We start from the raw sequence: 57,671 nt of genomic DNA, 5'->3' as shown, positions 1-57,671 counted from the left end.
AAAGGAATTTTAAGCTATGGTACAGGTCATGAAGTTAAAGTTGATTATTCATGGTACGACATAAAAAATAAATTGTGTAAAGATTTTATGCTGTTCTTTATAACACGCTAGTATTAGGCATAAACCTTTTTATTCAAAATATAATAGGAATGATGTCTAGACTTTAAATCGGAAAATTGTAAAATAAAACTAAAAAAAATATGCGTGCATATAAAAATAACTATCTTTGTACCTCATAAGTGTTTTTTTTGGTTATTAAGAGGTTGTAAGTTTCGTACTGCAACCTCTTTTTCTGTTTATTGTAAAATTGATTTTCAAAGTAATAAAGAGTCGTTAAACATCTGTATTAAACTTGCAATTCTAGCTTAAAATCCATATACATTATAATAATTATGAGCAAGTACAACCAGTGAACTCTTTCCTGAGGAAGAAATCAAAGATGACTTACTGGAGTTGGAAGTTGAAATTATTAAAATGTCTCACACCAACATACAAACAGATAAGTATGGAAATGTTCTAAAAAATTATAGAATAATAGATGGGCGCATCTTAAAAAAGAAAATAGTCTTGCTACAGATTAATACAGAAAACACCTCACTTGTACTTACAATTTAATAACTCACATACAAACAGGTAGTGGCGAAAAGGTTTTTAATAATTTTTGCAATTACAATTTAACATTAAAATTATCAGGCAAACTATCAATGGTTCGTTCAAGAATCATGCCTCTACTATAGATCATAGCTTTATTAAAAATTACAATTACATCAACATCAATACTAATCTGCAAACTATTTATTACATTGACAGCGCTTAATGTGCGAATATATATACCCATATAGACATCCCGCAATTCCTGATCAGTTGGAAGTATTAACAAATCATCTATTAATACTCCATTAAGGTCCATTCCCTTTAAATGTTGATTATTATGCACAATTTGCAAAGCTTGTTCTAATGTCATTGTTAAAATGTTATTATTTAATTAAAGTTAGAAAATATTTCATCAGTGATACATAGTGTATTTTCATAATCTATAGATAACGGATCCATCGAAATAATTATCGATCGAATTGATATTAAATATGTTAAGGACAATGTAGTTGAGTGCACGCAAAAGGAGATATAACGTTTCTTCACTTTGCTTTTGAATTACCTAACTACGCTTTAATAAATTTCTCTCGAAATACTCAGCACATTCTGAATTAGCAATGTAGTTTCTGGATTTTAACTATAAATAAAAATAATACTTCTTGTTTTCTTCGCTCACTTTATAAGCGGTTTGTATATCATTGATACCCTTTAAATGATGTAAAGTTATTGGTGTTAAACCGTACCATTGATCTTTTAGATTTTCTGAAAAATCCTCAGAAATTAAAATTTCGGCATCGTGTTCTTTACAGTTTTTCTGCAGGCGTGATCCTAAATTTAGTACGTTTCCGTAATAGGCAATTTCTCTTTTATAATCGCCAACCAAAACTACAGATACTTTTCCGCTGTGAACAGCACAGCGAAAGTTTGGTTTTGTCTGGTATTTCTGCATGTAAAAATCACTTTTACTTTCTAACAGTCCTTTGTAGCAAAAATAAAGCGCAATACATTTTTCATAATCGAAATTTTTAGAAACTTTCCAGGTTATTACAGCTTCATCGCCTACAAACTGATAAATTTCAGCACCATATTTCAGTGTGATATCCGATAAATCCCAAAAACAATCTTGGATAAATCTGCTAAAATTCAAATGTCCAATTTTTTTGGCGATAACCGTTGAATCTTCCAAATCTAAAAACATAAAAACGCGGTTTTCTTCTTTTGGGTGTCTGTACGTATTTTTAATGGTATTTATGAAATATTTTCTTCCCAGATTACGTCGTAAAAGCATCAATAATCCCACTAAAGTTTCGGTTACAAAAGCATACACTAAAATGTTTATCGTTCCGGAATCGTTAAAACCCAAAAGAATAAGTTTGGTGTTCATAGAATAACCGTAGGTTGTTAACAGTGTAAAATAAACTATGTGAGAAAGTATGCAGAAAACGGCAATTCGTATAAAAATATTAAACCAAAATTTTTGCGTGCGTTCTATATACGGATACACAAAAATGTGTAAAAAACCTAAAACCACGCCAAAACCCAAGCCTATGAACAGTGCGGTTTGATACATCCAGTTTTTGGTGATGCCTTGCTTTATCTTGTAGATTTCGTTTAAATAATTTTCGGGAATATCGTTGAATTTTATGTAAATAAAAAACAAGGTAACAAAAACCCAAATGCTAACAATGTAGCAAACCTGCCGTAAGTTGTAGGTTAAATTATTTTTGATTTTATTTTTAAACCAAACTGCGTAATCTTTAAACATGGGTGTGTTTTTATGTTAATGTAATTCTTCGCACAAAAAACCGTTGGTATCCATTAAAGCAAGTAATTCGTTTGAATCAAAATCGGCACCGTCAATTCTTAAGATATTATCACAATCTTCCAAATCAAAATTAATTTTAAAATGCGGATATTTCTGCTGCAGAACATTTTCCAACAAGTGGTTTCCGTCTGTGGCATGTGTAACGTTTGTTTTAAAAATCTTTATCATGATCAATCGTCTTAAATTTAAAGCAGTGATTATTTTAACTGATGAAGGTTCATCCAAAATAGCTTAATAGAAAATTTCACAAACATTCTGTAAAATGGTTATTATCTGTAAAAACATCTACTTTTTAAGAGGCGTATTGGTAGTTTCTCAACCAAAACAAACCAAAAATCGTATATATTTGTTTGCGACCTAAAGCATACAGACAAAATGGAATATTCAACTAAAGGTTAAAAGACTCTATTTTCAGCCTCTCTAAATCACAAAAGAACATACCGGTTGTTATGACTTCATACTTCAGGATATTTGGCTAAATCCTCATCAATTCTTTCTTAAAATTTCTGAGTACCAGCTGTACTGAATGAACCATTTTTATAACTATCAGTTGCAAAGAAATTAAATACCAGCACGCAAAATTGATTTTTTAGATTAACCTCCGTTTTTTTTATACCAAACATAAATGTAAGTGGTTTTATATAGTAAATTGGGAAGTTTGTATAATATAAGAAGTTGGTAATAGTTCAAACCTTAAGTTTACACTTAATTTTGTTCGTATAAATGATTCCAGAATGCCAGAATGCCAGAATACCAACGATAATAAAGTACTGGCTTTTTTTATACAAAAATGTTACCGTATTAAACGTCAGGTGCTGTTCCAACGGTTTTTTATTGATGCTTTATGGGGGAAGTTTTGTAGAATCGTTCGGAACTCCTTACGGATATTACGCTGCAGCAACCGTTTACATAATTTTTGTACTTATGTTTTATGTAAATATGCATGTGCTGGTGCCTTGTTTTTGTTTAGATCTAAATATTTAGGATAAGCGGTTTTTTTAATTTTGATGGCTGTTTCAGGTGTTCAGATTTTAATTTTTTATCATGAAAACTATTTCAATCTGCATTTACATCAAGATTACGCCGAGGCACACCCATTAATGCATAAGGAAATTAATATAAGATCTGATTTTTACGGAGTGATAGTTGTTTGTGCATCTTTAATTTCGCTTTCAACACCCATAAAATTATTGCAGCGCTGGCTTAAAGATAATGAGCGTATTACCGAACTAAACAACATAACGTTTGAGATGGAATTTAAACGAGTTAATTTAGGTATGTCAGCATTTTCTGTTTAATATGTTGAATAATGTTAAAGCATTGATTCGAACAAATCCAGAAATGGCAAATTCCGTGATCATTCGTCTGTCAGAATTTTTAAGATATCAGTTGTACGAAAACAGTGGCGAGAAAAATACTTTAGCATCAGAAATTTAATTTATTTCGAACTTTTTAAATCTAGAAAAAATCCGAAAAGATAGTTTTAAGATTGAAATTGAAAATTATATCGCTAAAAACACTTTGAATTATACTTTTATTTCGCCCGGTTTGTTTACCGTTTTTAAACAAAATACCGTAAGGCATAGTATAGCCCCTAATGGTGATCAAACATTTTTGAAGATAAGTATCGATATTAAAGACACGTAGCTGCATTTTGTGTGTATCAATTCAAAAACCGAAAAAAACCAACATCATTCAAAAAACAAAAGCAATGGTTTGGGTTTAGCGAACATAAAAAGACGCAGTTAAAAATCACCAGTAACTCGCAAGAGTATATTGTTGATTTAACTATTCCCTTATAGACTCTGTCACAGTAGGAAATTAATCTCTGTAAAAGAAAATCTTTAGTCAATATAAAACTAGAAATGTATAGGCAAAAAAATATCAATTGTTACAATATAATTTGATATTGCTAACCAGACATCTATACTGTGTGAGAACAACGCTCATATATTGTTTCAAGTATTTTGCATAGCAAAATAAGATGGTGGAATTATCTTATAAAAAGAAACTCATTAAAAACAGTATTTTCATACATTTATGAAAAATTAACACAACAAATGGAGAACTCCACTAATCCAAAAAGAAACAAAGATTATGATAACTTATACTAATTTATCTGCATTAAAAAGTTTACGTCTAGTAGCAATAACCGTTTTTATTAAATTTTTTACAGTATAAATGCAACTCACAATGCGTATTTGAAGATTTTCTCGTGGAGACTGTTTCCAGATACTACGATTCAACAAATTTCGCAACAGCTGAATTTACTTACGACAGCAATCACCAACAGCTTACTAAAAACATTACAGGTAAGATGCCGGAAGCAGGTGAGGTTATTGACCTTAGTCATTTAGACGAATTTATATATAAATGGTAAAGTATTCAAAATAGCAATCAACGATTTTAGCCATTTTATATTAACTCACTAACTTCTCTTTTTCTATGACGTTCAAGGAACTCTGATTAGAAAAGAAACGTGGAAGAACAACATAATGTTAGACCATATTAATTATCATAACGGCCGAGTAACAAGTGCCTACAAAGACAATATGTTACCGTTTGATTTTATTACGATTTACTATGACAGTTTAGGTATGTATCACAGCAAACAAAGATTTTTCCGGCAACAGATCTGATCGGAAAGCTAAATGAGCATGTTAGAAACAAAGTACAAATCAAATTACAACACCTTCCAATTGTCAAAACATTTAATTTTTAGTATTAACTACGCAATTTTAACGATACGAGGTTTCACTAGAATTATTGAACGAACATCTCATTCTGTTTTAGTTCGGTATAAAGAAAGCTTTTAGTATTACTCATCACTTTTTCGAAATTGCCAGAATCTTTAAACCAAAACTGTATTCTAATCTTAAAATCTTCTTCCGAAACAGTATCAAATAACACTGTCGGTTTTGGGAAAGACAGTACATCTTCAATTTGGACTAAACAATTGACAATAAATGCTTCGAGTTGAACAGCATTTTTAGAACTTTTTATAGAATATGAAAGTTCAACTCTACGTTTATTGTTTTTATAAGACCAGTTTATAATATCCTGAGAGAGAATTGTCCCATTTGGAATAATTACTTCGGCACCTTCATCGGTTTGCAGTGTACTTGTTCTTACACCCATCTCCTTCACCCTCCCCGATTTTCCGTTGATCTGCACATTATCCCCAATCTTTAAAGGTCGTTCAAAGAGTAAGATAAGTCCCGACACGAAATTATTAACGATGTTTTGGAATCCCATACCTACACCAACACTAAGCGCACCAAGAACCACTGTTATTTTGTCAACAGGCAGCCCGGAAGCAGCCACTGCTATAATATAGCCCAAACATATTATAAGCAGTCTTGTAATAACTAAACTTGACTGTTCAAACTTTTCGTCTTCCTCTTCAATACCCACATTCCCGAACACATACCCGATGTGTTTTCTGATAAAATGAGCTATAAATACGATGATAATAAAATAAATAATACTCCCTGCAGTGATGTGGATACTGCCGATATTAATAGGAAGATCCATTATGGCATCTATTAGAGATTCCAGCGCAACATACAGATTCAAATTACTTATAAAACTTATAGAGCAAAAAATGTACACAGATATATTTAGTGGTTTTGAAAGATTAGAGACCATATTGGATGTATTAACAGTATTATCAATTGCGAGCTTTAACCTCCTTTGCAACATTTGCAATTTCAAAAGATCCAATATAATATCTTTAACTTTAAATAAACAAATTAATTGCAATACACAGACAATAGAAGCATAAATTAAATTATAACTCACCAAGACACGATTAGTGAAAAGACAGAACAGAGAGAGTAAAGTTGTTAATATAATCAATAATGAAATTATTCCATATGTCTTCTGCACGTTATTTTTTATTATACCCTTGGACATCAGTATAACTGCAATTACTGCCGTGGAGATACTAACAATTGTAAGAACAACCTTATGAACAACAGTAAAATTTTGTGCGTTAAGAAATAATATCACAATGTACAACGCAAAAAAACCAAGATAAAACTTCCCATATTTTTTTCTTTCTTGTTTGTCAAGCATTTTTACAAACATAAATACTGACAATGACTGTATTAAGAATTGGTAAAAAGATGGAGTGTTAAGATCTAACAGAGGCACTAAATTTAGCACCATAAACGTAATATGAGTAAAGGGACGCATAAATATGCCTTCGCTGAAAACCGAAGACAAATAAGTGTCAGTAACCTTATCTTTCACGAACCTAACTTTACGGTTAGTCCAATAGTATACGATTGAAACCAATAATATTGGTAAAAACACGAAAAGAAATAAGTTATCCTGCATGTACATACCAACAATTTTGGCATTTATTTGTGACTGTGTAATCACTCCACCACTGCCACTTGAGTTATTAGGTTTTGCATTTGTTTTTTTAAATGTTGCAATATTGCTCTCAAACAAGAGATCCCTTGTTTGTTTTTGCAAGTCTTTAAGCTGTATATTTATGGTAGACAGCTGTATCCCCTGCTGATCAATAAGAGATATTCTCTCGGCTATAATACTGTCTAAAGAAGCCCACCTTCCACTTAAAGAATTAAGTTTTTCCCTATCTTGAATACTCATAACACTAGCAATTTCTGCAAGAACAGGATCGGCGGAAATATCGTACAATGATTTACGAGCGGATTTGAAGATGGTGTCAAGTTTAAAATTGTCAGTCTTAAGTCTGTTCTGTTCCCGTTCGGAATTGTTTAATAATTTAAGGTATAACTGAAGGTCTCTTGCATTAATTTGAGAGTGCAATTTTATGGAAGCATTGATGATGTTTATCAACTCCTCAGTCTTCAGTATATTAATAGCATTCTGCCGATTAACGGGTACTGAAATTTTTTCCTGTATTTCACTTATTTCAAGAAATGCCTTTTCTATATGTTCTACATAATCTTTGTTCTTGACATCGGTAGTATCGCGTTGGGAAAAAAGGCTTACGTTATGAGAAGGCTTCTTACCTTTTACTTGGGCAGATGCACACATACTTAACTGTAAATATGTTACTCCAAGTAAAAGTAGAAATTTAATGATGCTTCTTTTATTAAATTTCATATATAACTGAATTTAAAATTGATAATTATTTTATAATATTGATTAGGATTTTACAACATTTTAGTCTGGTCTTCAAAAAACTTCATTTGTTCGATTAAGCGTTAAAATATCCGTTTTATTTTTACCTAAAATATGCCCTAACTTCAGAAAGCTTTTTAATCCTCAAAACGACATTAAAAGCAACCAGCTAAATTAAAATATATAAGATAGCCGGAATTAAAAACTATACTAACGGTTCTTTTTACTATACCAACATTTCCCTGTAGTTTGATTGATACTTCTTCATCAATGGTATATAATTTAGCTGATTTTTCAGACAGCAAGCAAGCAGACAATAAGTAACTTTAATAATTCCAGCAATTTCTATTAAGACAAAAATTTTATCGGAAAACATCGTGTATTGGTATAGCACAACAACAGCTTCGTATAGATTTGTATTTAATTCATGTTTAAAGTATGTAACTTAGGTTTAATTCTAAACAAAATTTATATAATATGAGAGGTTTAAAAGATAAGAGAATTCTTATTGCCGGAGGGGCAACAGGTATTGGAGCTGCGACAGCCAAGAGATTAGCATCAGAAGGTGTAGCTGTTGTAATTGGAGATATAAACATAGAGGGTGCAGAATCTGTTGTCAGATCTATTGAGGATAATGGTGGTAAAGCTTATGCATTCAAGTTCGATCTTGCTGACGAAACCAGCATCCGTTCGTTGATTGATTTTACAATTGAAAAACTTGGAGGATTAGACGGCATCGCAAACATAGGTGCAGACGTATCGGATGCTACGGCAGGAAATGACATTGAAGTTCTGGAAATGCAGTTGCCGATATGGGAAAAAACACTTAATACAAACCTAATCGGATACGCGCTGGTAATAAAGTATGGTTTACCACATCTTAAAAATGCTGGTGGAGGATATATCGTAAATACAACAAGTGCAGCATTTCATATTGGAGAAAAAGTTCGTCCGGCATATGCTGCTTCAAAGGCAGGTGTTAATACCCTTACAAGACACATAGCATCAACATACGGTAAAGATGATGTGAGATGTAACTGCGTAAGCCCTGGTGCTGTGCTGACTGAAACCGGACTATCAAAACTATCTGAAGATTTTCAGGCACAGATTTTAGCAGGAACACCGCTTAACAGATTAGGCAAGCCAGAAGACCTTGCAAATACTATTGCATTTTTACTATCGGATGAAGCAGAATGGATAACCGGTCAGGTGTGGTCTATTAACGGAGGTGCAGGCTATCGGGAATAATACATCAATGGACTAAAGATGTTATAATTATAATTGTAATTTTACTGACAAACCAGAAATTCTCGAAAAGGGCTGTTTCTGGTTTTGTTTTAAAATTCTGTTATAAAAAAATCTTATGCTACCTAGATGATTCTCTAGAAAAAAATGAAATTAATCTGAGTAGTGCCGTAGTCACATTCCTACAGTACCGAAGTTTACCGGATTAATGAAAATAAATATTTATGAACAGAACATTCTCATCAAACGATTTAAAGGTAGAATTGATATCAGAATTAAGAAGGCATGTACATAGTAGAGGGTATACGGATGTTGAAGGATTTACGATGATGACAGGTGTAGAAGCCGTTGCTAATTAAAAGTACAAGGATAATTTTAACACAAGCTATTTCTATTTACTATGTATAGATAAAGGCGAGCTTCAGAAGTCAATAAATCAAGAAAAATATAACTGTTGAAAAAATGATATTTTATTGAGCAGCCCTGGATCGGTTCGTAAAATTGTGCACTTAGAAAAAGATACCGTAATTTCGGGAATAAGCTTCACTTTTGACTTTCTTTTGCAGTTACCGTACTCAGAAAATAATAGGCTAACTTCCTACTTTCATTCGGTTTCCACTCCCTTGTGGAGCTTAAACAAAGATGAAGCTTTTATCGTAAAACAAGCATTAACACCATTAAATATTCCGGGAATGTTTATATCGACCAGACTTTGTCAGTTAGCTACAGGTACATCCCAAACATAGCCAAACTGCTCAATTCCGGCATTATTTATCAGTAAGGTTACTTCGCCTAAACTACCGCATACTTTTTCAGCTAACACTACCAGGGCATCTGCGTCTCGTACATCAATCTTAAATGCTTTAGCACGTCCTCCTATACTGTTGATATCTGCCGCAACCCTCTCAGCATTTTATCTACTACTGCTACCACCATCCCTAGTGAAGACGGTTAGAGTGCCAGACCTTCACTAACGCCAGAACCAGAACCTGTGATAACGGCAACTCCGTTGCCAAAAGTTTTTTTTACTTTGCTCATTATTAATCGTTTTAAATTAGTAAAATCTCTAGTTAGAAATTAGTTCGTAAAGTAATGTGTACCGACTATTACTCAAAGCTACCCTCCACGGTTCATTATTACTTACCCAATATTCGGTATTACTGGTCAAAAAAACCTGAAATAAAAAAACATAGTAGTCTCTATGAGTACTACATTTTAAGAAAACAAAAAAGGCTGGAGCTAAAAAACTCCAACCTAACAATCAAACAATTTCACACTATTTATTACTCTTTTATTCTGTTTATCACAATATTCTAATTATGTTTTTATGTGATCATTATTTCTTATTTACATAGACAATGCATTCTTCTCCGCCTGTAGGACCAGTCCAATGATTGGTCTGATCACCCGTATAACCGTAAAACACATAACCAGCTTCCGTTTTTGCGCTTTTCCAAGAAAAATCAGAAACTTCTTTTGCTGCTTTTTTCAATAACGGCATCATAACCTTATGTACTGCAATTTTTTCAGATGAAAGAAATTCATAGTTTGGCGCACTTAAGCTAAAATCCACATCAAAAGTCTTTATTTTTGCATCTCTTTTGATCAATTTAGATAATTTGATAACCTGAGCATCATTTGGTGGGCAAGCAATTCCTTCATTTACATATGCTTCCACATTTCCCTTCACATTTACTATCGGATACTTGTTCATAATCATAAGTGCAAAATTATGTTCTGTGCCACCTACAAGTTCTAGTTTCAGATCCGGTTCATTCTTCACATACCCCAGACCATCAATTCCAGCTCTTAATGCCCCCTTCCCATTCAAGCTACCTGCCCATTTTCTTCCAAGCATGTCGGTTGGCGTCTTTGTGTAAGATATATACCACGAGTTACCTGTAGTGTTTTCACCCGCCAGATTTGGTCCTGTACTTGTACTTTCACCTTCATCCACTGTCCATTCATTTGCATTAACACCTAAAAACAATGGCTCTCCATCATGAAACTTTAGTGTTACGTTCTTACCTAGATCTGCAGAAGTAAACAGCCCTCCAAACTCTTTCATTAATAATTCGGAATTATCATCTACTTTAAGTTGTTCCCCGATAAACATTCCTATCATGGTAGAATTTCCCGAAACGCTCATACGCCCTAGTAATAGACTGCCGTTGAACACGCTATTATCTTTCATAAATACATATCCGGTTACAAAACCTTTTAATGTACCATTAACCTCGGTATGAGCCGTTACCAGTGTTGTTCCATCCTGAACTTCCAAAACAGCCTCTTTGCCAATTATTATTTTTCCGGTAGACAGTAAATTTTGTTTCAGAATTTTGTTTCCTGTAACGGTCAGGTCTACAGTAAGTATACCTCCTGTTTCGTAAAGCGCGTCAGTTGGACTGTTGTAAAACGGGAGATCCGTAAACACTACTTCATAATTATGTTTTCCGTAATATACGACTGCTTTAGAAATACCCGCTTTTCCATCATCCGTTTTTAAATTTCCTTCTATTTTAATTTTTTCTGTACCTGACAACCTTTTGTTTAGGTCTTCATTTGAAATCTTACCATTTTCGGTTTGTGACAGATATATTACACGATGTGTATTGATATTAGCATCATTCCAATTGTTAAATGTTCCATCGAAAATGGCAGTGTTACTGTTAAATTCTGATTTAACTAAAAGATAAGACTCTTCTTTTCTAAGTTCTGACTGGTACTTCTTCCACATAATATTCCATACCACTCCCGTATTTTTCAGTGCATACTTGCCCCCAAAGAAAGCAGCTGCAAATAAAACAGCTACAGAAATTATAATTTTCATAGATTTATTTATTTTCATATAATATTCACACAATAATCTCTTAAACAATGGTTATGTTAAACCCTTAATACTACCTTACATTTCACTATATATAAAGTACTGATACAATATTACTATATTTATAAAACAATGTTTTATTTACTATACCAACAACACCTTAAATTATACCAATACAACATATTACCATACCGGTTAGTTAAGGACTTACTATTTTTAGAACCATAAGAGATAAAAACTTACTTGCGCGAAGCATAAGATTATTATAATGTGTAGAAGGAAAAGTTTTAGTTCAATAAAAACATTTGATTCCAATCAAATAAAATCTTCAAAAAGATTTAAGGTAAAAGAACAATATACTAGAGCAATTAATGAAGAGGTAAAACAACTTAAACTTAATACGCTTTTGTCAATACTCTTATATAGAAAAAAAGCCAAAGGTAAAAACCTTCAGCCTTTCAATCAATCAATAACAAAACTATTTATTCTTTTTCTATTTTTTTCATTTGTAACAACTATATAAGCTAGAAAATGCATATTTAGATATAAAAAGCTGTATTATCTGATTTCAATATTAGTAAATAAAATCTAACGGTATTTCTTTATTAGACCAATATACCTTTATTTTAGACGAAACACCTTTCTTACAGTACCAACAAATTCTTGACCCAGATAAATAAGCTGTATCGTCCTAAGTATTAATTTAGTACTGCTATCAGTTATAAGCTTAAAAAAATATGGCGATCTTGTTATTTATTATATAAGAAAAACGTACTACATTTGTGCACTATTGTTAACGCTTTATTGACGATCCAAAGAGAATCGCTATACATTTCTTCCATTTTATCTAACAATACGATAAAGAACTTGTGAATTTTCACAAAAAAGTTTGCAGGTTGTTTTCCTCATAATGCTTTAATGTAACGTATATCGCGGTCTATTATTTCTCCGTATGGATTATTAAATACCACCTAATTTTTGAAAAAAAATATTCTTTAATCAAAAGAAGTTGTTATTTTTGTATTTTAAATCTTCCTATTAGATCGCTTTAAAGTACTACTTTTAAAGCGGTGTCTTCACAGTATAATTTTTTAATCGAACTATAAGAGAAAAAATGAATTCAAAATATTTATTGCTTTTTACATTTTGTGCAATTGCGAGTTCTTGCAAACTTAAAAAAATTGTACAGTCAGATTTCAACTACAAGCAAATTGAAAAAATATCGGACAGCATTGTGGTAGATAATATTACTGTACACAATCTTTTTAAATACCAGATTCTTGCCCATAAAAAATCTAAATTTGATTCCTTAATGATTCAAAGCAAGGTATATCTCCCCCATAAAAGCTTATGGGATAACTGCTACGGCTCAATATTTGGCGAAGAAAACAGTTATCTGTTCAATAATAAAAACGGAATGATAAAATGGAATAAAATTCTTTTTAAAGAGAATAAGCAACAATTCGTCGACCACACAAAAGAAATTACAAGCATTAATATAAACCATCTGCTGAGATCAAATTTAGAAAAGTTCAACAGACTTGTTCCGTATAAGCCTACAGCAAAGGTAAGTATGTTATTTACTCCGATTACCGGAATTGGGTTTGGAGGATGCAGTTCTATGGAATTTGCGTTTGAAATTAATAATGAATCTCTGGATCTGCGTTATACGTTAGAAAAAGGATTTGCACATGAACTTAATCATTTCGTATATGAACAGTTTCGAAATAATGATAGCGAACGTCATTCTGCACTAAGCCAAACAATTGACGAAGGATTTGCCTGCTATTTCACATACATATTTTTTGATAAAAAAATAACAGAATATGAGGCAGTTGAAAATATGACTAGAGAGGAATGGAGTTGGTTTATAGAGAATGAAAAAGAAATCTTTCTGAAAAGCAAAATTTACTTTTCAGATAATTCCGGCAACAATCCCCTCCTCAGAAATGAAAAATTCAAACTATTTCCAAAAGCTCCGAAAACTTTAAATTACTGGTTAGGATACAGAATTGTTAGCAAATATGTAGAGGAGTATGGTGAAGACTCATGGAAAGACATTTACGAACTGACCGCTAAAGAAGTTTTTGAAAAAAGTAAGTACGAACAATATATAAACAATCTTTAGAAAATCTCGTAATTTGAACAGCTCTTTATAAGTATAAAATATAAGAACACATCCAATGAAGATATTACTATACCTTCCGATACTTTTTACGCTAAATATTTATAGCCAAACTGTAAAACTTATTTCAAAAGACGAAGTAGATGAAGATGTTGATTATATTAAATACACCATCGAAGACGCAAGCGTAAGTCCTTACAGCCAAATTTCAAAAAAAAAATTTGTACGCCTCATCAACCGTGCTCATAGAAGAATTTTAAAGAAAGATATAATTAGTCCCTTTGATTTTTATCTTGCTTTTCAACCAATTATCGCTAAATTAAGGGATGGTCATACAGAACTTAACATAGCGGACCGCATTTCTGAAACAGACTACCTCATCTTTCCTTTTACAGTAGGGATTCAAAATAACTCACTGTTTATAAAGTCAATAAAAGACGGTTACCAGAATTTTGTTCCAGATAATGTTATTGGAAAAAAAATAGTGCGAATAGACGGAATAAATGTACATAAAATCATAAAACTTTTTGGAAGCTACACAAGTGCCGAAACAAATAAAAGTAGTATCGCCTTAAGCCAATATTACTTCAACGACTACTACAATCTTTTCATCGAAAAAAAAGACACCTTAAAGATAGTATTTGAAGACGAGACTAATGTAGATATTAATATATTAAAGCGATCACAATTAAAAAATACATCTCAAAAAAATAATAAAATTGAAAATTTTAGTTACTGCATAGTAAAAGATAAAAACTATGCGCTACTTACTATTAGAAGTTTTTCAGATTTAGAGTTTTTTAAAACATTTTTACTTGAAATGTTTGATAGGTTAAAACAAGAAAATATAACAAACCTTATAATAGATATACGGGAAAATGGAGGCGGAAACTCAGAACTTGGAGATGAACTACTAAGCTACTTGGTATCACAACCGTTTACGCAATATAATAAGACAGTAACAAAATACAGTGAAACACAGAAACAGTTTTTAAAAAACAGCAGCTACACAGACTTAGAATATACGCAAAAAATTTTGAGTAACACATCAGGAAAAATTGGAACAGAAATTAAATCGTCCAATTTGATAAATACAAAAGGAGAAGATCAAAAGTTTAAGGGAAGTGTAATAGTCCTTATAAGCGGGCAAACGTTTTCCTCTGCAGCCGATTTCGCTAATGCACTTAAGTATTACCGCACAGGGATTCTGGTAGGTGAAGAGTCGGGCGGTTTCGTAGTATCTGGAGGAGAAAGCATACAGATTAAACTGCCAAACTCAAAACTGATCCTCAACATATCTACTTCAATGGACTATGATGTAGGAACCAATGAAGGAGACCGCCATGGTGTAAGACCAGATATCCACGTTCCATCTGCAAAAGCACTAGATTATATTTTAAAAAACTTTTAAACAACTATAAATACGAATTATCACTATTCTATTTTTTACTCTCTCTTCCATTTCAGTATTTTCCCAGAAAAGTTGTAACTGCTCTGAAAAAATAAACTATGTGACAGAGCAAATTGAAAAAAACTCCGCTTCTTTTGCCCATCAGGTTTATGAAAGAGTACCAAAAACATAAGCATCAAGTAAAAAAAGCTGCAAAAAAACTCAGAACTTAAAAAGAATGTTTAGGAATTTTACAGTTTTATCTTTCTTTCTTAAGAGATGTACATCAACAAATTTATACAACAGACAGCTACTATTCCTTTAAAACCTTCAACCAAACACTGTCTGTTTCAAAATTTATAGCAGAAAATGTCGAGAAACTTACTGTAAAGCCCGTTAAAACAAACGAAATTGAAAGAACATGTAATTATGGTATCGGAGCTTTTGATGTTCATGTATAGAAAAACAAGAAAAAAGGAAGACAGTTTGTAGGGTTGCTTACAAATACACCTATAGAAAAACGGGCAGCTTTAGGTTCGATAGGAGATTTGAAAATCGCATTTTATAAAAATCCAGGAGGCGAACTTTACGCAAATTACTGGAGCTTCGCTCAGAAGTCCTCTACGTTTAAAGTTGTCTTAAAAAAAGATATTCTTAAGTTAGGCAGAGCAAACACATTCTACCGTGGTAAATCGAAAATCAAGAAAAGTGAAGCTTATAATCTGCGCGACTCAACCTACTTTGTAAAGCTAGACAGCAATACTAATAACTTCATAATTAACACTTTCGATTTTGAAACAAAAAGGATTATAGATTCATTGATCCTAAACCACAAAGATAACCTGACATCAGTAAAAAACCTAATCATAGATGTTCAAAACAACGGTGGTGGAAGTGACTTAAGCTAATATCCCCTACTTCCCTATATATATAATGGACAGTAAAACATATGAAAGTCCCATTGCGGCGTCACCGATATGGGTAAGTAAAGATAATTTCGAAGATTATAACAATGAAAGATATTTATACGATGTATCTAGCAAACAAGACAGTTCACAGAGTTCCTCTAGAATTGTATCCATTTGGTATAAAAAAATATCACATAGCTAGTTAAACATGTATTATTGCAACATACTATATGGACTATGTAGTGCATATATCTCTATAGATCTTTATTGCTTTGGTTAAAGAAGATCAATTAAGCCAAAGTTTATTTCATACTTTGGCTTTTTATTATAAACTCAATATAGCTCTGCATAAAATTAATAATGCACAATGTATTACACTCCACAAAATCCAATACAAAATTTAATTTGATGAAAGATTGGACATTCTTGTAGAGCAAATAGTTACTATTGTATAAAATACCTAATAGTTTGTATAGTTAAATCATATACTGTTATTGATTGTCGTAAAATTGTACGCTATACATTATACCATATGAAAAAAAGGAACATACTACTATTTCCATTTATGCCACTTGAGAACCATTCAATACTCGAAAATTCTACTTTACACGAAATACAGAAACAATGGATTGAAGACATAATCACCGTACTTACACCGTTTAAATATAAAATTTCTGCTAATAAGGGCGGTGAAATAAATCATTTTTACAATACGTCAACAGATATTGATGATGGTTTGTATATTACAAAATTAGATGGAATTTTAACTGGAATGCCATTTCATTTTAGGTGGTATTGCTCTAGTATAAATTACCGCATCATTATCCAAACGTCCAAAAACCGCCACAGGATAAGTTGGCAGTATAACTTTACTTCTAAAAATAATATTGCATCCCTATATTTTTTGATTTTCAAACGAAAAAAAATAAAATTTTTTTTAGACGAGAAAGTACTGTCTGTTCATAAAAAGTCTTAATTATGAGAAAGTATAATTTTAAATACAGTAAATTAATTAAAAAAGATTCTTTGGAAAAAATTAAAAGCCGAATACTATACAAGATATTTTATAAAATATTTTTTTATGCTTCTAAAATTCATAAGGAAATACCAGGTGACATCGCTTACTGGACGGGTTATAAAATTGCCGAGTCCTACTACGAAAATTCAAGTGATAAGAAGAGAACCTTAAAATAAATGATCGAATGGGATAATCAACAGTTTATTCTTCATAAAAGCAGGTATAATTTAGTTTACGTACGTAAAAATAATGATTAACCTATAAATAAATTACCTATTTTAAATTAAAAAAATCTAAATGGAAAGACTATTTTTTTTCATAACTACTTTTGCTATCAAATATTTTTTTTGCTCAACAAAAGAATCTTTTACTTACAGGTACAGTACATATTTCAGTTAAAGAGGGAACATTTGATTGCAATCTTACTTTAAGCAACATCCCTGATATTTAAAACTACATCATAAGACTTAATTCAGGAATGAACCACCTTCACTTCAGAAGCATGGAGCCAAACTACTTTTTAATTTATCCCAGTAAATCATTAAGTGATATAACTTCTACTGGTGAAACAAATGCCTATTTTTTTACCAATAATACAAGAACGGAAAAATTTTTACCTAACACAGTACAGATTGAGTATGTTGGAAAATATCCTGTTGTTAAGGATACTATTGAGAATTACAGTAGGAAAGATTGGAAAGGGAATATTGCTTTTAACCATAATTCATTGAGAACCGATGGTGTTCATCTGCCTGATATCCTGTTCTATATGATATAGAAGCAGACAAAACTTCTGAAAAGGTGATGTATGATATTGACCTTGTTTGTGACGATTGCAATACACTTTACATTAATGGTAATTTGCCTATAAATAAAAAGTCTTAGAATTTTAAGAGCAATATAACTCAAGAATTATCTCTTTTTCTAGATAATTATGCCTTGACAGAAAACAACGGTACTTACGTACTAAATCCCTATTTAAGTAAAGACTAAATCAAAGAATTCAGTCGTCTAGTTAACAATTTTAAAAAACTTTACGAGTCAAAACTAAACATTCCCTTTGAGCAGGCAACGGTATTTATCCGTACCACACCAACCTCAAAAGACGGTTGGCTTATATATCTTATCCCTCAATACAGTATTGGTTGGGGTGATAATGGTCTTAAAAGTTTGTTTAACCCAAAAAATACAAAATTAGTACCGTCCGTTTATAGCTCATGAACTAGGCCATTACTATTTTGAAAAGTACAAAGTCTTTAATTCGGAACTTCGGGATATGATTAGCGAAGGTTTTGCAGAATACTTATCGCTTAAGCTCACAAAAAATGACATAGGAGAAAAAGTGTACGACAACAGTATCAGTAAAAAGTTGTAAAATTTAAAGGATTTCTCCCACCCCATATTATTCCATTTGCAAAGATTACGTCACAATCTGACTATTTAGACCGAAAACTATATGTTTATTATTATGCACCTATAATTTTTACAGCAATTGAAAAAGAAATTGGAGAAGAAAAAATGTGGTTGTGGCTTAATAGTTAGTAACGACACAAATACCAATTACGATTTCTTATGTTCTACACTGAAGTCTGGACTCAATAACGTAGAATTAACTCAGTTGATCATAAATAAGTATTTTGAAAGTTCTACCACTTTTGAAAATGCAGATAAAATAATCCGTGATTTTTAGCTAATATTACAAAGCAAGTAAATCTCAAATTTAACTTTCTACATATATTCTGATTTCCATCAGGAAGAGATAGTATTTTACTGTTAAAGTCATAATTAATCAATATCTCATTGATTGCTGTATCGTTTTACGAAGTAAATATCTTTAAGCATTTTAGTAATTAATGACGAGGAAACTTTGAGAGAAATAATTGTGATTTTAATACTGAATTTCGCCAATAAATAAATTACTACGAGCCAATTAAGTACTAATTTTACCTATACTACTACTAAGACAACTCCAAATATCGAAGAAAAAACAAATTTAAATACTCCTTTAATTAATGTCGTATATAATCAAAAACTTCTTTCAGAAAAATTCTGAAAGAAGTAAAAAATCAAGATCAATTATTAATGAAAAAAAAATATTTAAAATAAATTAGCAGCTAATCCAACCTGAATTTGTCTACTGTTTGGTGAATCACCTATGTTACTAACATCACTGAAACCCCAAGTATACCTGCCGTAAATTCTCAAAGGTCTCAAATTAATCTCAACACCAGCGACAAGTCCCAAATCAGTTTTCTTAAAGAGTTTTTTACTATTCTGCAGGATTGATTGATTACTATTAGACAAAAAACTGAACTGCGGACCTCCAAGAAGCGTGATAAATCCTTGACTGTTAACACGTAATAATAGTGGAACAGATACATAATTTAACTTCTTCTTTTTGTCAAACGTATTTAACAAGACATCAACATACCTATCTTCAATTTTAGTATTTGTCTGGTTGAATTGAACCTCAAGCTGTAACCCTAATGCTTTAGTGAAATCGTAGTAAGTATAACCTCCCAACTGATATCCCAGAGCGAATTTATCGCTGAAACCCTCACCATCAATTTTTGTAAGATTTGCTCCAGCTTTTACTCCCAGATGTAATTGACCGTAACTTTTACTTAATCCGATAAAAAATACAGTTAACAATAGAATCTTTTTCATAATTATAAACGAGTTAAATTTTTATCAAAAATATCTCTCTTTACATTGTGAGAATTAGAATCTATACAAACACCTTATATTACTATACCAAAATAAGATCATTTCCGATTAATTATTTTTCTTCTGGAAAAATTTAAAAATTATAATTTCTAAAAAAATCCTCCCGGTAATTTTTACCTAGATTTATTTCCAAATCATCTATCCAAACACTAAAGTTGTTAAATGAGGTTACATATTTATTATTCACTATATAACTTCTATTTATCCGGGAAAACTTATTTGAAGGGAGCTTACTGTATATATTTTTTAAGTTCATCCAAGTGATATGGCGATCGTCTTTAATTATATTAATTATAACATAATCCTTTAGTGCTTCGATATAAATTATATCATCAAAATAAATCTTATGGAAACGTTTATCTGCACGGACAATTATATAATCCTCCATAGCATTTTCCACAATATACTTTTCTTTTTTCATTAAAGACAGATAAGATGACGCTTTGGAAATGCTAATATCAAAACGTTTTTGTGATATAGGCTTAACCAGATAATCCAAGGCGTCTAAATTATAACTGTCAATTGCATACTGTGAGTACGCTGTGGTGAAGATCACCAATACATTACCGGGAACACTTTCTGCAAATTCAATCCCATTTAAATCTGGCATTTCAATATCTAGAAAAACAATATCTACCTGATGATTTTTTAAAAACTCATCAACACCGATCGCACTTCTAAATGACTTTAAAAGAACCAAAGGAGGTGAGTTGGTAATCAAATCTTCCATCCCCATTCTTGCTACTGGCTCATCATCTATAACTATACAGTTCATACAGGTATTTTTAAAATTGCTATATATTCGTCTTTATTTCTACTAGCATTCAAAGTAAATGAATCTTTGTAAATCAGTTCAAGTCTTCTTTGTAGATTGGTAAGCCCAACTCCATGCTGACTGTCAGAAGCCATTCTCAACAAAGGAACCGAATTTGTGACACGAATCTTCAAATATTCAGCCTCCAATGTAAAAACAACATCTACATAAGATTCATCTGTAGTATCTGCACTATGCTTGATTGCATTCTCTATTAATATTAAAATTAAATGTGGCGGTATATTTAAATGCTTTATATTTTCTTCCCCTGAATCAATCACGTATTCGAAATCATCTCTTCTCATTTTTTCCAGACTAAGATAATTATGTATGAACTTAATTTCTGAAACAATAGTAACTTTCTCTTCACTATTTTCATATAAAAGATATCTTAAAAATTCTGAGAGTTTAACTATAATAAATGACGCTTTTTCAGGATCTTTTCTAGTAAGAATGTTTATGTTATTTAGCATATTGAACAGAAAATGAGGTTGAATTTGACTTCTCAAAGCAATCAGTTCGCTTTCAATGGATTTTTTCTTCAACTCATAAAACTTTTCTGTATCATACATCCAATGTTGAAATAATTTTAATCCGCTGGAAAATAAAAAAATTGGTATCAGAAAAAACGTCACCAAAAATATTTCCTGAATCGAATTTTTAAAATTCAGATTTTGAATTAGTCTGTGGTTTTCAAGAACATACGATTTAAAGAAAAGTAGAATGATTGATCCTGCTAAAATTATTAAAAATAAATTCAGCAAATAGATCAATGCTTTTGAATTATATAAAAATGTTGGTATTAAAATATACATATTTACATAAAAAACCAGCAACATAAATAACACGCTTGAGATCCAATCTAAATGATCATAAATGCCATAAAATTCTCCCCAGTTTTTTCCGGAAAGCATTAAAGACAGTAGGCATAAAAAGCTGATAAGATGCCTTAACAATCTAAATTTCTTGTCGATAAGAAGTCTCAATAATGAATCTTCCTTTATTTGTTCCTCTTTGAAAATGAGATTAAAATTCTCCCTCATTGCTATCTTAGCATTAAATTAATTTTACAAATTAACATCAAATATACCTTCAACAATAAAAAACTATACTAGACATACTTTTTTCTATACTAAAATTAAAACCTTCTTTTAAATATCTAGATAAGTATAGTAATTTATTAAAAACTTTAAGATTCAAAATTACCGCAGTTTATTCAATTATACTAATAGCTTGATAATAGGAAAAAAATACAAAAGCCATGTTTTGTATAGAAAAATGAGCTATTCATATAGAAACTATTTCCTCATCTGCAAAATACAATTTCTTTGCATTCTTTTACTAAACTTTTTTATTGTATCGTAAAGCATAACTTAAAACCATGAAAAAAAAAATAATTGCTCTCAGCTTTTGCAATTTTCGGAAATATTTACTCGCAAACTACTGATGATTTAGTTGATAAAGTTACTTCTAGTCAGGTATCAGCTTTTCAGGCAGATCGCTTTGGAATATCTCTACAATTTAACATAAATTTTACTCAGCAGTCGCCCTTCGCTTTCAGATCAAAAAACAAAGAAACGGGTGAAATCACAAAAAATAAAATTAATAGCTTTTCACAGATAAATTCCAATATTAATGTAAATTACATAAGAAGAGCATTACATCTTGCCAAAAAAGTAGACAATATACGATTGGAAAATGCCTGTAAACGCGCATTGGAATACGGAGCCCATAATTACAATATTATAGAACGCATTCTTAAAAACGGATGGGATACTTTAGATGAAGAGCTTGAAGAACAACCCGATATACCCCGCCACGGCAATATAAGAGGCAGTAATTATTATAAATAAATTAAAACTTAAATAAACAATGAATACACAGACATTAGAACACATGAAACAGCTAAGGTTATACGGAATGTATAGAGCTTTTGAGGGGAGTTTATCACCACAGAACACAAACCTCTACACCAATGATGAGCTAATTGCATACCTTCTTCAGAGTGAATGGGATGACCGGCAAAATCAAAAGATAGAACGATTAACGCAAGCGGCACATTTTAGGTACAGCGCCGTAATAGAAGCTATCGATTATGATGCCTCAAGGTCTTTAGGTAAAAATCAAATACAACGCTTCTCCAGTTGCAATTTTATAGCCCAAAAACAAAATATACTTATTACCGGGAGTACCGGTGCAGGGAAAAGTTATATGGCGTCTGCAATTGGTCATCAAGCTTGCTCATTGGGGTACAAAGTGATGTATTTTAACACCAATAAACTGTTTACAATGCTAAAAACATCAAAAGCAGATGGTTCCTATTTAAAACAAATCAATAAACTGGAAAAACAAGATCTGCTGATCTTAGATGACTTTGGGCTTAAAGCTTTGGACACGATCAACAGGAACTCTTTTATGGAAATTATAGAAGACAGGCATGGTAAACACAGTACTATCATAGCCTCGCAATTACCGGTTGAAGCATGGCATGATATTATTGGAGAACAAACTATAGCAGATGCTATTTTGGATCGCCTTGTACACACTGCACATAGGATAGATATTAAAGGGGAATCTATGCGCAAAAAATTAAAAAATAATTATTAAATTTATACTCAGATGAATCGATTTTGAGCACTTGCTTTACTATGCTCACTTTCATCCGCTGCGAGTGCTTCACTTTATCCGTTCTATCCAGCTTATCAAGCAAAGTACGAATATAATAAATATTGAACCCTTAAAGGTTGAAAGTTAAAACCGAAAGTACCTGTTGAATAACTGTTCAAAGTATAAATATCTATAAAAATATGCCAAAGGTATATTTACCAGTACCAAAAGGTTACTGGAAATTTATCTAAAACTACCTTCTTTATTGATAGCAGTATTTAAAAGACCACCTATTATTTTTTCACAAACTTAAAGGTTGATTGATCTATTTGTAAAAGATAAACTGCTGCAGGAATTTCGGATACGCTAATTTTATTATGATCTACGCTTATAGCTCCTTTTTTCACAACATTACCAGTTATACTATAAATCTTATATTCTTTTGCTTCAGCCAGATGATCAAAAAACAAGAAATCGGCAGTTGGGTTAGGATACACTTTAACGGTATCGAACAAATTATCACTAATACCTGCATTTGCTGCGGGAGCAAAACGAAAAACAGTGCCACTTACCGGATATCCTGTAAACCCATAATTATCAAGCGTCACCTGACTTGAATCTGTATACTCTCCCAACAAAGGATTTTGTGCATTGTTATACAACATACACACAAAAGCCCCTGAAGATGGCTCACCACCCAAACCAAAATTGGTATAAGGCTCATCATTTGGATAATTGTAGGTGATTAAATTATGATCACCGATACGGTATTCAATAACATTTGAGCTTTCATACAACCAAATTTGAACATTTAGATAATAGGTGTTTCCTGAATAAAAGTTTCTTTCAACAGAAGAACCTGCATTTTTAAACTGCATTTTAAAAATACGATTTCCTGTAGATCCATCAATTTTATAACCTATGGGCGAAACTGAAGTTGTGGCATTAGCAGCACTTTTATCGGCAATGTGAATACCTGTACCGTAAAGCTCCACTTCGCTTGCGCTCATACTAAGTAACGAAATATTAGCACCATCGAACGTTATGAATTTATAATTGATGCCGTTTATATTAAAGTTAAATGGCAAGGTATAATCCCAATACAGAGCATTGTTTACATTATGTTTTTGCCAAGGCTTGCTGTTATTAATGCTGATAGGGTTTACCAAATCAGCGTATGTACTGTTAAGCTTGTTGAACGTATAAAAAGGCTGAGCATTTGCAAACAAGCTAATAATTAAAGTAATAAATAATGTAATTTTTGTTTTCATTTTTTTTAATTTTTAAAGCTGCCAATGGCAGCTTTATTATATACCCGTATATTTTACAAAAATGTATGGCGGATATTGAGCAAATAACTGTAGTTTATCTTTTGAATTATTTAAAATGTAATTAACACTTCTTTTATCTGGTTTGCTTATACCATCTGGTTCTGTTAAAAAATATATTTTTGTATCATCATTATACCAATAATTGTAATGAATCGTATTTATTCGTATGATTATTGTAACTATGGAATATAGCTTTATAATTTTCAAATAAAATTTTTGAAGCGCAACCCTGTTCTAACTCTCTATCTATTTTTCTCCACCAACCTTTCAATTCTTCCGAATGATTTTGATTTTTGTAGTATTTTCTTAGATCTTTTCCCTCGGTATCACATGACATTAATGATAGAATGCTTAAAGCTAGAATAAAATATGTTACATTTTTCATAATTTTTAAAAATAATTCGTTATTGTTGCTTTTAAGAACGTTTCCGAGTCACTAAAGATATCTGACAGTGTTACAATTTTAGATAGAGGGTTATACTATTTAAAATCAATATAAAACAATGAAATTACTAGAAATCTAAAACACGTTTAAACTTTTCCTTTTGAAAACGCCACCCCTTGCTTTGAATTTTACTGTAAATATCTTTTATATGATTACGCCCAAAAACAACTAGAATTTTTTGCGCATCTGATTGTTCTATCTTGTTGAGAACGTGCTGGTCTCTAATACCGTTTAAAATATAATATTCTTTATTTTCATCAATCTTAGTACACTTGTATTTCTTACCTAAAGATGTTTTATAATCACAATTGTTAAGTACAATTTTTCCGTAACGCTTTTCGAACATTTCTATCATCTGTTCTAAATACAGATCTGCGTGATGGTCTGTGTCTAAGTTTACACCATAATCAACATCGCTCTGTGAAACATATTTCTTATTTTGCAATGATTTAAAAGCTTCATTTTCGCTATCCATATAATCCATAAGTGCAAAACCGGTTACATGTCGGAATTTTCGCATTAAAGTATCTAATTGTAGTGAATCTGTTACATCAGAATTGATTCCTTCGTAAAATACTACAAATCCATCATTGCGCAAACTGTCTATTTTTCGTTTGGTCATTTCGTAGAATGCCGGTTTGTTTACATGAATCATTGGAATGGTAGCAACTTCTCTACCTTGTTTCTCATAATAACTAATAGCAAATGATTTGTTTGCAGCGTAGATACCAAATTTGGTCAACATTCCTTGAGCGTTAACATAACATGATAAAAATAGAAATAATAAAATAATCGTTTGCTTCATCTTTTAAAGATTTAGAATAGACAGAAGTCTAATCACTTCTGCCTATAAATTTAATTTTTTTATCTTTTGAACAGCCCCTTGAAGGCATGACCGATAGTTGATATAAATTCTCCAGCAACACACCAGCCTCTACCTTCTCCTTTTTTCATTTCATAACATTCTTTTATTCTCTGTCCGTGCGTTGGAGGACAACATGGATCAGCGGGTTTATCTTTATCGTCTTCAGGATCTCCATAAGCTTTTAATAAACTTTCTGAATTTTCTATAAAAAAATCTGGATTAATTTTTCCAGCTTCGAGCAAATTTTCTGAAAATTCCATGCTTACAATCTTAAAGTCATTGTGAGGTATTTTAAACCTAATTTGTCCTTCGGTTTCTTTATTATCTGCACCTTTATAAATTACATTCTCTACGATTAAATCGAATTCAGAATCATAAGAACGCATTTTCACAGGTAATTTCATATTAACAAATTTATAACCTTTAGCAGCACTTGCTTTCTGCTCTACCGAAGAATTTGCTGCCGTAGTTTCATTGTCATTACTACAGGCATACAAACCTAGTGATAAAATAGTTGCTCCTAAAATTCCTAAAGTAAAATTTTTAATTCTCTCATTTTAAAATAATTTCTTTACAGTTTTTTTATAATTTATAAGACTGCTGTTAAAAATAGTTTTACAGGTATCCCGCTGCAATCGGCTTCTAATTTGTTTCGCAAAACCGACATTCGCGACTACCGGTCTCCGAAACAAATTTCTATATGGTTTTGGTTATTATTAAAGGTGTAACTGCTAATTTAGCTTCGCTCCCCACATACACTGCTTCATGAATCCGCAGACTTTAGACTTCATCCTCAGGTTTTTAATCTTTTAATTGATTTTAGTTTTTAATTCTATTGCCCCTGCATACAATACAGCCTGCTTAAAGCTGTATTGGTTACCGTAAGCAAAGGCAATTGTTCTTCTTTTATTTAATTTATCATCATTACCATTACCTTTATTATCGTTATGCACTTTAAACAATGTATACATTAAACGATTTTCTTTTTCATCTTTTAATTGAAAGTCAACTACATTATTTTTATGTACAATATGATATAAATACTCCTTAAACTCTGCAGAATAATGTAATTCATCAATAATATTTTCATGTTTTTCAAGTAACATTTTTAATTGTTCCAGGTTAATTGATTCATAGGTATTTGCCTGTGTGTCACTTTTTAAAGTTCGATTCACATGTTTTTCAAAACTTACTACATTATCTATATAACTTTGATCACTATTATAAACAAAATTCTCAACAACATTTCTGTAGGTTTCGTAATCGGTATTAGTTAAACCTTTGGTCTTTTGCGCGTTTAATGATTTATAATTTGTTTCGCTTAGTAAAGTATCGTCAGTAGTTTCACACGAACTACATAAAGCTGAAATTGCTACAGCCGCTAAAAAAAATTTTTTCATTGTTTCGGATTTTTTATAGTGCTGCCCGGGTAGCGTTTTTGTTTCGGTGCAAAGATGGCACGCCCGGAAAAAACCGAACGGAAAAATTATCACGATTTAAGACAAGAGATAATTTAGGAACAGAAAAATCATCAAGTAAAGGGAAAATAAGTAATTTAAAAACACATTATAAACTTTAATATCAGCACTTTAAATCTAATTATTAAATAATGTTTTTTTTGTATTTTTGTATTGAAAAGAATGCTTGTTATTGATGATTTCATTTAAAAAGATTTTACTTATTACTCTATTATTGACGATTTTTCCGTTACCCATAGGTTCTTTTGCCCAAACGACTACTGATTCATATGAAAAATTGTGGAGTATAATACGAAATGATAGCGTTTCTAAAGAAAACAAACTTCAATATTTAGAGGTTTATTACCGTAAAGCACAGATTGAAAAAAATGGATTGGAAGCATACCGCGCCTTGGAAAAAAAATCGTACCTGGTTCCGTTTAATGATGCTGTGGTATTACTGCAAAAAATGCAGCCTTTAGTTAGTGAGTTAAAGAACGACAGTTTAGCCGGCGATTTTTTAAATCTTAATACAGTATTTTATTATGAACATAGAGTTTTTGAAAAAGCTTTAGAATATGCTATTGAATCAGAAAGCTTTAATGAAAAAACAAATAACCTATATAATCTTAATGCTGTACGAATTGATATCGGCAATATTTATTACCATACCCGTAGTTACGAAAAGGCATTAAGCTATTTTACTCAAGCAAAAGAATACCATAAAACCTTTAAGGATGAAAACCATAGACGAAGTTACGTTATAGCTTTATATAGTTTAGGTAAAACATACTGGCAGCTGGAAGATGTTCAGCACTTGAAAGAAACTATTAGCGAAAGCGAAGATGCCATTAAACTTTTACAGCCTAAACACCAAATATTTGAAACTGCCTACTTAAATTATATTAAAGGCGGTTTAGCTTTTTTAGAAAGTGATTATGCAAGCGCTAAAGATTATTTTGAGTCTGCCTTAACTATAATACAAAAAAACGGTGATTTTACCAACGAACATGTTATTTACCTTTATTTAGGTAAAATTGTTTGGAACCAAAATAAAAAAGCTACAGCGGTAACTTATTTTAATAAAGTAGACCAGCTTTTTCAGGAAAAGAAGTTTTTAAATTATGAACTGCGTGAAACATACGAATACCTTATTTCCTATTACAAAGAAACTAAACAGCCCCAATTACAATTACAGGTTACTGAAAGCTTAATTGCCTTAAACCGTCAGTTTGAAAAAGAGCAGCATAATATAACCAAGACATTACACGCCGAACTGGATACAAAAAAACTGGTAAAAGAACGGGTGCGACTGCACAAACAATTAAAAAGCAGTAAAAAGACTTACGGCTTCTGGTTAAGCATTTTAGGTGCCGGTTTACTGGTACTTACCGCCTACTCTTATTGGCAAGACAAGGAGAAGAAAAAGTTTAAAACAAAATTTGAAGGTCTATTACAAAAAATTCAATCTGAAAGAAAACCTGAAACGGTTTTACAAGATGCTAATAAACAAAAAGTCAATTTAGAAGAAGAAATAAATTTAAAAGAAGGTACAGAGAACCAGCCTGAAATATTCGCTACAAAAGAGGCATCCATTCAAGACAATAAAAGTGTCGCTTTAAAGGCAACCGAGAAAAGACTTTTGCGAGAGTTGGAACGTTTTGAGAAAGAAAAAGTTTTTTTAACTACCGTAAAACTAGATGATCTGGCTAAAGATTTCGGTACCAATCGAAACACCTTATCAGCCCTTATAAACGAACATAAAGGTAATTTCAACAGCTACATAAACAAATTACGTATTAACGACCTGCTTAAAGATTTAACAGATCAGCCGGAAATTCGTAAGCTTACCATTACAGAGCTTGCCGAAATGTACGGTTTTTCAAACGCTAAGACATTAACCAACCAATTTAAAGCAGAAACAGAACTAACTCCTTCGTATTTTATTAAAGAATTAGAGTTAAGGGATTTACAAGAAAAAAGAAAGAAATGATGGCAAATTTATCGTGAAAGTAGGTAAAAGAACTGCCATCACAATAAAATGTAACTTTACACAAAATCTTGTGCATCGATAATGACAGAAATCAAAAAGCTATTACAATAAGTTGAAAAAAAGTAATGTGTCAATAGTTAAAAAACAATGATGTACATTATTAAAACTTCTTGAATAGTACATATTTTTGCTACTTATAACTGATACAGTCAAATCATATAGGATAATTACCACAAAAAATTATGAAAAAAAATCTACTATTTATAATCTCACTTTTCTTTAGCGTTTCGGTTTACTCACAAAGTATGAAGTCACTAAACAATATTAGTGCAAATGATACAGTTCCAGAAGGACAAGCCGTGATATATGGAAATTTTATACAAAGACTTGGTTTTAGCAGTGGTGGTTTTTCGCAGGATATCAGGATAATAAATCTTGAATCTAATGAGATTTCTACTTTTAGGGTAAAGCCAATTTTTAAAACCGCAAAGGAAAATAGTTTTTGCTATGTAATAGAACCAGGAGAATACGCTATTCTAAATTATTGGTGGACAGAAAGTAAATGGTACGGAGGACAAATGTTTACCGAACCCATTTATAAGAACATTGATGCAACTAAAGATTTCGAAGAAAAAATTAAATCGGGAGAGCTGACAGAAAAAGATCTTATAAAATATACTTTTACAATTACTGAAAACTCGCTAAATTATTTAGGCACATGGCATTTTAACAAAGGTTTAGTTTCGTTCACGGACGATAAAACAAAACTTGACAAAAAATTATCCAATACATTCAAAAAGCTTGATTTCATTAATGCTACAACTATAATACCTAATTAAAAAACTGTAAATACATAACACAAAAAAATAGACAAATTGAAAAAAACACTTATAATCTTTACAACAATTCTATTAGCACTAAGCCTATTTAGCTGTGAAGAAGAAAACTGCTTTACACCACCCCAACCTATCGTTTTTGAATTTGTAAATGCTGATGGAGATAATTTAATAGCAAGCGGGCTATTAACAAATGGTGAAATTGTTATTCAGCAAGACCTAGGTAATGGTAGCAGTTTAAGAATTAATGTACAGATAACGGAAGATAATAAAGCCCTACTTGAAAATGTAGGCTGGTTCGATGGAACCAGGAATTATACTGTTTACCTAATTCTAGATTCGGTAAAATCATTTAATTTCAGCATTAGATCATCAAAAATAAAAAATAACTGCAGCGGTTATATAATTGACGACGTAACTATTGAAAATACATTATCAACCAAACAAGATGGCTATTATAGAGTTATAATGAATTAGAAACTTAATATGAAAAATATAATTACAATTTTTATCATAGCAATTTCACTATCAGTATATCCACAAAGTAAAAAAGCTTATCTGAAACAAAATAGATTGGATGTTGAAAAATCTGACTTTAAATTTCCGCAAACAGACTTTAATATCATTGGGTTTGGAGCATATCACGGAAGTGCAAAAACTTATGATGCCGAACTGCAATTGATTAAGAGCCTAAAAAAGCAAAATGCATTGGATTACTACATTCCAGAAACAAGCTTCAGTCAGGCATTTTTTTTTCAAAAATACTTGGAAACAGCAGACGAAGAGCTTTTAAAAAAACTGGTTTTAGCTTTCCAGACAATTGTAAATCAAGAAGGAACAATTGAAACTTTTGAGCATTGGAAAAGCTTGAGATTACTTAATGAATCACATAAAGACAATCCGATAAAAGTAATAGGCTTTGATGTTGTTAACGAATACTATTTTCCGATAAAGCATATTTTGTACTTAACGGAAAATATTGAAAATTGGAAATTGAAAGAAGAATTAAGAGCAAAATTATCAGAAAAAAATTTTGATTTCAGCATCAGTAATAAGGAAACTACCCAGTTATTAAAAAACCTTATTACGGATTATAACATGAATAAAAATCTTTATGTTTATAAAATTAAAGATACTGTAAGCTTCAATCACATTCTTAAAAACATTAACTACAACTTTGAAGAAAGCAGGGATAGAGAAAAAATAATTGTAGATAACTATATTTATCTCAAAGACATTTATCACCTTGAAACAAGAAAACAATTCGCCAAGTACGGATTTTTTCACTTGGAAAAAGAACGTGAACAGAACTACCCTTCCTTTTTCACAAGGCTGATAGAACAAAATGTTTATAAACGAGACAAGGTAATTACTGTAATCGGATATTTAACTAAGAGCGAAGTTCTTTGGGATAAAATATATGACAAACAGAAAAACTACAAAACGTATACAGTTGAAAAAGGTTATGGAATTGGCGATTATTGGAGAGAGTATTTTAAAGGCATAAAAAATCTAAAGAAAACAAAACTCTCTGATATTACCTTATATAAATTGAATGAGGAAAATTCTCCGTATAATTCGGGAACAGACCTTAAGACAGTTAAACTATTTTTAAAAAGGAGCAACAGCAGCGTACTGAAAGGAAAAGCTACAACTGATTATATTGATTACGCTATCTTGATAAGAAACTCCAAAAATCAAATACCAATCGAAGAAATGAAGTAAGATTCTATTAAAAGAATGACCAAGGAGCGGAAAGGTTACGTATAAAATTTAACTTTATAGTAAATGATCTTACTTTAACTGAAAGTTTCACTTGAATTCCTGGCAACTTCTAAATTACAAAACACTAATATCCATAAAAATGAAAAATCTTATCCTGCCACTTGTTTTGCTATCAAGTACCTGTTGTTTAGCGCAAAATAGATTAGACAACTATATGGAACATCTTTTTCAAAATAGAAAAGTGATGGGAAGTGTAGCAGTTTCTCATAATGAACGCATTATTTATTCAAAGTCTTTGGGATACGCTGATGCTAATATAAAAAAAGAAATAGATGAAAATACAAAAATCCGAATTGCTTCGTTAACTAAAACCTACACTGCCGTCTTAGTGTTGAAAGCTGCTGAAGAAGGATTATTAAAATTAGGTGACAAGCTTAGTGATTTTTACCCTATGATAAAAAATTCTCAGATTTAACTAAACAAAAAGTAAAATATGCTAAAGAAGATTTGGCATACCTCAAATATCTTAAGAGTTTCATTAATTTCAATAATAGAAAATTGATTGTCCCAGATTATTTTATCTACAATAAACAGGGATATTTAATAAATGAGGGAATGAGCAAGGACGAATGTGGATCTCTGATAAGAACACTTGATGAAAAGCTATTCAAAATTAGTGAAGAGCAGACACTAGAAACTTTTATTGAACGTCTCGCTTTTATAGAAGAAAATAAAGATTTAAAAAGTCATGAATTTACTATATTTATAACCTGGGCTGGCTTTGCAGCAAAAAACAGCAACAAAGAATCTTTTGGAAATTACTCCTATATCAAACAAAACTATGGAAGTAACATTAAAGTTTTTCTTCTGAATCTGGACATTAATGAGTCTTGGAACTGGACGAAAGAACAAAAAGAGCTCTTAAAACTATGATAATAGAAAGGTTTCTAAATTTAGAAAAATCATGCTTTTACATTCAATCTAGGATCTTCTATCACGCTATAAAAAGTAAAACGGTTGCTAAAATACATTTTACAACCGTTTAACTAATATTTAAATTTCTAAGTTTTAAACATAAAAAATAATTTATGCTGGCTAATTACCAATAGCTGTGCCTATTATCAAACCATGTATAAAATCATTATTATTTTGATCGGGCTGTAGATGATGTACTACCTTCAATACTAACCACGATTCTGCAATTTGTTTATCAGCAGATTTATTATCAGTTATTTTAATGGTTTTAAGGTAATTGTATTTTTCGTCGAAGATAAGTTCACCTGTTACAACATTTCGATTATTATCTGTAAGGATTACTTCGTTGCCTTGGATGCGAAATTTAAATTTTTCACCATTCTCCAGTTTTAATCTCCGTTGATTATACTTTCCAATCTTATCTCCATTTCTATAAACAAAATAGTCATGTAATGATATATCATCTCCTGTAATTCTATATCTCTCAATTGGAACAGACATATTTTTACCATCAGTCAGCTTAACCTTAAATTCAGTATTATCTGAACTCAGTATTTCTATATTCTGTGCTTGAGCACTAAAACTAGATAAAAAAGAAATGAAAGTTAATAATATATAATTCATAGCTATTTATTTAACAATTAAATCAATAATTACTGCAGCAGCAGAAGCTCCTAAAACTACCCCGCAACTGGTTAAAAACTATAGCTTCAGATGCTCTTTGAATAGTCGTGGATATTTGTCGAATTCAAATCTGGAATACTTCATAAATTTGAGTACATACTCTCTAAGCCTTGATTATGCAATTCTCCAATTGATGGAGTTGCAGCTGTCTTATTCACCAAATTACCTTCTAGTGAATCATTTTTTTCCTTTGTGTCATCGTTATTGCAAGACGTACCCATAATACCAGCAATAAAAATTAGAAAAATTTTTTTCATAAATATACATAATTTAAAGTTATCAACACAATATGCTAATAATCAATCACATAACCTTAAATAATTAACTATTAATTAACAAAAAAATATAATATTTTGTTGTTACAGTATTTAATTTTCTAAAATAAAGATGATATTTAGCGCGAGTGATATTTTACTTTAAGAGAGAGATATATACTATTAAATTTAAATTAACAATATGATAAAGAACTAAAACTAACCGACTTCACCATATTTTTATAAATCGCCACTGCATCGGTCGTCACTGTTAAATCATTTTGTTGCGATTGAGAATACGATATTTGGAAAAGTAAGATGGTAATAAAAAAAAATACTTTATGATTTTAGGTTTTAAATTTAAAAATTTTAGCTGACAGATTGTTAATGTGTTAAAAGTCTATCTGACTTTTTTAGTCAAATTGAAACTTACTTCCTTTCCATCTGATTTAACTGTTACATCGATATTATCTTGCTTCAAAATATTGTCCTTTATCTTACAGTAATCATCGTGATTTAAAACATCTATTGATTTGCCATTAATCTTAATTATCTGGTCTCCATATTTGATTCCTGAATTAGATTTATCCCACAGAAAACAGACTGACAACTGATTCTTTTCATTGAGGCAGAAATTCATATCGAAATTTTTCAAAGAATTGAATACCACTGATTTTTTTTGTGAATCTAAGTATAACTTATTCTCCGAAAAATTAAAGATTGTAGTAAATCCATTAAAAAATTTTGAACCTATAATAGGTTTATTTTTTGATATTAAGGTAGGCAGGTTTTTAAACGATATTCCCTGTAAAGTGAATTCATCTACATAAAGCAACTCTGTTGTTCGCCTATCCTGTCCATTTATGGTTATACTTATACCTTCTCCCGTAATTTTTTTTTGCTTTTTGAACTTGCTGCTTTTTATAAAATCATTGTTAAGCTCGAAATACGAAGTACTGCCTGTATCTATTAGCACCCACTGCTTTTTATTATCCAAAGAAATTTCTATTAAAGGTAAAAGCTTATTATAGTATCCGATATCAGTTCCGGAACTACTAAAGGCCGGAATGAAAGGTTCTTTTGAAGAAGACACTTTACCTATAGAAGGTTCTACCTTCCAATTTGCCAACTTTAATAAATTACCGCCAATAATACCGTCTATTTTCCTACAAGATTGATTTTGAAAAGAAGATAGATCTGCTATTGTACAGACTATATTTTCAAAATTAAAATCATTAAAACGGATATTCTTTAAGATCAGGTTACTATCAGATGTTTTACCTGTAGGATCTTCTAATGAAATTTTATTTTCACTTTCCTCAGTACTTGCAATTTCCTTTGACAAAACAGTAATCATTGCTCCTGTATCATACAAAAACAGCCCCTCTTCGCCATCAATACTACCTTTGATAAAAATCCAACCATCTTCTGTAAAAACAGCAGGAATATCTGTACTTTTTTCTGTAGCGGACAGCTTGCCTGAATAAATCAACTCACTAGCGTTCTGAGCTTTTAAGTTTATATAGCAAAAGATCAATAATAAAACAAATAACTTCTTCATAGTAATAAAATTAGAAAAAGTGTTCCATAAAACATAATGAAACACTTTTTTATATAAAAATTAATTTAAATTAAAACGGTATTGTATAACTTACGCCAATGTAGTATTTATTGACGTGGACAGGTTCGCCTGGTGTCCAAGTTCCGCTACCTTCTGCAATAACCTTGGTTCTACGCTTTGATGCCAAAGGAGCGTTATAGGTTTCAGGAGTAGTCAACCTGATTTCTAACTTGTAATCAAACCCTATCGCAATTCCCAATCCTTGTTGGTCAACTATTTCTTGAGGCATTTCCTTAAAATAGGCTACTTGGTCTTCATTTAATTTAAAATTTTCAAGACCCCACTCTCTAAAATTGAATTGGATTTCTTTCAATTGATTTCTAAATTCAGCTTCAGGAAGCGCTTCTAATTCTCGTCTTTTTAGTTCAACACCTTCTTGTGTCAATGGTACTTTTTGCATATAAAAAATGTTTAAATGATTAATTATGAACAATATACGTTATTAAAAAACTTTATTTAATAAAAATAGGAGCATTTAACACAATTATAACAGTTTGCATTTCAATAAGATAAACTCTAAGTTAGAAATTTACACTTCCCTATCCTACGGTTTGGAACAAAACAAGAGTAATGAGAAAACGAATTTGGTTAAAAAGAGCAAAATTAAACTTCAGTCAGCGAACCATTCTAATTGCCAGTTTATCGCATACTAATATTTTTTATCTTAGCCAGTAATAAAGCCTAACAAAAGTGCTTTTGATTTTAACTGATAATGTAAATGCAACTAGGTGAAGATAGTTTTTATACAAAAGAAAACAAAAAGGAGCTAAATAGCTCCTTTTCAAATGCGGTGAGTCCCGGTATCGAACCGATTTCCCTATATATACTCTAAGATAGATTCATACTAACAGAATATTTCGGTTAACTCACCTTCGACACCGAAACTCACCGTTACAAATAGATTTCCTAAAAGAGTTATTGTAAAACCTAAAAGCTTTGTAAATCCTCAGCAAAAAGTAGCCATTTTGTAAGAAAAGCTAAAGGAGTGTTTTCATAAAAAAATGTAACTTTAATTATGGCAACACCAAAAAAGAAATTAGCAGAGAATTTTGTAAAAGACATTCGTAAAAACACATGACGTATTTTTACAGCCGAACAAAAGATCTTAATTGTAATGGAAGCTTTGCGTATAGAAACTTCTGTAGAAGAGTTGTGCAGAAAGCACAGTATAACCCAATAACAATTTTCTGCATGGGAAAAAGAATTTTTAGAATGCGGTTAAAAGCGGTTGTCTTGAGATATGACACTTGAGACTACCAGCTATGAGGTGAAGATGGAGCCAGATATAGCGGTAAAAAAATGAAATTAATTTATATTATCGGCAAACACACGGACAACATCAGCTTTTTGTAAACACTGCAAGGCAAACAAAACATTCTTAGTTTCAACTTCTCAGTTGATTTTAAAAAGTATCAAAGTACATCATGAAACCAATCCTATATATCCTCTTATTTTTTGCGACGACTGTTTACAGTCAAAATTTAGGATCTATTTCTAATCTTGAAGTGAAAGAGGACCTTAGCATATATTAAGCACACTATTGAAGATGCCAGCGTTAACCCCTACAGCGGTATTTCAGAAAAAAAGTTTCAAAAACTCTTAAAGCGTGCAGAACGACGAATTTCAAAAAAAAGTGCGGTCACCTCCATTGATTTTTATACAGCTTTCCAACCTGTCATTGCCAAGTTGCGAGACGGGCATACAGAATTAAACATATCGGACTATATTTATGATACGGACTACAAGGAATTCCCCTTTAAAGTGGAATTGCAAGAAAATTCTCTTTATATTAAATCAATTTCGAATGGTTACGGGAACGATGTTCGAAAATCTGTCATTGGAAAAAGTATAAGGAAAATAGACCACAAGAATTCCAGTAAAATAATTAAACTTTTTGGACGGTATACAAGTGCAGAAAATACACGAAGCAGCATCGCTTTAAGCTAGTATTACTTCAACGACTACTTCAACGTACTGCTAACTAAAAACGATGAGTTAAGTATTGACATAGAAGATCACACGAACTTACAATTAAAATTTTAAAGAAATCCCAGACAAAAAACGTAACTCAACAAGCAAGAAAATTTGAAAATTTCAGTTATATACTAAAAGAAGATAAAAATTGCGCCGTATTAACACTTAACAGTTTTTCAGGTTTGAAAAGTTTTAAAACATTTTTAAATGATTTTTTTTCAACAATTAAGAAGAACAACATAAAAAATCTTGTCATAGACCTGCGTGAAAATGGTGGTGGGAATTCACAGCTTGGAGACGAACTTTTGAGTTACCTGATTTCAGAGCCCTTTACACAATACGAAAAGACATTAACGAAGTATAGCGATACACAAAAACACTTTACAAAAAACCTAACTGATGCTGAAGATAAATACAGGCAAAATATTCTGGAGAAAAAATCAGGAACAGTTGAAACTACCGATAAATCGAACTCATTGACATTCCCCAAAAAATTAGAGCAAAGGTTTAATGGAAACGTATTAATATTAATAAGCGGCCAGACATTTTCTTCGGCTGCCGATTTTGCCAATGCCTGCAAGTATTATAAAGTAGGAACCACAATAGGTGAAGAAACCGGAGGTTCTGTAGTATCGGCCGGAGAAACAATCCAGATAGTGCTTCCTCATTCAAAATTACAGCTCAATGTATCTACTTCGAAAGATTACAATGTTGGAGCTAGGACAGAAAGCCGTCATGGTGTGAAACCACATGTAAAGGTATCAGCATCGAAAGCACTGGACTATGCTTTTAAAAGAATAAAAAAACTGGAAGTTTCTACTAATTGATAACACAAACTTAAAACTACATACGGCTTTAAAACTATTATTGATAATAAATTCTCACTTCAAATTAAATTATTACAATAATATGAAATTCCGTTTTTTTTCATTTGCACTGCTTTTAACCATTACAGTTCAAAGCTGTAAATTTTCACCATCAAAATCTTCGAATACCGTTCAGTCCTATGGTTGGATAGAACACCATATTGAGAACAGAAAGACAACTGACAATCACTTACTACGTGTAGCTTTTATTGGAGACCTAGAGCCCAAACCATGTGCTGAATTTCCACATACCAATACAGCCGTAGAACAAATCAACCAAATGAAAGAATCTGATGCTGTAGATTTTGTAATCGGGATCGGAGATGTTGCCCATAAAGGTACAGAACTACAGTATGTAGAAGCGACAAAAGTGCTGAAAAAGTTAACTGCGCCCTTCTACACTATTATGGGAAATGAAGAGCACGGAAGCAGTGTTGAACGCTACATGGAATTCGCAAAGCAATGGAACCCCAATCTTAAATCACCCAACAATATATTGAATCACGAAAAAGTTGCTTTTGTTTTGGCTTCTCCTGACTTTGGTCGTGATTTTAATAATAAAGGAGCATCGAGGATCGCTAAACAGATCGAAAGACTAGCACCCAAACCTGTGATCTTAATTGTTCACAGTGCACAAAAAGGCGTGTATGAAGAAAGCGCAGACAAAGGTATTGACAACGCCGTTTTTAAATCTAAAGTTCTTTCTCAGGCGAACTTAGTGGCTGTTGTTTCGGGCGATTTACATATGGATATGGACAGAACCAAACATTCAAAAAAAATTGACAATATACATTATCTTCATATCCCAGCCTTGGAACGAACTAAAGTTCCGGACGAAACGGTCCAAAACCCAATGATACGAATTATGACCATTGACAAAAACGGAAAAGTAGAAGTAGAATCATTTAAAACAGGTAATTTTAAATCAGAAGAAAAGCATAAATATAGTTTTGACTTATTCGTATAACTAACTTCAATTAGATTTAGTTTGAGATGCCTCCCCTGTAAAATAGGTTAATTTGAATAGTGTAAAGTAGCACTAAAAAAAAAATAAAAAAAACATATGCGTGCATATAAATTATTATCTTTGTACCTCATAAGTGTTTTTTTTGGTTAATAAGAGGTTGCAAGTTTCGTACTTCAACCTCTTATTTTTATGATATTTTTAAAGATTAAGTCTTGAGCAAGGTTCTAAGGACTCCTGAAGGGAAAATCATTGTGTACAGTAAAGAGACTACTTAAAAATAGACCCCTCACCCTCTTTTACCTGAAGATTGATAAACTTGTCTAAAAATTCAAGAAACAGTATGTCAAGTTCTTTTGTTCTTTCATACATATATCTTACAGAGCCTAAATAGAACAATCTTCCCTCGGTATCATCATTTTCTGTCACAACATTTTTCATTACATGCTCCGTACAGTACAGTTTGAGTTCATTTTTCTTGGCTATAACCTTATTCAAATCAGCACCATTAAAATTGTCCTGAAATTCAAGCAAGAAAATTTCAAACTCTGCTACCTTTCGACAAATAACCTTTTCCAGTTCTGAATAAACACTTTCCATAGACAATAAAATGAAGATTATATTTAAATTTACGCTATTTTAATGAAAATCAGCATCTAAAAATCACATATCGGATTCAAAAAGTTAATTATAAAATTTGCAAATGAAATTTTATATCTTTATTTAAATTTTACATTACCATTGATTTCAGATAAAAGCTATAGCCTGTCAACCATAATGAACCGCATCAAACAAGTGTTTGAAGAACGTATGAACGAGGTGTACTTTTGGATGAAGGCAGAACTTATGCATGTGAAGAGCGACCGTAATGGACACTACTATCTGGATTTGGTAGAAACAAAAGACGGAAGCATACTTGCTAAAAGCACTGCCCAGATATGGAACTATACCGCAACCTATCTGAAAGAAGAGCTGGCAACTGATTTTAACCAGATCATTAAGCCGGGAAGCGAAATCATGTGTTACTGCAAAGCTGTTTTCCATACCGTTTACGGGTTATCATTCGTTATTACCAAAGTAGACATAAACTACAACCTAGGTGCATTGGAACGCAAAAAGAAGGCTATACTGGAACAACTGCTGAAGGAAGGAATTTTAGAGAAAAACAAACAACACAAACTGCCTAAAGTAATTCAGCGAATAGCACTTGTAGGATCGCCCAACACATCGGGGTACGAAGATTTTTTGAACCAGCTTAAAAAAAATTCCTACGGTTATGCGTACCACGTTAAAACCTTTCCCGCAAAAGTACAGGGAGATACCGCTGCCATAGAAATAGCTGAACAGCTTGCAAAAATATCTTATAGTGATTTTGATGCGGTAGTACTGCTGCGCGGAGGCGGATCGAAATTTGACCTCGAGGCGTTTAACGATTACGACCTTGCAAAAGCAATAGGCTGCTGCCCCCTACCCGTTATTACCGGTATTGGTCATGAAACCGATACCAGCATTGCAGACCTTACGGCACATACCTCCCTAAAAACACCCAGTGCCGCAGGTGCCTTTATAGTGGAGCGTACAGTTGAATTTGAAAACAATATACATCTAGCCTATCTGAACATTAAACGCATTTACGACCAGAAACTGCAGCAGCTGAACAAAGACCTAAAGCACCATATTACGGAATTTGCAGCATTAAGCAAAGCGCAGACCCGTACAGAACGCGGAAACCTGCATACTCTTTCCAACCGTATTATTAATTTGGTAAACGAAGAGCAGGTAGAGGCACATTCGTTACTAAACAAGGTTGTGCAACAGTTGAACCTGTTACCAAACAAAAAGGCACAGCAAGCCTTACAGTTAAAAAACGAACAGGCAGAACAACTGCAGTTATACAGCAGCTATATAATAAGAGAAGCCAGAACACCATTAAAACAAAAAGCGGAACAACTGCCCTACCTTACAAAAATGAAGCTTAGAGCAACGAACAGCAAACTAACAGAGTGGGAACATTATCCGAGCCTTTACCATCCTGAAGTATTATTAAAAAAAGGATACGCCCTTGTAAGAAAAGAAAACGAAATTATAAAACCAACCACCACGCTTAAAAAAGGTGACTTTATAGAAATTGAACTTTACGACCGAACAATTAACGCTAAAATAGAAGATACACCAACATGGAAGACCTTACATACGAAAAAGCAGAACACGAATTAGAACAGATTCTAGATGATTTAAGAAACGACCGCATTGGTATAGATGCATTAGCCGATAAGGTAGAGCGCGCATCGAAACTGATTATATTCTGCAAGGAGAAACTTGCTTCTACGGAAAAGAAAGTGGAAGATATTGTTAAACAGCTGGGACTGTAAATGCCCCAAAGCAAAATTTACAAAATTATAAATGACTAAAAAAGTATTGATGCTGCTAACTGTAATGTTGCTGATGAGCACAAAGAGTTTCTGCCAGCAAATTACAAAGCAAGAAAAAGAAATAAACTTTGAAAAAGACATTGATCTTATAGTTGAAGAGTTGGTCTTTATGTATGATACAGATCAGGCATTAAGGGAATATACCCTGTTTAAAACTTACAACAAAGCTATTACAGACAGTATTGAACGACTTCCGCATGAAGAAATGCGTTCTTATTTGAAATTAAAAAAATTCAAATCGGACGATCTGGCGAAAAGAATCAATAAAGAGTACCTATTGCCAATTGACGAACTGAATACCAAACGCATTATTGATATGACCAGCAAGTATGGATTTCCATCGTTAAGCAGAATAAAAAAATATTATAAGGGAATACTTGATGAGGAATTTAATCCCTATATACTGATTGTTCATGCGCCTAAAAAATATTGGGAAGAATTAAAAACACTTTTGCATGAAGAATTGGATGCGAAACATTTAAGCCGCTGTGAGTACGGGCATATACTTTGGCATCTTAACGGAAGGAAAGACATAAACGATATGCTGAACAATGGTTTTAAGATGATACCCAACGAAGACGGACAGGAAGTGTTAACGGCGGTTGACTGTGAATGAAACAATGTTAATACGAAAAATATATTTCTTTATATAGACCATTAGCTTTTTGAAATAAATTTTAAAAAACAATTTTAATCTAGACATCTATCAATAAAACATACTTATTTGGGAATGCGTAAAAATAAACTTTATAAAAAAATACAATTCTCCGTGAAACAATAAGCACATTAATAAAAAATTAAATTATGAATATAATATCTGTAAGGAATAATCCCGAATATAAAGAACAAGCCATTAAATATCTGCAAAACAGTTGGCCGGGGGTGTCTCCCGTAGTATACGAAAACTGCATAAGCCACAGTATAAATGCTGAACAGGCTTTACCACAATGGTACTTATTGGAAAAAGATGACGAAATAATTGGTTGCGCAGGGCTTATAACTAATGATTTTATAAGCCGAATGGATCTTTACCCGTGGTTATGTGCACTATTTATAGACGAGCAGTATCGCGGAAAGAGTTATGGCAGCCTGTTGATTGAGCAAGCAAAAAAAGACAGTAAGCACTATGGCTTTAAGTATCTTAATCTTTGTACAGATTTTACAGGCTTTTACGAAAAGTACGGTTTTGAATACATCGGGCAAGGATATCACCCATGGGAGGAAGAATCGAGAATCTATCAGATAATGCTTTAATTATAATGAAAAAATCTATAAAACCAAATGCAGTTGCCTATTTTGAACTGCCGGTTACCGATATGAAGCGCGCAATTGCATTTTACAAAGTCTTATTCGGTTTTACTTTTGAGTTTGAAATTCTGGATGGTTACGAGATGGCTTTTTTTCCGTTGGATGAAAGTGCACATGGCATTACTGGAGCTTTAGCGAAAGGAGATGTTTACCAACCTTCACACAAGGGAGCCATACTTTATTTTAATACCGATGATATTGATGAAGTTTTAGCAAAAGCTTCAATATTAGGAGCAACAATTCTGTATCCTAAAACCGTTAACAGTGAGTATGGCTTTACCGTTGCTGAAATTGAAGACAGCGAAGGAAACCGTATTGCATTAAAACAGATACACACCAACTGATTTATATCTTTAACTATCTAGTATATTTTATTAGCCAAAATGAGACGACAAAATGTTATAATCTTCTATTAACTAACAAACTTTATAGTAATATAAAAAAGAGGCATGTTTGATTTAAAATAATATTTGATTTAAAAATTAAAAAAATGAACAATAAAAGCACATCATATATGTTACCGATTCTTGGTATAGGATTTTTAATCTGGTTTTTAGCAACTTTGGCTTTTCGTTTTGCAGGGCAATTATTCTTTATAACAGATTCACCCACTATACTAAGTATTTTGTATTTGGCGGTAATACCTGCTTTATCATTAATTTCGATTTTCACTTTCAAGAAATTCAAACTAATAGGACTAGAAAATGTACTTGCAGGTACCCTTCTGGTTTTACCGGGAATGATTATAGATACTTTTGTTATTCAATTTTATTGTAACTGTCAGATTAAGTGTTGACTAATTCAGAAAAGTGCATTAATGATCTTTAATAACTGCAACTTTACTATTTGTAAACTACCAAATTTTATTTAGATAAATAGTTTTGAATAAATTTATCGAGAAATTCTAAAAACAGCTTATCTAATTCTTTAGCCTTATTGTACATAACAGGAATTGACTGAAGATGTATCATAGATTTTTCTAAATCAGTATCGCTTCTTTAATCTCTCATCAAGTGTTGTAAAGTAGGGTCATTCTTAATCCGCTCCACTTCACTTCCTACAATGTTGAGAATGTCCAACTTTATCTGTTTATAGTTAGCTTCAATTTCCTCCTTCATCTTATCCTCACCTTGGTCATTTACAAAAGATAAAATGTCTGGAATCTTTTGATAAGCTTTCATTTCAGAAGCAACCTTTTCATTATCTACAACTATTTCAGCATGAAATATCTTTTGATCTATTCGTTCATCAAAATTATCCGATACTGATCCCACAAAAATTCCCTGCGTCAAACTAGAGATTTTCGAAGCGGGTATCAGACTGTCTAATTGTGTAGAAATAGAAGTTGAAGTATCATTACGATTAATAGATATGCTTTGGCGCTTTTGAAGAACCTTACCGAAACGTTCTGAAAGATTTTTTGCCGTTTCCCCTACTACCTGACCACTAAAAATATTACCGACTGTATTTTGAATAACTTTAGCTTCTTTATCTCCGTAATCCCGGATTAGTTGAGAAAAATCCTGAAAACCTAAACAGACTGCAACTTTATTGCTTCGGGCTGTTGCAATGAGATTATCCAATCCTCTGAAATAAATTGTTGGCAATTCATCTATTATGACCGAACTCTTTAACTGTCCTTTCTTGTTTATAAGCTTTACAATTCGCGAATTGTATAAACCTAAAGCAGCAGAATAAATGTTCTGTCGGTCTGGATTGTTACCTACACACAGAATCTTTGGTTCTTTAGGGTTGTTTATGTCTAAAGAAAAATCATCGCCAGTCATTACCCAATACAGCTGTGGAGAAATCATTCTTGACAAAGGAATTTTTGCCGATGCAATTTGTCCCTGTAATTGATCCTGTGCCCCACCTTGCCATGCATCCATAAAAGGTGATAAATAGTTTTCCAAATCAGGATAAGAAGTTAAAATCGTAAAAACATCTGAATATTTCTTGTTCAGCAATTCAATAGCGTGTGGAAATGTACAATACTTTCCATTTTCATAAATTTTCAGATACCAAATGATTGCAGCCAACAAGATAATGGGGCTTTCCACAAAGAAATCGCCTTGTTTCTGTATCCAACTACGGTTGAGGTTCAGCATTATCGTATAAGCCGCTTCATAAGCATCAGAAATATCCGTCATAAAGTCGGGATTAAGTGGATTGCAACGGTGGCTCTTGCGTGGATCATCAAAATTTATCACGTAAAATTTAGGCTGTACCTCATACTTATCCCTGTGCTTCAGTAAGTGATTGTAGGCGATAGTAGAAAGGTCGTCAAATTTAAAATCATATATGTACATACTAAAGCCCTTTTCAATCTGCTGTTTGATGTAGTTGTTTACAATTGCATACGATTTTCCTGAACCTGGGGTACCCAGCACGATTGATGCCCTGAATGGATTGACAATGTTTATCCAACCGTTGTTCCATTTGCCTTTGTAGTAAAACTTAGTGGGCAGATTGACCGAGTATTGATTTTCCATCAACTTGGTTTCTTGTTGGAAACTTTCATTCTCGTTATTGAAAACGTCGTCCATCAAGTTGGTACGAAGCAAACGGCTCATCCAAACTCCAGCCATTATTAAGGCAATATAGCCCAAGGAAATAGTCAAGATGTATAAGAATATTCCTATATCTAATGATAATTTCAATAATGGGCTGTTTAGGAAAAATAATACAAACCCAATGCTCAAAGCTATATATATTTTTACCCAAGTAATTTTCTCATTCTTTACACCTTTGGTTCCTAGACAACTTAAAGCAAGTAATATTATTGCAAATACTTTTGTGTATAAAGTATGCTCAAATAAACCAGCAGTTCGATTAAAGTTTCCTAAAATCTTATTGATGATTTCTAACGTCCAACCACGATTCATAAAGAATCCGTAACAAAACCAGTAAAGGTGCATCAATACCAAAAGGATACTTACTGCCCTCATAAATGCCATTATCTTGGCAAGACCTCTTAAATCGTCTTCTCCTTGCATTTTTTTAAGTCTTAATGTTCGGGCGTGAAATTAATAGCTTTATGAAATTGTCATAACAATTTAGTAGTCATAGGCTTTGAGAGGTCGTGTTTTGCCAAACGCTTGAATAATAAATAAATTTGTATAAATAAAAGATAAATGTGATGAATCTATTTGTAATTACCGGAGGTCCTGGAGTAGGAAAAACCACCTTATTAAATGCTCTTGAAAATAAAGGTTTTATAACTGTTCCGGAAGATGCAAGACAAATTATTAAAGAGCAAATGAGAGTAGATGGAGAAGGTTTACCATGGAAAAATAAAGCATATTATTCGGAACTGATGTTAAGAGCTTCTTTAGAAATCTATCAACGAGTCGTTAGCAAAGCATCTTCCGAAATTGTATTTTTCGATAGAGGAATTCTGGATACCATTTGTTATATGGAGATGGAGAACTTACCTATAACAGAAGAATTGAATACATTAATTAAGTCATGTCCTTACAATAGAAAAGTTTTTATACTTCCGCCTTGGAAAGATATTTATGCGACAGACAATGAAAGGAAACAAAGTTGGGAAGAGGCTGTTTACACCTTTGAAAAAATGAAAGAAACCTATTTGAAATACGGCTACGAAATAATTGAAGTCCCAAAAACTACTGTTGCCGAGAGATGCAATTTTGTGATGAACTACTAAACATTGTTTAGTGTCCTCAAGGCTCTTTTGATAATGTACTTTGTTTCTTTCGTATCACTTTCTTTCTCCCTTTTTTTACAAAGTTCCGTTACAAAAACGGGATTGCTTTTACTGGCATCATTTAACCAATTCCCTACACTGTCTTGAACATATTTTGAAGTGTCTGATTTTAATGGCTCTAAAATGGGCAAAGCTAACTCAGGATTGTTCTTTAGTTCAATAATATGCTCGCACCAAACTCCACGGGGGCGAGTTGCTTCTGTACTAAATCTTCTTATATTCTCATCATCATTTGACACCCACTTTGAAAGAACGGCAATACTTTTCTCTATATCAGAAGCTATCTTATTTCTTGCAGACATCCAGCTAATTTCCCTTACACCAAAATGCTTATCTGCTGCAAAGGGCTGAATTTTATTAAGAGTTTCGGTTATGCTTAAAGCTTCGTTCTTCCCAATAATGTAGGTAGCCCAACAGCGCACCAAATCGGAAGTATGATATGAGAGTAGGTATAAAAATTCGTTATCATTATTTTGGTTGACCAACTGCAAAAGTTCAGTTCCGATAGCTTCGTTTATAGTATTTACGGTTTGCTTTTTTAATTGATCAATTTTATTCAGAATAGGTTTTAAATACTCCGTCCTCTGATTTTCTATAAGTAAATTTTCAAGCAAAAGCCTTTGATCCACCGCCAACCATTCTATAAGATTAGCAGTTTCCATTTCTCCACGATTAAGGCTTGCTAAAATAGCTGTAGGAATATCCTTTGTACTTCTTGAACCTTTTCTTTTTATCATAACTGTTCAATTAATTCCTGAATATTGATTCTGTTCATATAATTGGAGTCAGTAAATTTATAAGTAATCTTATCATTTATATCTATGACAAAGACAGCAGGTACAGGTAATTCGCTATCATTATTCCCATTGTATTCAGCTAGCTCTATGCCTAAACTTTCATAAACAGGAATTACATAATCTTGAAGTTTAAACGAAATACCAAGTTGTTTAGCCAAATTGTTGTCTCTGTCCGTTAATAATTCAAAACCTAGATCAAGATTGTCTTTTAATTCTTCGTTATAATCGATTTTTTGTGGTGATATTGCTACAAGAGTTACTTTATTGTCAGCGATATCTTTGAGTTTATGTTGTAAAGCTTTTAGTTCAAGGTTGCAATATGGACACCAATTGCCACGAAAAAAAGCTACAATTACTTTTCCGTTTTTAAGAAGCTCCTTTAATTGTATGGTTTCATTATTTGAATTTGGCAAGCTAAAATCAGGAAACAGATCACCTGTGTTGATACATTTTTCTTCAATGTTCTCGGTTTTCAAGTCTTGAATGGATTGTCTAAAAACTTGTAGTACTTCTGGCGGAAGTTGTAGAGCTAAATTTTCATTTAGTTCCTCAATCTGTTGGCTTAAATTTTTCATAAATTGTTTTATATTTTTGCAAAGTTTTGAAACTAAATTCAGAACCACAATACCGCATATAATTGTCCCTATGGGATAAAAAAGTCAATTTTATGAAAACAAAGGAACGAACCATAGAAGAAAAAATTTGCCCATTGGAATTTGCTGTTAATGCTATTAGTGGGAAATGGAAAATTCCAATTGTTTGGCGTATCAATGAAGGAGAAAAGCGTCCAAGTGAAATGTTGAGGGGGATTACAAAAGTTGACAGACGGGTTTTAAACCAACAACTCAATGAATTAGTGGCTGATGGAATTCTAATCAAAGAGAGCTTTAATGAATTGCCACCCCGTGTGGAATATTCACTTACCCCGCTTGGAAAGAAATTGATAGATGTCCTTTGGAAATTGAATGACTGGGGTAATTTATTATTAGAAACTAAAAAAATCTAAAAATTTATTGCTTCCTTCCTTTCCTTGTTTTCTTCATCCGATTAGCAAAATCCAGTTCCTCATAATCTTCGCCTTGAATTTCGGGAATAAATAAAGCACCTAATCCTTCAATCAAAATGTCTTCTTCTTCGGTCGAGTTTAGGAAATCAAATAAGTGATGCGGCTTTTCATCTGGTATATTTTCAGTATCGGTTGATTGCCATGTTTTAGATTGATGTTGTACAAACTCTTTTCTCTCAGTTTTTATATTATTATTCCAATAATCATTAAAAGTATTGGCGGAAAGTTCCTTGCTTAAATGAGAACCATTCCAAACAGTTCTGGATTCATGATCTATAAATGTAATCCCATAAATACGCCCCTCATTATTTCTTCTTATTACACAGTTTATTCCCTGTTCAATAAGCAAGCTTTTAAAGTCCCTTTCATTAGTGGTAATATTCATCGCTGTTTCTATTGTACTACTCAATAATGACCTTGAAGGACTTTCCTTCATTCTTTCTTTTGATTGTTCAAAATGCTTTTGCAATGCAATCAATCCAGCTTCTTTTCCTAATAATGAGGATTTGAACGGATTGCTAACCTTTTCACCCTGACGATCTAAAGCAAAATAAACGAGCCCCTCCCTTGTTTGTCCATCGATTTCTCCGTTCACTTGTTCAGCAGCAATATTAAAAAGTGATAGCAAAGCATTATATGTGCCTAGTGTACGAAACTGATAATAATTAGGCAGATGCCTTACAATAGAAGCTATCTGTTCTTTAACATCGAAGGCCTGATAATCGACAGCCTTAAATATAGCACTCTTTATTTCCCCTTTCTCTTCAATTGCGGAAATCAGTCCATATTTGGTTTCCAAATCCCTGCATACTTTCATGGACCGCCTTTTTTCAAACCTGTCAGAAATCTTCTTACCTTCTTCATCTACACAAACAGATACGATGTGGATATGCGTACGGTCAATATCAGTATGCTTAAAGACAACAAAAGGCTGCTCACCATATCCCATTGCGTCCATATATTCTTCGGCTATTTGTCGAAATCTATCGTCACTTACTAGATCTTTTGGATCAGGATTAAGGGAAATATGCACCGTATGCTTTTCGGTATTGCGGTTAGCAAGCAGATAAGGCTCAAAAGATCGGAATAGTTGCCCAACAGAATATTGTCCGTTTACAGTTTCAATCATCTTATTAATCATCAGTATCTTTCCTTCCTCATTATCAACTTTAATATTATTGTACGCCAATGCACCATACAAATTTGCACTCTTTCCTATTTTTGCAATCATTTCTCATTCTCTTTTTTCAAATATTTTAAATCAAATTCCTCACTGATCTGAATAACCTTCTTACACAGTTCAGCCAATTCAACCGTCTGTTTTTCCAGCTTAAAAAGAAAAGCTGCTGCTTTTTTTTCTGAAAAATGACGGTATAATAGCTTTACAATCTGGTTATAGTTTACACCAACCGAACGGAACTGGCTGTGAAAAGAGGTCAGCCGCATATAAAAATCTACAGTCCCTTTATCAATCTGAATGGTTTTAACCGTCTTTTCAAAGAGGCAGGATGTTATAAAATGTGCTTTAACCTTCATTTCCGAACTATCGAACAGGGCTAGAAACCGTGCATGTTCTTCCTCATTAAACGAAACCGTGTATCGAAATTTCACAGGGTCCTTCTTCAAAGGTCTACCCGATTTTCTCAATTGTTTTTTATTGTTCTCCTCCATAACCAATCCTCCCTAAATTCGCTAAAAAAACAGACTTCGGAGGTTTTTCTGCCCCCTGCAAAGGGCAAGTTGTTTTGCGCATCGAAAATCTTTTCGGGATGCTCAAAACACAACTTGCCGTGTTCTTTCGAACACAAAAATCCGCCCTTCGGGACGGATTGGAAGTAAGAGGGAAAAACATCTTTGTGTGATTCCCTTTGATCTTAAATCTATCATTTAAGTTTTGCATTATCTAGGTTTTTAATTTCAAATACAAAGTAAAACCTACCAGATTAAAACACTGTTTTCCGAATAAGTAACAAAGAAAGCCTGGTAAAGCCAAATAAAGCCGCTCGCAAGATTTATGCTCAACCATACACTTTATTTGCTGTATGGTTTTGCAGTTACCTGTAAAATTTCGAAGGAATTAAACAATTAAACTGCTTTTAAACAAAAGCAGTTTAATGTAAAAGCATAAAGTTTTAAAAGTATAAAAATGTAAAAGCGTAAAAGCAGTAAGACATATTGTTATATACAAAGAGATACAATGGTAAAATGATATTTAAAGAAATACAGTAAGAGATACTGAATTACAGCAATTTTAATTTACACATTCCAATTAAGGGATATATATAAGCAACACTATACTAATAAGGTAATACACTAAAATTCAAAGCAATCAAAATATAAAGCAAACAAAGCATATAACATTAAATTTTTAAAATATGAAAACAAACAAAAAACCTTTAAAAATCAGTTTTTCAACCCAAAAGGGAGGTGTCGGAAAATCTACCCTAACAACATTGGTAGCAAGTGTACTTCATTACCGTTTAGGTTACAATGTCGTTGTCATCGACTGCGACTTTCCCCAGCACAGTCTGACCAATATGCGGGAACGGGACAAAAACAATATCATGAAGAACGAATATCACAAGAAAGCAGCCATGAAGCAGTTTCAGACAATCAACAAAAAGGCATATCCTATCATTAAGATAAAGGCCGAGCATGCCTTGGAAAAAGCAGCAGAATATGAGGAGAAATCAGTTGTTGTTCCCGATGTAATCTTCTTTGATCTTCCAGGAACTGCAAATACCACAGGTGTGCTTACTACCTTAAAAATGATGGACTACATCTTTTCACCCATCACTGCCGACCGACAGGTAGTAGAAAGTTCGCTGGGATTCAGCAAAGCATTTTTGGATCTACCTAAAACAATAGAAGGAAATAAAGATCAAGAGTTATGGTTATTCTGGAATCAGGTAGATGGTAGGGAAAAAACCGAACTCTACGAAGCCTATCAAAAAGTAATTACAGAACTTAAACTACCATTGATGGAAACAAGGATTATGGACAGCAAACGTTTTAGAAAAGAAACAGACGGTACGGAAAATTACATATTTAGATCAAGTCTGCTCCCAGCGGAAATACCATTACTGAAAGCCACCAGAATGGATCAGTTCATCGAAGAATTCTTAAAAATAACCCATTTATAAATAAGATTATGAACACAGAAAACAAAAACAGTGATTTTAAAAAGCCTAATATTGACGAAGATTATCTTATGAACGTCATAAGTGGGGATGAAAATATTTCTGAACCAAAAGATAATTCAAAAACCGAAAAGAAAAACCAAATTAAGCGTCAACAACAAGAAAAACCTAAATCCAATTTTTCAAAAAAAGTCAACTACGAGGAAACCTTTTTGGTCAACAGTTATCATTCCGGTAGAAATGGAAAGGTTGTATATATACGACCAGAATATCACGAAAGGCTTATCCGCATGGTACAACTTACAAAAGAAGAAAAAACAACGCTTTATTCGTACATTGACAACATACTAGAGCATCATTTCAAAGAATTCGGAGATGAGATTACAGACTACTTCAATCAGCATTTCAAACCAATCATCTAAACTATGGAAAAAATCATCATCCTAAGCCTGATATTATTAGTTATACTATTATTGCAAGACAGAGGCTTTCTAAATAAAAAAGCAAACAAACCATCAAGAATACCAAAAGCAAATCCTAATCTCCCCGATATCATGGGGCAGCCAAAATCTCAGCCATTAATTTCATCATCTGAAAAAACTACAGAAATTGAGCTATTCAAGAATACCTCCGAAGTAAATCCAGAAGATTTAGACATCGAATATGATGAAAACGAAACATTATACCGTCAGATCCCAAAAGAAGAACTGGATAAAGCTTTTACAAACCGTCCGAATTTGGAGGAAGAAGAGGAAGAATGGTATCAATACCATATCTCTCGTACTGATAACGGCTTTGCACAGGGAGTTACTTTTGAAGAATTAGGAACTGTAAATAACTTCCTTCAAAATGAGCATTTAAATCAAGACCAAAAAGATAAAGCCGTTGATATTGTTCAACGGTTACAGGGAACAGAATTATTCAGTTTGTTGGAAAACTCTATTGAAGGTGTATCTACTAAAATCGCAAAACTATTAAACAATTGCCTTATGTCAGATTCGAACAGCAATCCTACTACAATACAGAAAAACGATTTAACGGATTTTGATATAGGGGAATTCATTTAATATTCTCAAGACTAACATTAACCAGACCTACATGAAAAGTAAAAAAACAGGCTCTGAAATACTTGACGAGGCGTTTGACATGCGTGTTAACAAGGGAATATTACCTACAATAGAAATACATGGTCATACATTCTACGTTGATATTAGAATGGATAAATTAAGACCAAAGGACGACTTCTTATCCAAGGGAATCGTCTTTTCAGAAATTAAGGATTATTTGAATGATGAGAAGGAGCTATACATTACTCCCTATGATCCAAAGAAGAAAGAACTTGGCAAAATAGACTACGAGACCATCACTGAAATTCCTAAAGACCTTATTGTTCTCAAAATACCTAATGTGCATAAATTAGATCCGGTCGGCTGGAAGAGACAGCACGGATACGATTTAAAAAATGGAATAGAAAAATCAGGTTTACAAATGGGTTTCAAATCTAAATACGGGAAATGGGAAGATATCTATATAACTCAACAAATTACGGAAAATATAGATAAACTAAAAAAATCTGAAAAGAATAAACCAATTTTGAAATCAAAAATATAAAGATCTAAACACTTAATACTTATTAATTTTAAACACATTTATTTTAAACACATTTATTTTAAACACATTTATTTTAAACACATTTATTTTAAACACATTTATTTTAAATACATCAAGACTTATATTAAAACAAAAGAAGCCGTTAAGCTTCTTTTATGTTTGTCTTATTGTTATCTTTTAAATTCTCAATAAAGAACATTACTAAGAGAGCAGTAAACAATAAAATAATCCAATTCAAGTACATGTAACTGTTCTCCAAAAAACAGACCGCCAATATAAAGAGCAATACACTGGCAATAATTCTGACCATGTAATTACTCTTTACCACTTTTCTTTCCCTAAAATACACTAAAGATGTAACGAGAGAAGAAAGACCAATAAGAAATGCGAAAGGACTTAAATCATTATTTTGCTGAACGACCGAAAACACCAGAATAAGTAATGAAATAAGCAACATTAAAATTGATGTTTTATAATTCTTTAGTTCGATTAACTGTTCATCATCTACGTTTTTGCCAAAAAGCATATAATCTTGTTCGGACAGTTTTGTGCTCTTTAAATAGTTAGTTTTCAGACTATCGTATAATGCGAGAGCTATTCCCCTATGATTTAGTGATAACCCTACAAAGACCTCATTTAAATCATAATCTTCAGGTTTTAAATAAACTGTTGTTGTGTAAGGGTAAATTTTACCTAATTCAAATTTAATTACTTTAGTATTATGCGGGATTTCAATTACATTTTTACCAGTTCCAGTGATACTACCACATAATATATTATCTGCGTAAATACTTATATTTCTAAAAGAAAACCAACCATATACAAAACTAGCTTTTACATTTAAAATCATAATAAGTAATTTAAATTATATTTACATTCATTTATTAAAACTATCTTAATACTCTTGCAGCGTTTAAAGAACCAACCGCAGCAGTACCTGCCATTGCAATCGCTCCTCCCCAAGGACCAAATACTAACGAAGCATATCCAACCAATCCACTTTGAATACCCGTTAAAGCTCCAGCAACATCTCCACCTGCTATCACTGCAATTCTCCGTGTATCAACCTTTCCACCGTAATTAGCTGCATTAGCTGAGTTCGAATCCAAATTCGCATCAATTCCTACAATTTCATACCAATACATATGCGAATACTCCCCTATTTCTACAGCCTTCAACAAATTATTCTTAAGGTTTCCATCAATTGAACTATCTGAATTTACTTTTATTCGATAGATATTCAATTTTTCAGTAAAAGTAACTACATCACCTTCATATAGTTCAAAAATTTCTAGTAGTTCTAACGAATAGTCGTAAGCCTTTTGCGTACTTAGTCCTTCTTCATTAATTTCTTTAAACAAATTTTTTATGTCATTAACATTACCTGCAGTCGCATATAACTTTTGGCTGTAATAATATAATACCGAGTTAGATGATTTGACGTCATTGAAAGTTACAGTTGACTCATTTTCTATTAGATATTCTTCTACTGCATTTTCCATTAAAGATACATCATTAGAATTATAGTCATAATCGGCATAATAAATTTCTAGAATATCATTATGCATTTCACCATAATTTATACCGTCTCGGGATTTTAGGTCCTTTTGCCTTTGTCCTTCTTGATTCGTACCGATATCATTTTCTGTAGTACAGGATGTGATACCAATAAATAGCATGATAATAGATAACAGTTTCTTCATAATATATTGTATTAAAGGTTAATATCCTTAAAAATAACAATAATATCTTTAAAAAACAAGTGAATTATATGGAAGGCTTATTAAAGGAGACGTATCACTGACGGTGTTGAGAGATTACCTGATAATAATGAATATTGGGAAATCTCAAGTATCTAAGAATTACTAAAAAAATGAATAGTTAATTTAAGAAACAACCTTCCAACTTCTGCCCCACACTTCCATTTCAAAAAACAAACACTCCTTCCTTAAGACATTTGTTCCCAAAGCCCGCAACGTGTGGGATAACATAACAAATAATACTTACAATTATGGAAAAACAAAGAAAAATGCTGTTTACAGCAGTAGTAATGCTATCAGCAATTACGGCATCCGCTCAAGGAAACGGAAACGCAGGAATCAATGAAGCAACCCAGATGGTTACCTCCTATTTTGATCCAGCCACACAACTTATTTATGCCATCGGTGCCGTAGTAGGACTAATCGGTGGCGTAAAAGTCTACAACAAATTCAGCTCCGGAGATCCGGATACAAGCAAAACAGCAGCCAGCTGGTTTGGTGCGTGTATCTTCTTAATCGTTGCTGCAACCATCCTACGCTCCTTCTTCCTTTAATCAAATGCCTTATGAACTACAACATCAATAAAGGTATTGGCAGGACGGTAGAGTTTAAAGGACTCAAAGCACAGTACCTCTTCATCTTTGCAGGGGGATTGCTCGGTATGCTCATTCTTGTAATGATCATGTACATGATTGGTGTAAACTCCTTTATCTGCATTGTCTTGGGAACTGGCAGTGCATCGCTCATCGTATGGCAGACATTCTCTTTAAACCGAAAGTATGGAGAACACGGGCTGATGAAGATCGCAGCGAACAAAAGACATCCCAAGTACATCATCTGCAGGAAACCGGTACACCGCTATCTGAAGAACAACACTAAACAAACTGTCAAATGAGAAATACAGCAAAAACAACGACTTTGGAAAACAAGTTTCCACTGCTGGCAGTTGAAAACAACTGCATCATTTCAAAAGAAGCGGATATTACGGTTTGTTTTAAAGTACGCTTGCCCGAGCTGTTCACAGTCGCTTCCGCCGAATACGAAGCCATTCATTCCGCATGGCATAAGGCGATAAAAACGCTTCCTGACTATACCATCATTCATAAACAGGACTGGTACATAAAGGAAAAATACAGCCCGGATTTAACTAAAGAAGATCAGACATTTTTAGCTCGGTCTTACCAACAGCATTTCAACGAACGACCGTTTTTGAACCATTACTGTTATCTGTTTCTGACAAAAACAACCAAAGAACGTATGCGGACAGAAAGCAACTTTTCATCACTATGCAAAGGCACGCTGATTCCGAAAGAAATCCGAAACAGGGAAAACATCAGTCGTTTTATGGAAGCAGTTGCACAGTTTGAGCGCATTGTAAACGACAGCGGTTTTATAGGTCTGGACAGACTTACTGAAGAAGACCTTATTGGAACCGATCAAAAACAAGGGCTATTGGAACAGTACCTCACTCTTTCAAAAGAACCTGGAATGCCGATGCAGGATATTGCATTGGGAACAGAGGAAGTACGCATCGGAAACAAAAGATTGGCTCTTCACACCCTTTCAGATACCGATGATCTGCCAGCAACCGTAGCAGCAGATACCCGTTTTGAGAAACTTTCAACCGACCGAAGTGACTGCCGATTATCTTTCGCAGCTCCTGTAGGATTACTACTCAACTGCAACCACATTTACAACCAATACTTGTTCTTGGACAACAGTGAAGACAACCTGCAGAAATTCGAGAAATCCGCACGAAATATGCATTCACTGGCGAGATACAGCAGAGCGAACCAGATCAATAAGGAATGGATTGAAAAGTACCTGAATGAAGCTCATAGTTTCGGGTTGTCGTCTGTTCGGGCACATTTCAATGTAATGGCATGGTCAGAAGACCCTTCAGAGTTAAAGCAGCTGAAAAACGATTGCGGTAGTGCCCTGGCACTGATGGAATGCAAACCAAGGCAAAACACTACCGACACCGCAACCTTGTATTGGGCAGCAATGCCGGGCAATGCAGGTGATTTTCCAAGTGAAGAAAGCTTTTACACGTTCATCGAACCCGCATTGTGTTTTTTTACTGAGGAGACGAACTACCACAATTCACCTTCTCCCTTCGGTATTAAAATGGCTGACCGCCTTACAGGAAAACCAATCCATTTGGATATATCGGATTTGCCAATGAAACGTGGGATCATTACCAATAGGAACAAGTTCATATTAGGTCCATCCGGTAGCGGTAAATCTTTTTTCACTAACCATATGGTACGGCAGTATTACGAGCAGGGAGCGCACGTACTATTAGTTGATACGGGTAATTCCTATCAGGGATTATGTGAACTCATCAAAGGAAAAACCAAAGGCGAAGACGGAGTGTATTTCACCTACACCGAAGACAATCCCATTGCTTTTAACCCCTTTTACACCGACGATGGTGTGTTCGACATCGAAAAACGGGAGAGCATCAAAACACTGATACTGACCCTGTGGAAGCGCGACGACGAACCACCGACCCGTTCAGAAGAAGTAGCCTTGTCCAATGCAGTAAGCGGATACATAGACTGTATCAAACAACATCAGTTACTTCCTTCTTTCAACGGTTTCTACGAATACGTAAAAGGAGATTACAGAAAAGTACT

63 protein-coding genes and 1 pseudogene (1 of these 64 running past the window's edge) are annotated in these 57,671 nt (G+C 32.7%); 38 read left to right on the top strand and 26 right to left on the bottom strand.

Annotation, left to right across the window (positions count from 1 at the left end):
* On the top strand, nucleotides 1-111 hold the end of the coding sequence (locus tag BM253_RS10595) for a hypothetical protein (protein WP_091523607.1). 189 nt of this gene lie to the left of the window's left edge; the window shows 111 of its 300 coding nt (coding positions 190-300); the start codon falls outside the window, past its left edge; the stop codon is at nucleotides 109-111.
* Nucleotides 112-667: 556 nt separating this feature from the next.
* On the opposite strand, the gene BM253_RS10590 is transcribed toward BM253_RS10595, so the two are convergent.
* The 3 genes from BM253_RS10590 to BM253_RS10580 form a co-directional block, all read right to left on the bottom strand.
* Entirely contained in the window at nucleotides 668-964 is a 297-nt protein-coding gene (locus tag BM253_RS10590) for a hypothetical protein (RefSeq protein WP_091523603.1), read from the bottom strand.
* A 267-nt stretch (nucleotides 965-1,231) separates the two neighbouring features.
* Nucleotides 1,232-2,359: an adenylate/guanylate cyclase domain-containing protein gene (locus BM253_RS10585; protein ID WP_091523600.1), complete on the bottom strand. Its 1,128-nt coding sequence runs from the start codon at nucleotides 2,357-2,359 to the stop codon at nucleotides 1,232-1,234.
* Between the two features lie 15 nt (nucleotides 2,360-2,374).
* Nucleotides 2,375-2,587, bottom strand: coding sequence for a hypothetical protein (locus BM253_RS10580; protein WP_091523596.1), 213 nt, complete (start codon nucleotides 2,585-2,587; stop codon nucleotides 2,375-2,377).
* 839 nt (nucleotides 2,588-3,426) lie between these two features.
* Here BM253_RS10580 and BM253_RS10575 point away from each other — a divergent pair.
* The 3 genes from BM253_RS10575 to BM253_RS17335 all read left to right on the top strand — a co-directional run bounded on the left by BM253_RS10575 (nucleotide 3,427) and on the right by BM253_RS17335 (nucleotide 4,799).
* Entirely contained in the window at nucleotides 3,427-3,717 is a 291-nt protein-coding gene (locus tag BM253_RS10575; RefSeq protein WP_091523592.1) for a hypothetical protein, read from the top strand.
* Nucleotide 3,718: 1 nt separating this feature from the next.
* Nucleotides 3,719-3,856: a histidine kinase gene (locus BM253_RS10570; RefSeq protein ID WP_091523588.1), complete on the top strand. Its 138-nt coding sequence runs from the start codon at nucleotides 3,719-3,721 to the stop codon at nucleotides 3,854-3,856.
* Nucleotides 3,857-4,634: 778 nt separating this feature from the next.
* Complete coding sequence (locus tag BM253_RS17335; protein WP_177205767.1) at nucleotides 4,635-4,799, top strand: hypothetical protein; 165 nt, start codon at nucleotides 4,635-4,637, stop codon at nucleotides 4,797-4,799.
* Between the two features lie 383 nt (nucleotides 4,800-5,182).
* Here the strand turns inward: BM253_RS17335 and BM253_RS10565 are convergent, their stop codons facing one another.
* On the bottom strand, nucleotides 5,183-7,519 hold the full coding sequence (locus BM253_RS10565; RefSeq protein ID WP_091523584.1) for a mechanosensitive ion channel family protein: 2,337 nt from the start codon (nucleotides 7,517-7,519) through the stop codon (nucleotides 5,183-5,185).
* Nucleotides 7,520-8,014: 495 nt separating this feature from the next.
* On the opposite strand from BM253_RS10565, the gene BM253_RS10560 reads away from it, so the two are divergent.
* The 3 genes from BM253_RS10560 (at nucleotide 8,015) to BM253_RS17185 (ending at nucleotide 9,528) form a co-directional block, all read left to right on the top strand.
* Nucleotides 8,015-8,785, top strand: coding sequence for an SDR family NAD(P)-dependent oxidoreductase (locus BM253_RS10560; RefSeq protein WP_091523581.1), 771 nt, complete (start codon nucleotides 8,015-8,017; stop codon nucleotides 8,783-8,785).
* 221 nt (nucleotides 8,786-9,006) lie between these two features.
* A complete protein-coding gene (locus tag BM253_RS17580; protein WP_262487583.1) occupies nucleotides 9,007-9,141 on the top strand; it encodes a hypothetical protein in 135 nt (44 codons plus the stop codon).
* A 114-nt stretch (nucleotides 9,142-9,255) separates the two neighbouring features.
* Nucleotides 9,256-9,528 carry a hypothetical protein gene (locus BM253_RS17185; RefSeq protein WP_143095625.1) on the top strand — a complete coding sequence of 91 codons (273 nt, stop codon included), beginning with the start codon at nucleotides 9,256-9,258 and terminating at the stop codon, nucleotides 9,526-9,528.
* On the opposite strand, the pseudogene BM253_RS17700 reads toward BM253_RS17185, so the two are convergent.
* Both BM253_RS17700 and BM253_RS10550 read right to left on the bottom strand, forming a co-directional pair.
* Nucleotides 9,498-9,680: pseudogene (locus BM253_RS17700) on the bottom strand (SDR family NAD(P)-dependent oxidoreductase); the annotation flags it as partial. The gene BM253_RS17185 and the pseudogene BM253_RS17700 sit on opposite strands and share 31 nt — an antisense overlap.
* Before the next feature lie 438 nt (nucleotides 9,681-10,118).
* On the bottom strand, nucleotides 10,119-11,612 hold the full coding sequence (locus BM253_RS10550; RefSeq protein ID WP_143095624.1) for a hypothetical protein: 1,494 nt from the start codon (nucleotides 11,610-11,612) through the stop codon (nucleotides 10,119-10,121).
* A gap of 1,111 nt (nucleotides 11,613-12,723) precedes the next feature.
* Between BM253_RS10550 and BM253_RS10540 the strand changes: the two genes are divergently transcribed.
* The 5 genes from BM253_RS10540 (at nucleotide 12,724) to BM253_RS17510 (ending at nucleotide 18,740) form a co-directional block, all read left to right on the top strand.
* A complete protein-coding gene (locus tag BM253_RS10540) occupies nucleotides 12,724-13,737 on the top strand; it encodes a gliding motility protein GldB-related protein (protein WP_218154371.1) in 1,014 nt (337 codons plus the stop codon).
* A gap of 55 nt (nucleotides 13,738-13,792) precedes the next feature.
* Nucleotides 13,793-15,145, top strand: a complete 1,353-nt coding sequence (locus tag BM253_RS10535) for a S41 family peptidase (RefSeq protein ID WP_091523568.1) — start codon at nucleotides 13,793-13,795, stop codon at nucleotides 15,143-15,145.
* A 473-nt stretch (nucleotides 15,146-15,618) separates the two neighbouring features.
* Nucleotides 15,619-16,032 carry a hypothetical protein gene (locus BM253_RS10530; protein ID WP_091523565.1) on the top strand — a complete coding sequence of 138 codons (414 nt, stop codon included), beginning with the start codon at nucleotides 15,619-15,621 and terminating at the stop codon, nucleotides 16,030-16,032.
* 1,496 nt (nucleotides 16,033-17,528) lie between these two features.
* Nucleotides 17,529-17,828, top strand: a complete 300-nt coding sequence (locus BM253_RS17515) for a hypothetical protein (protein WP_245758489.1) — start codon at nucleotides 17,529-17,531, stop codon at nucleotides 17,826-17,828.
* A gap of 714 nt (nucleotides 17,829-18,542) precedes the next feature.
* Complete coding sequence (locus tag BM253_RS17510; RefSeq protein WP_245758488.1) at nucleotides 18,543-18,740, top strand: hypothetical protein; 198 nt, start codon at nucleotides 18,543-18,545, stop codon at nucleotides 18,738-18,740.
* Between the two features lie 407 nt (nucleotides 18,741-19,147).
* Here the strand turns inward: BM253_RS17510 and BM253_RS10515 are convergent, their stop codons facing one another.
* The 3 genes from BM253_RS10515 to BM253_RS10505 all read right to left on the bottom strand — a co-directional run bounded on the left by BM253_RS10515 (nucleotide 19,148) and on the right by BM253_RS10505 (nucleotide 21,634).
* Nucleotides 19,148-19,717 (bottom strand): porin family protein, encoded by a 570-nt coding sequence (locus tag BM253_RS10515; protein WP_091523557.1) that lies wholly within the window; start codon nucleotides 19,715-19,717, stop codon nucleotides 19,148-19,150.
* A gap of 133 nt (nucleotides 19,718-19,850) precedes the next feature.
* Nucleotides 19,851-20,552 carry a LytR/AlgR family response regulator transcription factor gene (locus BM253_RS10510; RefSeq protein ID WP_091523554.1) on the bottom strand — a complete coding sequence of 234 codons (702 nt, stop codon included), beginning with the start codon at nucleotides 20,550-20,552 and terminating at the stop codon, nucleotides 19,851-19,853.
* The gene (locus BM253_RS10505) at nucleotides 20,549-21,634 is read right to left on the bottom strand and encodes a sensor histidine kinase (protein WP_091523551.1); all 1,086 of its coding nucleotides are present in this window, start codon (nucleotides 21,632-21,634) and stop codon (nucleotides 20,549-20,551) included. Before BM253_RS10505 ends, BM253_RS10510 begins: the two co-directional genes overlap by 4 nt.
* Before the next feature lie 354 nt (nucleotides 21,635-21,988).
* Between BM253_RS10505 and BM253_RS17505 the strand changes: the two genes are divergently transcribed.
* Both BM253_RS17505 and istB read left to right on the top strand, forming a co-directional pair.
* Nucleotides 21,989-22,444 (top strand): hypothetical protein, encoded by a 456-nt coding sequence (locus BM253_RS17505; protein WP_245758487.1) that lies wholly within the window; start codon nucleotides 21,989-21,991, stop codon nucleotides 22,442-22,444.
* 19 nt (nucleotides 22,445-22,463) lie between these two features.
* On the top strand, nucleotides 22,464-23,198 hold the full coding sequence (gene istB / locus BM253_RS10495; RefSeq protein WP_091523548.1) for an IS21-like element helper ATPase IstB: 735 nt from the start codon (nucleotides 22,464-22,466) through the stop codon (nucleotides 23,196-23,198).
* Between the two features lie 293 nt (nucleotides 23,199-23,491).
* Here the strand turns inward: istB and BM253_RS10490 are convergent, their stop codons facing one another.
* From BM253_RS10490 to BM253_RS10470, 5 genes are all read right to left on the bottom strand, one after another.
* Entirely contained in the window at nucleotides 23,492-24,469 is a 978-nt protein-coding gene (locus BM253_RS10490) for a T9SS type A sorting domain-containing protein (protein ID WP_091523544.1), read from the bottom strand.
* Nucleotides 24,470-24,659: 190 nt separating this feature from the next.
* Nucleotides 24,660-24,914: a hypothetical protein gene (locus tag BM253_RS10485; protein WP_143095622.1), complete on the bottom strand. Its 255-nt coding sequence runs from the start codon at nucleotides 24,912-24,914 to the stop codon at nucleotides 24,660-24,662.
* Nucleotides 24,915-25,041: 127 nt separating this feature from the next.
* Nucleotides 25,042-25,779 carry a hypothetical protein gene (locus BM253_RS10480; protein WP_143095621.1) on the bottom strand — a complete coding sequence of 246 codons (738 nt, stop codon included), beginning with the start codon at nucleotides 25,777-25,779 and terminating at the stop codon, nucleotides 25,042-25,044.
* A 59-nt stretch (nucleotides 25,780-25,838) separates the two neighbouring features.
* The gene (locus BM253_RS10475) at nucleotides 25,839-26,243 is read right to left on the bottom strand and encodes a hypothetical protein (protein WP_143095620.1); all 405 of its coding nucleotides are present in this window, start codon (nucleotides 26,241-26,243) and stop codon (nucleotides 25,839-25,841) included.
* 405 nt (nucleotides 26,244-26,648) lie between these two features.
* Complete coding sequence (locus BM253_RS10470; RefSeq protein WP_143095619.1) at nucleotides 26,649-27,239, bottom strand: hypothetical protein; 591 nt, start codon at nucleotides 27,237-27,239, stop codon at nucleotides 26,649-26,651.
* Nucleotides 27,240-27,594: 355 nt separating this feature from the next.
* On the opposite strand from BM253_RS10470, the gene BM253_RS10465 reads away from it, so the two are divergent.
* The 6 genes from BM253_RS10465 to BM253_RS10440 all read left to right on the top strand — a co-directional run bounded on the left by BM253_RS10465 (nucleotide 27,595) and on the right by BM253_RS10440 (nucleotide 32,783).
* Complete coding sequence (locus BM253_RS10465; RefSeq protein WP_177205766.1) at nucleotides 27,595-29,289, top strand: helix-turn-helix domain-containing protein; 1,695 nt, start codon at nucleotides 27,595-27,597, stop codon at nucleotides 29,287-29,289.
* A 242-nt stretch (nucleotides 29,290-29,531) separates the two neighbouring features.
* On the top strand, nucleotides 29,532-30,128 hold the full coding sequence (locus BM253_RS10460) for a hypothetical protein (protein WP_091523524.1): 597 nt from the start codon (nucleotides 29,532-29,534) through the stop codon (nucleotides 30,126-30,128).
* Nucleotides 30,129-30,164: 36 nt separating this feature from the next.
* Complete coding sequence (locus BM253_RS10455; RefSeq protein WP_091523521.1) at nucleotides 30,165-30,602, top strand: hypothetical protein; 438 nt, start codon at nucleotides 30,165-30,167, stop codon at nucleotides 30,600-30,602.
* 9 nt (nucleotides 30,603-30,611) lie between these two features.
* Entirely contained in the window at nucleotides 30,612-31,850 is a 1,239-nt protein-coding gene (locus tag BM253_RS10450; RefSeq protein ID WP_091523517.1) for a TraB/GumN family protein, read from the top strand.
* Between the two features lie 139 nt (nucleotides 31,851-31,989).
* Nucleotides 31,990-32,325 (top strand): serine hydrolase domain-containing protein, encoded by a 336-nt coding sequence (locus BM253_RS10445; RefSeq protein WP_091523514.1) that lies wholly within the window; start codon nucleotides 31,990-31,992, stop codon nucleotides 32,323-32,325.
* A gap of 140 nt (nucleotides 32,326-32,465) precedes the next feature.
* Complete coding sequence (locus tag BM253_RS10440; protein WP_143095618.1) at nucleotides 32,466-32,783, top strand: hypothetical protein; 318 nt, start codon at nucleotides 32,466-32,468, stop codon at nucleotides 32,781-32,783.
* Nucleotides 32,784-32,945: 162 nt separating this feature from the next.
* On the opposite strand, the gene BM253_RS10435 is transcribed toward BM253_RS10440, so the two are convergent.
* The 4 genes from BM253_RS10435 to BM253_RS10425 all read right to left on the bottom strand — a co-directional run bounded on the left by BM253_RS10435 (nucleotide 32,946) and on the right by BM253_RS10425 (nucleotide 35,784).
* Nucleotides 32,946-33,449 (bottom strand): hypothetical protein, encoded by a 504-nt coding sequence (locus BM253_RS10435; RefSeq protein WP_091523507.1) that lies wholly within the window; start codon nucleotides 33,447-33,449, stop codon nucleotides 32,946-32,948.
* 140 nt (nucleotides 33,450-33,589) lie between these two features.
* The gene (locus BM253_RS17330) at nucleotides 33,590-33,766 is read right to left on the bottom strand and encodes a hypothetical protein (protein WP_177205765.1); all 177 of its coding nucleotides are present in this window, start codon (nucleotides 33,764-33,766) and stop codon (nucleotides 33,590-33,592) included.
* 397 nt (nucleotides 33,767-34,163) lie between these two features.
* Complete coding sequence (locus BM253_RS10430; protein WP_091523504.1) at nucleotides 34,164-35,324, bottom strand: aspartyl protease family protein; 1,161 nt, start codon at nucleotides 35,322-35,324, stop codon at nucleotides 34,164-34,166.
* A gap of 70 nt (nucleotides 35,325-35,394) precedes the next feature.
* Nucleotides 35,395-35,784 (bottom strand): hypothetical protein, encoded by a 390-nt coding sequence (locus BM253_RS10425; RefSeq protein ID WP_091523500.1) that lies wholly within the window; start codon nucleotides 35,782-35,784, stop codon nucleotides 35,395-35,397.
* 681 nt (nucleotides 35,785-36,465) lie between these two features.
* On the opposite strand from BM253_RS10425, the gene BM253_RS17695 reads away from it, so the two are divergent.
* The 3 genes from BM253_RS17695 to BM253_RS10415 all read left to right on the top strand — a co-directional run bounded on the left by BM253_RS17695 (nucleotide 36,466) and on the right by BM253_RS10415 (nucleotide 39,191).
* The gene (locus tag BM253_RS17695; protein ID WP_397334417.1) at nucleotides 36,466-36,564 is read left to right on the top strand and encodes a transposase; all 99 of its coding nucleotides are present in this window, start codon (nucleotides 36,466-36,468) and stop codon (nucleotides 36,562-36,564) included.
* Between the two features lie 850 nt (nucleotides 36,565-37,414).
* Nucleotides 37,415-38,185 carry a S41 family peptidase gene (locus tag BM253_RS10420; RefSeq protein ID WP_091523497.1) on the top strand — a complete coding sequence of 257 codons (771 nt, stop codon included), beginning with the start codon at nucleotides 37,415-37,417 and terminating at the stop codon, nucleotides 38,183-38,185.
* A gap of 82 nt (nucleotides 38,186-38,267) precedes the next feature.
* Nucleotides 38,268-39,191 (top strand): metallophosphoesterase family protein, encoded by a 924-nt coding sequence (locus tag BM253_RS10415; RefSeq protein ID WP_091523493.1) that lies wholly within the window; start codon nucleotides 38,268-38,270, stop codon nucleotides 39,189-39,191.
* A 267-nt stretch (nucleotides 39,192-39,458) separates the two neighbouring features.
* On the opposite strand, the gene BM253_RS10410 is transcribed toward BM253_RS10415, so the two are convergent.
* The gene (locus tag BM253_RS10410) at nucleotides 39,459-39,788 is read right to left on the bottom strand and encodes a hypothetical protein (protein ID WP_091523490.1); all 330 of its coding nucleotides are present in this window, start codon (nucleotides 39,786-39,788) and stop codon (nucleotides 39,459-39,461) included.
* A gap of 141 nt (nucleotides 39,789-39,929) precedes the next feature.
* Between BM253_RS10410 and xseA the strand changes: the two genes are divergently transcribed.
* The 6 genes from xseA to BM253_RS10380 all read left to right on the top strand — a co-directional run bounded on the left by xseA (nucleotide 39,930) and on the right by BM253_RS10380 (nucleotide 43,724).
* Nucleotides 39,930-41,405: an exodeoxyribonuclease VII large subunit gene (gene xseA, locus BM253_RS10405; RefSeq protein WP_262487582.1), complete on the top strand. Its 1,476-nt coding sequence runs from the start codon at nucleotides 39,930-39,932 to the stop codon at nucleotides 41,403-41,405.
* Nucleotides 41,366-41,560, top strand: coding sequence for an exodeoxyribonuclease VII small subunit (xseB, locus tag BM253_RS10400; RefSeq protein WP_091523481.1), 195 nt, complete (start codon nucleotides 41,366-41,368; stop codon nucleotides 41,558-41,560). Before xseA ends, xseB begins: the two co-directional genes overlap by 40 nt.
* Nucleotides 41,561-41,591: 31 nt before the next feature.
* A complete protein-coding gene (locus BM253_RS10395; protein WP_218154370.1) occupies nucleotides 41,592-42,236 on the top strand; it encodes a hypothetical protein in 645 nt (214 codons plus the stop codon).
* Nucleotides 42,237-42,424: 188 nt separating this feature from the next.
* The gene (locus BM253_RS10390; protein ID WP_091523478.1) at nucleotides 42,425-42,874 is read left to right on the top strand and encodes a GNAT family N-acetyltransferase; all 450 of its coding nucleotides are present in this window, start codon (nucleotides 42,425-42,427) and stop codon (nucleotides 42,872-42,874) included.
* 5 nt (nucleotides 42,875-42,879) lie between these two features.
* The gene (locus tag BM253_RS10385) at nucleotides 42,880-43,272 is read left to right on the top strand and encodes a VOC family protein (protein ID WP_091523669.1); all 393 of its coding nucleotides are present in this window, start codon (nucleotides 42,880-42,882) and stop codon (nucleotides 43,270-43,272) included.
* A gap of 146 nt (nucleotides 43,273-43,418) precedes the next feature.
* Nucleotides 43,419-43,724: a DUF5367 family protein gene (locus BM253_RS10380; protein WP_177205763.1), complete on the top strand. Its 306-nt coding sequence runs from the start codon at nucleotides 43,419-43,421 to the stop codon at nucleotides 43,722-43,724.
* 202 nt (nucleotides 43,725-43,926) lie between these two features.
* Here the strand turns inward: BM253_RS10380 and mobC are convergent, their stop codons facing one another.
* On the bottom strand, nucleotides 43,927-45,924 hold the full coding sequence (mobC, locus tag BM253_RS10375; protein ID WP_091523475.1) for a conjugal transfer protein MobC: 1,998 nt from the start codon (nucleotides 45,922-45,924) through the stop codon (nucleotides 43,927-43,929).
* Between the two features lie 143 nt (nucleotides 45,925-46,067).
* Between mobC and BM253_RS10370 the strand changes: the two genes are divergently transcribed.
* Nucleotides 46,068-46,598, top strand: a complete 531-nt coding sequence (locus BM253_RS10370; protein ID WP_177205762.1) for an AAA family ATPase — start codon at nucleotides 46,068-46,070, stop codon at nucleotides 46,596-46,598.
* On the opposite strand, the gene BM253_RS10365 is transcribed toward BM253_RS10370, so the two are convergent.
* Both BM253_RS10365 and BM253_RS10360 read right to left on the bottom strand, forming a co-directional pair.
* Nucleotides 46,595-47,395, bottom strand: a complete 801-nt coding sequence (locus BM253_RS10365; RefSeq protein ID WP_091523468.1) for a DNA alkylation repair protein — start codon at nucleotides 47,393-47,395, stop codon at nucleotides 46,595-46,597. The two genes, BM253_RS10370 and BM253_RS10365, sit on opposite strands and share 4 nt — an antisense overlap.
* Nucleotides 47,392-48,030: a peroxiredoxin-like family protein gene (locus BM253_RS10360; RefSeq protein WP_091523466.1), complete on the bottom strand. Its 639-nt coding sequence runs from the start codon at nucleotides 48,028-48,030 to the stop codon at nucleotides 47,392-47,394. The genes BM253_RS10365 and BM253_RS10360 overlap by 4 nt, the downstream gene beginning before the upstream one ends.
* Nucleotides 48,031-48,122: 92 nt before the next feature.
* Here BM253_RS10360 and BM253_RS10355 point away from each other — a divergent pair, with 92 nt between their 5' ends.
* The gene (locus BM253_RS10355; RefSeq protein WP_091523666.1) at nucleotides 48,123-48,461 is read left to right on the top strand and encodes a winged helix-turn-helix transcriptional regulator; all 339 of its coding nucleotides are present in this window, start codon (nucleotides 48,123-48,125) and stop codon (nucleotides 48,459-48,461) included.
* Nucleotides 48,462-48,465: 4 nt separating this feature from the next.
* On the opposite strand, the gene mobB is transcribed toward BM253_RS10355, so the two are convergent.
* Both mobB and mobA read right to left on the bottom strand, forming a co-directional pair.
* Nucleotides 48,466-49,752 (bottom strand): conjugal transfer protein MobB, encoded by a 1,287-nt coding sequence (gene mobB, locus BM253_RS10350; protein WP_091523461.1) that lies wholly within the window; start codon nucleotides 49,750-49,752, stop codon nucleotides 48,466-48,468.
* Nucleotides 49,749-50,192 carry a conjugal transfer protein MobA gene (gene mobA / locus BM253_RS10345; protein ID WP_091523457.1) on the bottom strand — a complete coding sequence of 148 codons (444 nt, stop codon included), beginning with the start codon at nucleotides 50,190-50,192 and terminating at the stop codon, nucleotides 49,749-49,751. Before mobA ends, mobB begins: the two co-directional genes overlap by 4 nt.
* A gap of 704 nt (nucleotides 50,193-50,896) precedes the next feature.
* On the opposite strand from mobA, the gene BM253_RS10335 reads away from it, so the two are divergent.
* Genes BM253_RS10335 through BM253_RS10320 form a run of 4 tightly spaced genes read left to right on the top strand, consistent with a single transcriptional unit; the run spans nucleotide 50,897 to nucleotide 53,272 of the window.
* On the top strand, nucleotides 50,897-51,664 hold the full coding sequence (locus BM253_RS10335; protein WP_091523450.1) for a ParA family protein: 768 nt from the start codon (nucleotides 50,897-50,899) through the stop codon (nucleotides 51,662-51,664).
* Nucleotides 51,665-51,672: 8 nt separating this feature from the next.
* The gene (locus BM253_RS10330; protein WP_091523447.1) at nucleotides 51,673-52,083 is read left to right on the top strand and encodes a DUF3408 domain-containing protein; all 411 of its coding nucleotides are present in this window, start codon (nucleotides 51,673-51,675) and stop codon (nucleotides 52,081-52,083) included.
* A 3-nt stretch (nucleotides 52,084-52,086) separates the two neighbouring features.
* A complete protein-coding gene (locus BM253_RS10325; protein WP_091523443.1) occupies nucleotides 52,087-52,728 on the top strand; it encodes a conjugal transfer protein TraD in 642 nt (213 codons plus the stop codon).
* A 31-nt stretch (nucleotides 52,729-52,759) separates the two neighbouring features.
* Entirely contained in the window at nucleotides 52,760-53,272 is a 513-nt protein-coding gene (locus tag BM253_RS10320) for a hypothetical protein (protein ID WP_091523439.1), read from the top strand.
* 142 nt (nucleotides 53,273-53,414) lie between these two features.
* Here BM253_RS10320 and BM253_RS10315 read toward each other — a convergent pair whose 3' ends face one another.
* A complete protein-coding gene (locus BM253_RS10315) occupies nucleotides 53,415-54,122 on the bottom strand; it encodes a hypothetical protein (RefSeq protein ID WP_091523436.1) in 708 nt (235 codons plus the stop codon).
* A 40-nt stretch (nucleotides 54,123-54,162) separates the two neighbouring features.
* On the bottom strand, nucleotides 54,163-54,975 hold the full coding sequence (locus BM253_RS10310) for a hypothetical protein (protein WP_091523431.1): 813 nt from the start codon (nucleotides 54,973-54,975) through the stop codon (nucleotides 54,163-54,165).
* Between the two features lie 308 nt (nucleotides 54,976-55,283).
* Between BM253_RS10310 and BM253_RS10305 the strand changes: the two genes are divergently transcribed.
* From BM253_RS10305 to BM253_RS10295, 3 genes are all read left to right on the top strand, one after another.
* Complete coding sequence (locus tag BM253_RS10305) at nucleotides 55,284-55,586, top strand: DUF4134 domain-containing protein (protein WP_091523427.1); 303 nt, start codon at nucleotides 55,284-55,286, stop codon at nucleotides 55,584-55,586.
* 11 nt (nucleotides 55,587-55,597) lie between these two features.
* Complete coding sequence (locus BM253_RS10300) at nucleotides 55,598-55,927, top strand: DUF4133 domain-containing protein (protein ID WP_091523423.1); 330 nt, start codon at nucleotides 55,598-55,600, stop codon at nucleotides 55,925-55,927.
* Nucleotides 55,924-57,671, top strand: a 1,748-nt coding sequence (locus BM253_RS10295) for a TraG family conjugative transposon ATPase (protein ID WP_091523420.1), incomplete at its 3' end; no start/stop codon positions are given. The genes BM253_RS10300 and BM253_RS10295, both read left to right, overlap by 4 nt.

This window comes from Paenimyroides ummariense (genome assembly GCF_900115115.1).
In the GTDB taxonomy this organism is placed as follows: Bacteria; Bacteroidota; Bacteroidia; order Flavobacteriales; family Flavobacteriaceae; genus Flavobacterium; species Flavobacterium ummariense.
Note: the sequence above shows the minus strand (reverse complement) of the source record. Positions and strands in the feature narration are given on the sequence as shown.

Bases quoted from the DNA above. Each gene is read 5' to 3' on its own strand.
- BM253_RS10590 (WP_091523603.1), bottom strand. From the start codon at position 964: ATGACATTAGAACAAGCTTTGCAAATTGTGCATAATAATCAACATTTA.
- BM253_RS10585 (WP_091523600.1), bottom strand. From the start codon at position 2,359: ATGTTTAAAGATTACGCAGTTTGGTTTAAAAATAAAATCAAAAATAAT.
- BM253_RS10580 (WP_091523596.1), bottom strand. From the start codon at position 2,587: ATGATAAAGATTTTTAAAACAAACGTTACACATGCCACAGACGGAAAC.
- BM253_RS10575 (WP_091523592.1), top strand. From the start codon at position 3,427: ATGGCTGTTTCAGGTGTTCAGATTTTAATTTTTTATCATGAAAACTAT.
- BM253_RS10570 (WP_091523588.1), top strand. From the start codon at position 3,719: ATGTTGAATAATGTTAAAGCATTGATTCGAACAAATCCAGAAATGGCA.
- BM253_RS10565 (WP_091523584.1), bottom strand. From the start codon at position 7,519: ATGAAATTTAATAAAAGAAGCATCATTAAATTTCTACTTTTACTTGGA.
- BM253_RS10560 (WP_091523581.1), top strand. From the start codon at position 8,015: ATGAGAGGTTTAAAAGATAAGAGAATTCTTATTGCCGGAGGGGCAACA.
- BM253_RS17580 (WP_262487583.1), top strand. From the start codon at position 9,007: ATGAACAGAACATTCTCATCAAACGATTTAAAGGTAGAATTGATATCA.
- BM253_RS10550 (WP_143095624.1), bottom strand. From the start codon at position 11,612: ATGAAAATTATAATTTCTGTAGCTGTTTTATTTGCAGCTGCTTTCTTT.
- BM253_RS10540 (WP_218154371.1), top strand. From the start codon at position 12,724: ATGAATTCAAAATATTTATTGCTTTTTACATTTTGTGCAATTGCGAGT.
- BM253_RS10535 (WP_091523568.1), top strand. From the start codon at position 13,793: ATGAAGATATTACTATACCTTCCGATACTTTTTACGCTAAATATTTAT.
- BM253_RS17515 (WP_245758489.1), top strand. From the start codon at position 17,529: ATGAACCACCTTCACTTCAGAAGCATGGAGCCAAACTACTTTTTAATT.
- BM253_RS10515 (WP_091523557.1), bottom strand. From the start codon at position 19,717: ATGAAAAAGATTCTATTGTTAACTGTATTTTTTATCGGATTAAGTAAA.
- BM253_RS10510 (WP_091523554.1), bottom strand. From the start codon at position 20,552: ATGAACTGTATAGTTATAGATGATGAGCCAGTAGCAAGAATGGGGATG.
- BM253_RS10505 (WP_091523551.1), bottom strand. From the start codon at position 21,634: ATGAGGGAGAATTTTAATCTCATTTTCAAAGAGGAACAAATAAAGGAA.
- istB (WP_091523548.1), top strand. From the start codon at position 22,464: ATGAATACACAGACATTAGAACACATGAAACAGCTAAGGTTATACGGA.
- BM253_RS10490 (WP_091523544.1), bottom strand. From the start codon at position 24,469: ATGAAAACAAAAATTACATTATTTATTACTTTAATTATTAGCTTGTTT.
- BM253_RS10485 (WP_143095622.1), bottom strand. From the start codon at position 24,914: ATGAAAAATGTAACATATTTTATTCTAGCTTTAAGCATTCTATCATTA.
- BM253_RS10480 (WP_143095621.1), bottom strand. From the start codon at position 25,779: ATGAAGCAAACGATTATTTTATTATTTCTATTTTTATCATGTTATGTT.
- BM253_RS10475 (WP_143095620.1), bottom strand. From the start codon at position 26,243: ATGAAATTACCTGTGAAAATGCGTTCTTATGATTCTGAATTCGATTTA.
- BM253_RS10470 (WP_143095619.1), bottom strand. From the start codon at position 27,239: ATGAAAAAATTTTTTTTAGCGGCTGTAGCAATTTCAGCTTTATGTAGT.
- BM253_RS10460 (WP_091523524.1), top strand. From the start codon at position 29,532: ATGAAAAAAAATCTACTATTTATAATCTCACTTTTCTTTAGCGTTTCG.
- BM253_RS10450 (WP_091523517.1), top strand. From the start codon at position 30,612: ATGAAAAATATAATTACAATTTTTATCATAGCAATTTCACTATCAGTA.
- BM253_RS10445 (WP_091523514.1), top strand. From the start codon at position 31,990: ATGAAAAATCTTATCCTGCCACTTGTTTTGCTATCAAGTACCTGTTGT.
- BM253_RS10440 (WP_143095618.1), top strand. From the start codon at position 32,466: ATGAGCAAGGACGAATGTGGATCTCTGATAAGAACACTTGATGAAAAG.
- BM253_RS10435 (WP_091523507.1), bottom strand. From the start codon at position 33,449: ATGAATTATATATTATTAACTTTCATTTCTTTTTTATCTAGTTTTAGT.
- BM253_RS17330 (WP_177205765.1), bottom strand. From the start codon at position 33,766: ATGAAAAAAATTTTTCTAATTTTTATTGCTGGTATTATGGGTACGTCT.
- BM253_RS10430 (WP_091523504.1), bottom strand. From the start codon at position 35,324: ATGAAGAAGTTATTTGTTTTATTATTGATCTTTTGCTATATAAACTTA.
- BM253_RS10425 (WP_091523500.1), bottom strand. From the start codon at position 35,784: ATGCAAAAAGTACCATTGACACAAGAAGGTGTTGAACTAAAAAGACGA.
- BM253_RS10415 (WP_091523493.1), top strand. From the start codon at position 38,268: ATGAAATTCCGTTTTTTTTCATTTGCACTGCTTTTAACCATTACAGTT.
- BM253_RS10410 (WP_091523490.1), bottom strand. From the start codon at position 39,788: ATGGAAAGTGTTTATTCAGAACTGGAAAAGGTTATTTGTCGAAAGGTA.
- xseB (WP_091523481.1), top strand. From the start codon at position 41,366: ATGGAAGACCTTACATACGAAAAAGCAGAACACGAATTAGAACAGATT.
- BM253_RS10395 (WP_218154370.1), top strand. From the start codon at position 41,592: ATGACTAAAAAAGTATTGATGCTGCTAACTGTAATGTTGCTGATGAGC.
- BM253_RS10390 (WP_091523478.1), top strand. From the start codon at position 42,425: ATGAATATAATATCTGTAAGGAATAATCCCGAATATAAAGAACAAGCC.
- BM253_RS10385 (WP_091523669.1), top strand. From the start codon at position 42,880: ATGAAAAAATCTATAAAACCAAATGCAGTTGCCTATTTTGAACTGCCG.
- BM253_RS10380 (WP_177205763.1), top strand. From the start codon at position 43,419: ATGAACAATAAAAGCACATCATATATGTTACCGATTCTTGGTATAGGA.
- mobC (WP_091523475.1), bottom strand. From the start codon at position 45,924: ATGCAAGGAGAAGACGATTTAAGAGGTCTTGCCAAGATAATGGCATTT.
- BM253_RS10370 (WP_177205762.1), top strand. From the start codon at position 46,068: ATGAATCTATTTGTAATTACCGGAGGTCCTGGAGTAGGAAAAACCACC.
- BM253_RS10365 (WP_091523468.1), bottom strand. From the start codon at position 47,395: ATGATAAAAAGAAAAGGTTCAAGAAGTACAAAGGATATTCCTACAGCT.
- BM253_RS10360 (WP_091523466.1), bottom strand. From the start codon at position 48,030: ATGAAAAATTTAAGCCAACAGATTGAGGAACTAAATGAAAATTTAGCT.
- BM253_RS10355 (WP_091523666.1), top strand. From the start codon at position 48,123: ATGAAAACAAAGGAACGAACCATAGAAGAAAAAATTTGCCCATTGGAA.
- mobB (WP_091523461.1), bottom strand. From the start codon at position 49,752: ATGATTGCAAAAATAGGAAAGAGTGCAAATTTGTATGGTGCATTGGCG.
- mobA (WP_091523457.1), bottom strand. From the start codon at position 50,192: ATGGAGGAGAACAATAAAAAACAATTGAGAAAATCGGGTAGACCTTTG.
- BM253_RS10335 (WP_091523450.1), top strand. From the start codon at position 50,897: ATGAAAACAAACAAAAAACCTTTAAAAATCAGTTTTTCAACCCAAAAG.
- BM253_RS10330 (WP_091523447.1), top strand. From the start codon at position 51,673: ATGAACACAGAAAACAAAAACAGTGATTTTAAAAAGCCTAATATTGAC.
- BM253_RS10325 (WP_091523443.1), top strand. From the start codon at position 52,087: ATGGAAAAAATCATCATCCTAAGCCTGATATTATTAGTTATACTATTA.
- BM253_RS10320 (WP_091523439.1), top strand. From the start codon at position 52,760: ATGAAAAGTAAAAAAACAGGCTCTGAAATACTTGACGAGGCGTTTGAC.
- BM253_RS10315 (WP_091523436.1), bottom strand. From the start codon at position 54,122: ATGATTTTAAATGTAAAAGCTAGTTTTGTATATGGTTGGTTTTCTTTT.
- BM253_RS10310 (WP_091523431.1), bottom strand. From the start codon at position 54,975: ATGAAGAAACTGTTATCTATTATCATGCTATTTATTGGTATCACATCC.
- BM253_RS10305 (WP_091523427.1), top strand. From the start codon at position 55,284: ATGGAAAAACAAAGAAAAATGCTGTTTACAGCAGTAGTAATGCTATCA.
- BM253_RS10300 (WP_091523423.1), top strand. From the start codon at position 55,598: ATGAACTACAACATCAATAAAGGTATTGGCAGGACGGTAGAGTTTAAA.